The sequence below is a fragment of the Bacillus cereus group sp. Bce041 genome (genome assembly GCF_052646455.1).
Map to the genome: position 1 here is coordinate 57672 of NZ_JBQXON010000006.1, position 57671 is coordinate 115342.

Genomic DNA, 57671 nt, shown 5'->3' on the forward strand with positions numbered 1-57671 from the left:
ACTGATGGTATTTACAATCCTCCTTTTCTCGGATGAGTAAGAGTTATAATTAATCGACAGTAACAATTTCTCCTATACCACGAATTAATTTTTTTATATGCATTCGCTCCGGTTTTAATATATTTACGATATAATCAATCGCAATTTGTGGTTCAACGGTTGTACCACAAGTATAACAGTCAATAGCCGCAAAATTTTGTTCCGGGTAAGTGTGAATGGAAAGATGGCTTTCTGATAATAACACTAATACAGTAACACCATATGGCTGGAACTCTTTTTTACTTACGTTTAAAACATGGGCACCAGAGCAATCTGCAGCGTTAACTAAATGGTATTCTAAAAAGTGAATATCATCTAATAGGGAAAAATCCACTCCCCATAAATCCACTATTATATGCTTGCCAAAGGTAGAGTATTCCATAGGGCAGCACTCCTTACTATTAATATCGTCAAAACTTCATTTCCTGTTTGTAGCATTGATGTAAGATAAGATTTGATTCTGAATTTAAAAGAGCGAGGTTACGTTGTTCTAGATGTTCTTCTTTAAATTGAAATAAAGGAAAAAGAATAGCAGGCAATGTTCGAGGAGTTGGTACTACATATAATTGTTCAATTTGATCGAGTACATGTGCAGAATTAGCAGCGATATGAAATCCCCAATCAGTTCCGAAAGAAGGGACTATTGTATGATAACTCTTCACAGTTAATCCAGCGTGTTCAATTGTATTACCGATACTCCAATATACGAGAGGTGCATCAGCAGGTGAATTAGATTGACAGACAAAAGCACCATCTTTTGTTAAGAATGTAGCTATACGAGCAAATAGTTCGCTTGTATATAAAGTACTTAACAACTCTGTCGCTGGGTCTGGAAAATCAATAATGATTACATCATATAAAGATGAAGGTGAATTTAGAAATTCTTTTGCATCGCATACGTGCACGTTCACTCGATTATCAAAAAAAGCGTTTTTGTTTAAAGATACTATTTCTGGGACATTACGTGCCATATTAATCATCGCCTCGTCTAAATCAACAAGGTCTACATGTAGCACAGTTTCATATTTCAAAACTTCTCGTAAGGCAAGACCATCGCCACCACCTAATATGAGAACACGTTTAGGATCAATTACTTTTGCCATAATTGGATGTACAAGCGCTTCATGATAAATTTGCTCATCAACGGAACTAAATTGTAGTTGCTTGTCCAAGTATAAGCGAACATCATTTACTTGGACTAAATTAATATTTTGATAATTACTCTTTTCTTCAAATAACTTCGTATGTTCACCAGCTTGTATTTCCTTTAGAGAAATTTCATCCCATACATCTAAGTTGTGTGAACTTGTTTCTATTATGGGTTCCAACTGTTCTTGTTTATTTTGTTTTTCCTGTTTACCATGTTTGTTTTGCTTATTTTCTGTTTCCTGCTGTTCTAGTTTAATTTTGTCAGAGTCTAATTCAGAATGCTTACCTTTTTTATAGCTTGTTATTCTATAAATCTTTATTTTGCTTTGTTTTCTATGTTTTGGCATAGGAATCCCCTTTCGAATTGTGTTATTTTATTCTATTTTATTTTATGTAATCTAGTAGAGTTTGCTTGGACAATAGAATAGATAGAAGACTGAGCTCAAGAAAATGTTGTTTTTTACTAGATTTCTACGATAAAAAAATTTTTTAGTGTTTTTTCATATTAAACATAACTAGACAACTAAACACTAATCTATTTTCATACAGTTATGTGTTAAAAGCGTGTTGTTTTATAACACACTGTGTGTTTTTTGGACGACACACTAATTGAAAGCGTTAACGCACAAAGAAAACAGTCGGAAAAGCACTGATTTTAGTGGTTTTAAAAAGTTGGCACGCTAATTGCATTAATAAATAGCGTAAAGAAAAATAAATAAAACATAAATTTTTTATACTACACAAGGGGGATTTTCAAATGAATATTTTATTATGTTGCTCAGCAGGGATGTCTACAAGTTTACTAGTTACAAAAATGGAAGCGGCTGCAAAAGCTCGCGGTCTAGAAGGAAAGATTTGGGCTGTATCTGGGGATGCAGTAAAAACAAATATCGATCAAGCAGATGTATTATTATTAGGACCACAAGTTCGTTACATGCTTTCTTCAATGAAAACGCTTGCTGATGAGAAAAACGTTGGAATCGACGTTATCAATCCAATGCACTACGGCATGATGAATGGAGAAGCAGTTTTAGATCATGCATTAACACTTAAAAAATAATTAGGGGGGAAGCGAAATGCAAAAATTTATTGCATTTATGGAGAAATATTTAGTTCCAGTCGCAGGTAGAATTGGAGCGCAACGCCATTTAGTTGCAATCCGTGATGGATTTATCGCAGTTATGCCTCTTATTTTAGTTGGATCATTTGCAGTACTTATAAATAACTTACCAATTGATGCTTTCCAAAACTTTATGAAGGGCACATTTGGTGACGCTTGGAAAGATGTCGGTGGCGGTATGTGGACTGGTTCCTTTGCTATACTCGCCCTCATAGTCGCAGTTGGGATAAGTTACAATTTAGCGAAATCTTACGGCGTCGATGCGTTGTCAGCAGCAATCATTACATTCGGTGCATTAATTATTATTTCTCCGACAACGCCAAAAGAAGGCGGTATTGATTTAGCGTGGACAGGGGCACAAGGTCTATTCGTTTCCATTATAGTGGCTCTTCTTGTAACAGAAGTATTTAGATTCTTTGTTCAAAGGGATATTACAATTAAAATGCCAGATGGTGTTCCACCGGCAGTAATGAAATCATTCGCAGCGTTAGTTCCAGCCTTCGTTATTTTAATTGTAACAGCAGGTATTCAATTAGCTGTGAAACTTGCGGGAACAAGCATTCATAAAATGGTATTTGAAACAATTCAATTACCATTACAAGGTTTAGCGGGTACATTACCAAGTGCAATTATTATCGCGTTACTTATTCACGTATTATGGTTCTTCGGATTACATGGTCCAAATATTATTGGGGGGATTATTGACCCAATCTATTTACCAGCATTAGAGAAAAATATGAAATTATTTAATGATGGTATGTCTGCATATGACGTACCGCATATCTTCACAAAACCATTCTTTGATGTATACGTATATATCGGGGGATCGGGTGCAACGTTAGCATTCTTAGTGGCAGTAATGCTTGTAGCGAAAAGTGCGCAGCTTCGTGGTGTAGGCCGTGTATCTATCGGTCCTGGTTTCTTTAATATTAACGAACCAGTTATTTTCGGTACGCCAATTGTATTAAACCCAACGTTAATTATCCCATTCGTACTTACACCGGTTGTATTAGTTATTACTTCTTATACAGCAATCTCTTTAGGGTGGGTACCAAAAACAGTTGCGTTAGTTCCATGGACAATGCCACCAATCTTTAGTGGTTATCTTGTAGCGGGCGGAAGCATCGCTGGTGCAGCACTACAAGTGGTGAACTTTGCAATCGCGGTAGTAATTTACTATCCATTCGTATTAATGTGTGACCGCACTTATGTACAGGCTGCAAAAGCTGAAACAAAAGGAAGCGACAATTCAGTATCACTTTAAAAAATATTATTCTGGCGAGTTTCTATAGCTCGTCAGAATAATTACCTTTATATCATGTTCAAAAAGATGAAAAACATCTATATGAACACTAAACTATCATTAATAAATTCATACTTTAATAGAAATGTTCAAACTGAAGGGGTATTTAAATCGGTTGAACCTTATAGAGAGGGCGGTAATTATGATGACTACAGCAGAACAAATTCCATTCCAATTGATTTTAAATAGTGGTAACGCACGAAGCTTTGCGATGGAGGCACTTCAATTTGCCAAACAGGGGAAAATGGTAGAAGCAGATGAAGCGATGGTAAAGGCAAAAGAAGCGATTAATGAAGCGCATCATTTCCAAACAGAGCTCATACAATCAGAAGCAAGAGGAGAAAAAACAGAGGTTAGTGTTCTTTTAATTCACGCACAAGATCATTTAATGAATGCGATTACAGTGAAAGAATTAGCAGCAGAGTTTATCGATCTTTATAAAAAGCTTGAAGCGAAAGGGGAATAAAGCATGACTGGAATTAAAATTGCTACAATCGGCGGTGGATCTAGTTATACACCAGAGTTAATTGAAGGATTTATTAAGCGTTATGATGAACTGCCTGTTCGTGAAATTTGGTTAGTAGATATTGAGGCAGGAAAAGAAAAGTTAGAAATCGTTGGTAACTTAGCGAAACGTATGGTGAAAAAATCAGGTTTACCAATCGAGGTACATTTAACACTTGATCGTCGCGAGGCATTAAAAGATGCTGACTTCGTAACAACACAACTTCGCGTTGGTTTATTAGAAGCACGTGCAAAAGATGAAGCAATCCCATTAAAATATGATGTAATCGGTCAGGAAACGAATGGTCCTGGTGGTTTATTCAAAGCGTTGAGAACGATTCCTGTTATTTTAGATATTTGTAAAGATATGGAGGAGCTCTGTCCGAATGCATGGTTAATTAACTTTGCAAATCCAGCTGGTATGGTAACAGAAGCTGTTCTTCGTTATACAAATATTCAAAGAGTAGTTGGTCTATGTAACGTTCCAATCGGAATTCGTATGGGTCTTGCAAAATTACTTGAAGTAGATGCGAGTCGTGTTCACGTTGATTTCGCAGGTTTAAATCATATGGTATATGGATTAGACGTATATTTAGATGGCGTGAGTGTAATGGACCGTGTGTTAGAGCTTGTGACAGATCCAGAAAAGCAAATTACGATGGAAAATATCGCAGCGCTTAACTGGGAACCAGACTTTATTCGAGGACTTCGTGCAATTCCATGTCCATACCACCGTTACTACTACAAAACACGTGAAATGTTAGAAGAAGAGAAAGAAGCTTCTGTTGAAAAAGGTACACGTGCAGAAGTAGTAAAACAATTAGAAAATGATTTATTTGAGTTATATAAAGACCCGAACTTAGATATTAAACCACCACAATTAGAAAAACGTGGCGGAGCTTATTATAGTGATGCAGCATGTAGCTTAATTACGTCTATTTACAATAATAAAGGTGATATCCAGCCTGTTAATACACGAAACAACGGAACAATTGCAAGCTTACCACATGATTCAGCTGTTGAAGTGAACTGTATTATTACGAAAGAAGGCCCAAAACCAATTGCAGTTGGAGACCTTCCAGTACCAGTTCGCGGTTTAGTACAACAAATTAAATCATTCGAGCGCACAACAATTGAAGCTGCTGTTACAGGGGATTATCATAAGGCGCTGCTTGCTATGACAATCAATCCACTTGTACCATCAGATAAAGTTGCAAAACAAATTTTAGATGAAATGTTGGAAGCACATAAAGAGTATCTTCCGCAGTTCTTCAAAAAGGTAGAGAAGTAAAAGCGGCGCTATTTAGCCCGCTTTTTTTATTCTATTAGGAGGTATTATGATGATTAAGTTAATTGTAAATGCAGATGATTTCGGTCTTACAGAAGGTACAAATTACGGCATTATTGATGGGCATATAAATGGACTTGTAAATTCAACGACGATGATGATGAATATGCCAGGAACAGAGCATGCGGTACGCTTAGCGAAAGAGTACAACCTACTCGGAGTAGGCGTACATCTCGTATTAACGGCAGGAGAACCACTGTTAAAGGATGTACCGTCACTTGTAGGGGAAAACGGATCGTTTCATAAACAAAGTGTTGTAAGGGAAGGGAATATAAATCCAGAAGAAGTTGAGAGAGAATGGACTGCTCAAATTGAGAAGTTTTTATCTTACGGATTAACACCAACTCATTTAGATAGTCATCATCATGTGCATGGTTTACCGATTTTACATGATGTTCTTGAGAGATTAGCGGCTAAATATAATGTTCCGATTCGTCGTTGTGAGGAAGATAGAGCGGTGCATCCATTTTCTGATGTGTTTTACAGTGACTTTTATGCGGATGGTGTGACGGAAGATTACTTTGTGAAGTTAAAAGAAAGAGTACAAGGTGAACAAACGGTAGAAATTATGGTTCATCCAGCATATATTGATCCAGAGCTTGTGAAGCGTTCTTCTTACGTAATGGATCGTGTGAAGGAATTGCGTATTTTAACAGAGAGTGAGTTGCCAGAAGGGGTAGAGCTTGTAAAGTTTTAATAGAAAAAAAGACGGCTATATCATGCCGTCTTTTTTTCTATTTATAAAATGGACAGAATATATCCGCCAAAGGCTCCCAGTATAACGATAACCCAAGGTGGCGTTTTCCAAAAAGCTAGTAAGCAAAAAAGAAGCGAAGCGAAAACGAAATCTGAAGCATTTATAATTGTACTCGTCCAAATAGGATCATAAAAAGCGGCAATTAAAATACCGACAACAGCGGCATTGACTCCAAGTAGTGCGCCTTGTATGAAAGATATTTTTCTCACACTGTTCCAAAATGGTAAAACACCAATAACGAGTAAGAAAGCAGGGAGGAAAATCGCAATTGTTGCGAGTGTTGCCCCAAGCGTCCCGTTTAACACTGCTCCTATATAAGAGGCGAATGTAAATAGTGGTCCTGGTACTGCTTGTGTTAATCCGTATCCAGCTAGGAACTGTTCTTTCGTCATCATCCCGTTTTGTACGAACTCACCTTCAAGAAGGGGCAGCACGACGTGTCCTCCTCCAAATACAAGTGCGCCAGAGCGATAGAAACTATCAAATAAAGCGATGTAATAAGAGAACGGTCTTAATATTGGTAGCAGTAGTAATAGTCCAAAGAATAAGACGAGACAAAAAACTGCTATTTTTTTTGAAATAGGTACTTTTATATTTTGAGATTGGCTAATTGGTTGGTTGCGATATAAAAACCAGCCGATAAAGCCACATATTATAATGAGGATCACTTGCGTCCAGCTACTTGGCCATAATAAGGCGATTGCGGCAGTTACAATCGCAATCGTCGCACGGTTGCGATCTGGAGTTAACTTTTGCGCCATTCCCCATATGGCATGAGCGACAATAGCGACTGCTACAAGTTTGAGTCCATGAATCCAGCCAGCACTTCCAAGATCGAACTGATTAAGGAATGAGGCGAAGAAAACCAAAACAAGGACAGACGGTAAAGTGAATCCAATCCATGAAATAATAGCTCCTAAAAGCCCGCCCCTTAATAATCCAACGCCCATACCGACTTGACTGCTGGCAGGACCAGGAAGGAATTGACATAATGCTACTAAATCTCCATAGCTTCGTTCATCCATCCATTTTCTTTTTTGCACGTATTCGTGGTGGAAATAACCGAGATGAGCGACAGGACCGCCGAATGAAGTAAGTCCTAATTTAAATGAGACGAGAAAAATCTCTAATAATGTGTGAAAGGTGTGTTTGTTTTTTTTCAAAATAACCTCCTATAATGTTTTTCTATGTGCATTATACAAGAAGTGGTAAAGCAAAAGGAATGATTCTAATGTAAAGATTTTGTGAATCTTTTCTTTGTAATTAAAATTGAAAAAGTCATAAATGATTATGTCTAAACCATAAAGTAGTAGAAGTAGTGCTGGGAAATTTATATAAGGAGAATGCCTTATGACAACACATTTCTTTGCCAGGTTAACAGGTAAGAGGGAAGTGCCTCCTGTAAATACAGAAGCTTTTGGGGTAGCAGAGTTTATTTTTAGTGATGATTTAACGAAATTGCATTACAGAGTAATACTAAAAAATATAGAAAAGGTTACATCGTGTCAAATTCATTTAGGGAAGTCTACTCAAATTGGTCCTGTTGTTTTATATTTGTATGGTCCACTGGAGCAAGGGATTAGCTTGAACGAGGGAAGTATTACTGGTGTAGTGAATGTAGAGGATTTTGAGGGACCTTTACAAGGGAAATCATTTGTACATTTACTTCAAGAAATTATTCAAGCAAATGTATATGTTAATGTCCATACGAAATCACAAAAAAGGGGAGAAATAAGAGGGCGAGTTAGAAAAGTAAAGAAGTAGAGGAAAAGGCTGTCCATATGTTGGAACAGCCTTTTCTCATTATATAAGATGCTAGTTTTTAGCGATTATTGTCGGTAAATCGCTGATATAATCTGAGTTGCGCCGATATATTTCAATAATCGCGGATATAACTTGCGTTACGGTCGATATTTTTAAAAACTGCCTCAATTAATTTTTCACAGGTTGATTTTTAATAAAGAAGTCCATAACGTAAAATACTTCGTCATCTGGTATTTGTATTTCAAATGTATTTTCAATTGGTTGCAATGCTTTTTTTACTTTCATATACATCCAGTATTCATCTTGTCTCCTTTTCTCCTTATCAGGATGAGGAAGAAGGCTTTCTCCTTTTTGGAGACGGTCAACCATACAGCTCATATGCAGAATAACACCCATTAAGCTATCAGGAGTTAGCTGTAAGGAAATTAATTCTTGAATTGTATTTAATGCGTAACGAATTGTTTTGATCAGTAATGCCCCATCGTTACGTTGCATTTGTTGTTCAAGAATATCCTCCATTTTTGCATATGTTTCTTCATACGTAATTAATTCTTGAATGGGCTGAATGGCTGTGTAGTTTACGATGTCTTGGAAATGATATGTTAAGCACGGCACTTGCACATCGAAATTCGTGACGATACAAATGATGTTACGCTCTTTTTTTATGTTCTCGATCATTTTCGTCAAATCTTTTTCATGGACGATACTAATCGGAATAATTTCAATTAAGTCTTTATCGAATCGTAAATAGTTCTCTAACATTTTTTGAATAGCTAAAGCACTTCCTTCACCAGTTAAACAAGCTGTTAAAATAACAGATTTCATTGGAGAGAGAGGTTTTTTCTTTTCTTCTTGTACGTTTAAGTAAAACGGTGTTAAATTTTTTACTGTTTCATATAGCGCATCTAATGAATAACCGAGCTGGGCTTTTCGAGCTGCTTCTAGTGCGTGTGGTGTGCTCGTCATCGAGAGAACACGTACAGGGATTTTGAACTCCGTTTCTAATATGTCACCGATATAAGCAAGTGACCCCATATCAACGAGTAAGAGAAGCCCATTTACATTTTGTAGTGTTTTCATATACACTTTCACACGTTCTAAGAAATCTTTCGGTGATTCGTGTAACGGCATATCAATACCGGTTACTTCCTCAATGCCGAGAAGTTCGTTTGCAACGTTTGCCATTTCAGTTGCGATGCCATTACCGTGTGCTAATATTAATACTTTTACTTCTGTTTGTGAGGCAGGAATTGGATCAACAACGAAGAACATTGTTAAAAAGCCAGCTTCATCAATAGGCATTGTTATTTGTAATTCTTCCTCCAGTAGTTGAATGCATTGCATAGCTACGGAAAAAGCTTCTTTATATTTCGTACGAATTTGATTTAATTGTGGGTGATGTATTTGTTTTCCGCTTTGTAAACGTTGTAGAGTTGTCTGTACATGTAAACTTAAAGCGAGAAATACTTTTTCATCAAACGTCTTAGATAAATGCTTTTCAGCAAGTTCGGCTATTTTTTCACATACGGAAACGATATTACGATCCACAATTTTAAAAACATTTTCATGGCTTGTTTTTTTTGATATTTGGTTAAAATATTGTACGAAAAAGCTTTGAACATCATTTTCTATTAGTAATTCTAATTCTTCCTCTTCAATACCACGTGCTTGAAGTTCTTCGTATTTATAATCAATATAATCGTAAATAGAAGAGCGTTTTTCATCTTCTGTTTTATGATTACTCCAACCTTCCTCACCTGTAAATACAAATGTTTCATTTGGTATTTGGTATAAGTGACGGCTCTTTCTTTCAATGAACAACCCTTCTTTCATATACCAAGGTAAATCTGTACTTGAAACATAGACAGAATCACGTTTCTTTGTGACCAAATCAGAATAGGCTTTCGCACATGCAATTTGAACATCTGTTTTTAATTGACCGATGTTATTGGGACAATTGTAAAAGACGAAAGCACGCATTGCATTTGGGCTAACGTGAATGTCTTTTCGCAGACGAATTGCTTCATTTGTGAAAAATAGCTGTAGTAAAGCAAAGCGCTCTTTATGTGTACGCTCACGAAGTGGTGGCAGCGTAACAGTCATAGGTATACGTCTTGTAAATGTTTTTAATAAAAATGAATTTGGTTCTTCTGTTGTTGCAGTAATGATTAATACTTGTGCTTTACGTTCGTTCTCTGTTTCTCCAAGGCGGCGGTATACTCCGCGGTCAATAAAGGTGAAAAGCATTTCTTGTCCCTCTGGAGGCAGGCGATGTACTTCATCTAAGAAAAGAATTCCTTCATGTGCTTTTTCAATTAACCCTTTTTGATCACTTGCTCCTGTATAAGCTCCTTTTTTAATCCCAAATAATTGCCCGAGTAGTAACTGTGGATTATTTGCATAATCAGCACAGTTAAAGACGATAAATGGTGCATCTTTGGGAAGCTGTTCAACTTCAATTGCATATTCGTGCATTAAAGAAGCAAACATAGACTTTCCGACCCCTGTTTCTCCCAGTAGTAAAGTATGCATACCGTTTGGAGGATAGAGAATAGAAGCTTTCGCTTTTTCAATTGCAATTTTAAGGCTCGTATTTTCAATTGCAAATGTATCCAATGAAGTTATGTCTTTTGAATGCGTTTCCAACGAAGTGTTCGTTTCTATGTAAAAACGAACAGGTCGCGTATTTGTTTTTAATAAACGTTTATCTTTTACAAGTTTGTTTAAATCGCTACTTACATTGGCACGATCTAGTTGCAGAAATGTAGCGAGTTCTGATGCGGTTACACCTTCTGTATAATTGCCTTTTTGTATTGCGTTAAAAATGAGATCTATTCGTTTCATTTCTATTCACCTCGAAACTTCATCACTATTTAAAATTTTACACAAAAATGGGAAGGGTGGGAAGAGAAAAATAAAACAGCTTTAGCACATAGGCACTAAAGCTGTTACAATCTTGTGTCTTTCCAAAAATTCACCTTGAGATGAGAAGAAGGATTATAGGGAAGAAGTTTGTATCCTTGTGACTGTAAATAATCAATTACTTTTGGCAGTATTTGTACGGTTACACTCGAATCATGCATTAAAATGACTTCGACTTGTTCATCACTTTGATTACGTACTCTTTCGAGTATGGCAGAAGGATTGTCATAGCTTTTCCAATCGTATGTATCGATCGTCCAATCCCACATTTTATACTGGGCCGATACAAGTGCGTCACGGTAATTCTTTTTTAAGTAAGGCATACTACCATATGGAACGCGAACGAGATGTGTATTTAATTTCGTAACTTGCTGGACAATGCTTTGTGTTTGCTCCATTTCTGCAATTAGAGTGGAGGGGTCACCAGTGTAAAGGCGTTTTACATCATGTGACATACTGTGGAGCCCGATATAATGTCCTTCTTTAATTAATCGTTGCATCGTTTTTGTGTAATGCGGCACTTTTCCGCCAATAACAAAGAAAGTTGCTTTGCCGTTCTTTTCTTTTAAGATGTTTAAAATTTGTGTAGTATATTTGTTTGGCCCGTCATCAAATGTTAAGTACGCAATTTTTTGTGTAGGAGAAGTTGTTTCAGTATTTGGATGATATTCAGCAGGAATAACAGTTGTTGCTTCAGTATTAGATGATGCGTACATAGTAATCGTTAAAAATAAAATAATACATTGAAATATTCGCTTGATCATAACATTCACCCTCAGTTTGACAATCAAGATGTAAAAAAGAAAACTTGATACTTTTCTTATTATGTATATCTTTCTCCAATAGAGGAACTCTCAAACAATCTATATTTTGGAAATATAAAATGAGGAATAAAAAATAGCATCCTCTTATAAGAAAGAGGATGCTATTTGAATATTTCATAATTGAAAAGGTTATACTACAATTAGTCTTCGCGTTTTTTCACTTTTTTATAAAAGGAAATGATTGGTTTGTAGCGTTCATGTACAAGCCCGATTATTTCAGCGATGATTTCTGTGAAGAAAATCAAAGCGAAAAGAAGAATAATGGATAACCATAACGTTGCAGTAGTGAAAATAATGGCATTTACACTAAAGAAAATACCGAATGCGTATATAATTAGTACCGTTTTGCGATGAGAGAATCCCATTGCAAGTAAGCGGTGATGTAAATGCGATTTATCTGGTGCTGAAATAGGTTTTTTATTTACGATACGACGGATGATTGCAAATATCGTATCAAATATAGGTACACCTAAAATGATAATTGGAACGATAAAACTGAATAACGTTACACTTTTGTATAATCCAAGTAACGATATAACAGAAATACAGTATCCTAAAAATAGTGCTCCTGTATCTCCCATGAAAATTTTTGCTGGATGGAAGTTGTAGAATAAAAATCCAATTGTACTTGCTAATATAATTAATGCAAGTGGCAATATAATAGCTGTTCCAGTACCCCATGGGCTAGTGAAGGCCATATATGCTAGCGTTGCAAGTACGATAGATGAAATCCCAGCAGATAATCCATCTAAGCCGTCAATTAAGTTGATTGCATTCGTAATACCTACAAGCCAAAATACTGTAATTGGATAAGCAAGCCATCCAAGTTCAGTATCCCCAATGAATGGGATATATAATACTTGCACTAATAATCCACTTTTTACAATCATAATGGCAACTAACAGTTGTCCACCGAATTTTACTCTCGCAGATAACTCGTACATATCATCTAAAATTCCGATGATTACAATGATAATTGCACCTAGCGTTATCGATAACATTCTTTGTTCATATAAGCCACCGACAACAAATCCTACAGCTACACCAATAAATATTGCTAACCCGCCAAGACGTGGCATAATCTTTTGGTGCACTTTACGTGCGTTTGGCTTATCTGTCGCTCCTATTTTAAAAGCTAATTTAATAACTAAAGGAGTAACGACAAGTACAGTGATGAAAGATGCCAAAATGGCATAAATCACTTGTGAGTCCATTAATACCCCACCCTTTATAGTCTAACGTAATTTTTTTTTTTGAAAATATATTTATCTGAAAATTATGATGTTTGTTTACAGGCTCATAACATATGGTATCACAAAAAGATTAGAATTCAATCTTTTTTTCATTTTACGGTTAATGGAAGCGAATAAAATATATGACAATTGTATATAGAATGTTGAATCATATAAGAAGGTTAATCGTACTGAACCTTGGAATGTGACATTTTCTTTTTTTCTTCGATAGTGAATACTTTTATTTCAGTATTATAAGTGTTGCACGTAGAAATGAGTAAGTCTCGTGTTAAAATGTGGGAATTTATCACGCGTGAACTGGCAGCCTCATTCTTACTGATTAAGTTTTACTTTATAGTGCATTTAATTTTACAAAAACTTTAAAAAAAATAAGAGAAGTAATTCATATAATGAAAAAGGAAAAGGGTTTTCTCATTTTTAATGTGAGAGGGGGAAGCGCAGGGAGAATTCTAATTTTCATATCTTTTCTATTGTAAATTCCTGTGCGAAAAAGAAATGAAAATTACGATAGTAGGTACTGGATATGTTGGGTTGATTACAGGAGTAGGATTGGCAAAATTGGGGCATTCAGTTATATGTTTTGATATAGATAATGAAAAAATTGAACGGATAAAACAAGGGGATTTACCTATTTATGAGGCCAGATTACATGAATTAATAAATTATGCATATGAGAATAATGGTTTAACTTTTACATCAAATAAAGAAGAAGCATTTGATGATGTAGAGTTTATATTTATTGCAGTTGGAACCCCACCTTTATTAGATGGGACGGCAGATTTAACGTATATTCAGAGTGCTTGTAACGATATTGGATTATATGCGACGAACGATATTATTGTTGTTACGAAAAGTACAGTTCCAGTAGGTACAAATGATGTAATGAAGGGATGGATTGAGGAGAAGTTAAAAGGGAGGCATACAGTACATATCGTATCGAATCCAGAGTTTTTGCGTGAAGGTTCAGGTATTTATGATTTCTTTCATGGAGATCGTATTGTAATTGGAGCGGATAGTGAGGAAGTAGCAAGAAGAGTAGAGAGTTTGTATAGTGAATTATGTTTAGAAACGTATGTTACAGATATTAAAAGTGCGGAGATGATTAAATACGCGTCGAATGCCTTTTTAGCTACAAAGATTAGTTTCATTAATGAAATTTCAAATATATGTGAGAAGGTAGGCGCGAATGTATTGGATGTTGCCAAAGGGATGGGAATGGATAAGAGAATTGGTGCATCTTTTTTAAATGCGGGCATTGGCTACGGAGGGTCATGTTTTCCGAAAGATACGAAAGCGCTGGTGCAAATTGCGGGAAATGTTGCTCATGATTTTCGTTTGTTAAAAGCGGTTATTGAAGTAAATAATAAGCAACAGCTGCTATTGATTGAAAAAGCGAAAAAAGTTATGAACATGAGTAAAAAGCGGATTGCAGTTCTTGGCGCATCCTTTAAACCGAATACGGATGATATTAGAGAGGCATCATCTCTTATTATAATAGAAGCATTACTTAATATAGGTGCAGAAATTGTTCTTTACGACCCAAAAGCAATTCAATATGTGAAAAATATATTTGGAGATGCTATACAATATAGTAGATGTATAGATGAATCGATTAGAGATGCGAGTGCGGTTTTTATCGTAACAGAATGGGAAGATATTCAAACTTATCCGTTAGAAAAGTACGTACAACTTATGAGGGAGCCTATTTTATTTGATGGGAGAAATTGTTATACTGATGAAGATGTTAAGAAACAAAAGATAGATTATTACTCGGTGGGAAGAAAAAGTATTTGTAATAGAAAAGTTTCTGTTATGCGTTAAAAAGGGAAGTACTCATGCATATTTTTATATGTCATAATAGAAGCTGTAATTAGTGAAAGAAAAGAGGCAATCACATGACTGAACGTTTAAAAGTAATGACAATTTTCGGGACACGTCCAGAAGCAATTAAAATGGCACCTCTTGTATTAGAGTTGCAAAAACACCCAGAAAAAATTGAATCGATTGTGACTGTAACAGCACAACATCGCCAAATGTTAGATCAAGTATTAAGTATCTTTGGAATTACGCCAGATTTCGATTTAAATATCATGAAAGACCGCCAAACTTTAATTGATGTTACAACGCGTGGTTTAGAAGGTTTAGATAAAGTAATGAAAGAAGCGAAGCCGGATATTGTACTTGTACATGGTGATACAACAACAACATTTATTGCAAGCTTAGCTGCTTTTTATAATCAAATTCCAGTAGGTCATGTTGAGGCGGGCCTTCGTACGTGGGATAAGTATTCTCCATACCCAGAAGAGATGAATCGTCAATTAACAGGTGTAATGGCGGATCTTCATTTCTCACCAACAGCAAAATCAGCAACGAACTTACAGAAGGAAAATAAAGATGAGTCACGTATTTTCATTACAGGAAATACAGCGATTGACGCGCTACAAACGACTGTAAAAGAAACATATAGTCATCCTGTACTAGAGAAACTTGGAAATGATCGTCTTGTACTTATGACAGCTCACCGTCGTGAAAACTTAGGTGAACCGATGCGTAATATGTTCCGTGCAATTAAGCGTCTTGTAGATAAGCATGAAGATGTACAAGTTGTTTACCCTGTTCATATGAACCCTGTTGTTCGTGAAATAGCAAATGAAATTTTAGGTGAACATAACCGTATTCATTTAATTGAGCCGCTAGATGTAATTGATTTCCACAATGTTGCAGCTCGTTCATACTTAATGTTAACGGATTCTGGTGGTGTACAAGAAGAAGCTCCATCACTTGGTGTACCAGTTCTTGTTCTTCGTGATACAACAGAGCGCCCTGAAGGTATTGAAGCAGGTACGCTGAAATTAGCAGGAACAGACGAAGAGACAATCTTTGGCCTTGCTGATGAGTTGTTATCAGATAAAGAAGCTCATGATAAGATGGCGAAAGCATCTAACCCTTACGGTGATGGTCGTGCATCAGAGCGCATTGTAGAAGCAATTTTACAACACTTTAATAAGTAAATAAAAAGGGCCCAATCGGATAGATTGGGCTTTTTTTTACGGCTGATTGCGCATAATCCACTCTGCATGAGCATTTGTAGAAGGTGGCGGATCAGTTGGTGTTTTATTTTGGTTTGTTTCTTTTTTTGTTTGTTCGTTAGAGTTAGAACTTGAATTTGAATCAGGATTTGAGTTGTTTTTTGTAGCTGGATTTTTTGCTTTTTCTCCTAATTCTTTTTCAATTTCTTTACGCACCGTTTCTACACTGATTGGATCTGGAAGGAAGTAATAAATACCGCCTATTTTTTTGTCTTCGCCCTCAAGCTTTAACGTTTGCATTGTAGAAGGATCAAATCCAGAAATTTTATTGTAAAGAGCGAGTCCGTCTGAAATAGGAATGTCGGTTTTTATATATTTTCCAACGACAGCTGTTAAATCTTTAATTTTAAATACAGTAGAGGTGGAGTTTAGTTTATGAGCAACAGCGGCTAGTAATTGTCTTTGTCTAGCAGCTCGACCATAATCGCCATTTGGATCTTGCTTTCGCATACGGACGTAAGCAAGTGCTTCTTCACCGTTTAAATTTTGCTGTCCTTGCTTAAATTGAATTTTTTTGTAGTAATCCACGTCAGAGCGCTCCCAGAAATCGAAGGGTACGTCAACGGTAACGCCGCCAACAGCATCAACGATACCTTTAAAGCCTTGGAAATCAATTTTAAGATAATGGTCTACAGGAACTTTTAGAAAGCCTTCGACAGTTTTGATTGCCATTTCTTCTCCGCCGTAAGCATGGGCAGCGTTAATTTTGTCTTCCTTATTTTTGCCAACAATTTTAACTCGAGAATCACGAGGAATACTCATAAGTGAAATCTTTTGCGTTTTTGGATTGACTGTTGCAAACATTAATGAGTCTGTACGACCATTTTGACCGTCTGTCGCATAATCTTCTATACCCATAATGAGAATTGTAAAAGGTTCTTTTGTAATTTCTACATCCTTGTCTCTTAAATCTGATTTTTCACGAGTAAAACCACTATATATCCCCATAAGAGAAGAGTAAGAATTTAACACATAAACTCCTATACTGCCAAATAAAAATGCGAAAATAAGGAAGAAGAAAAGTTTCCTTCTTCGCTTCTTTTTTATTCTGCTATTTTGGAGATGATAATAACGTTCTTCCATATATAATCTCCTTAGTTCGTTAGTTCATTTGTAGGGAAGTAATTCACTACATTAATCTTTGAAGGTGATAAATAGGGTTATGCTTAGATAACATCTTGTTCTAAGTACAACATATCTCCTTCTATAATTGTACATTTCCCGTTTGTTAATTCAATCATCCAATCTGTAAATGCTTGTTTGCCGTCTTCTTCTACATACGTATCAAATGTGACATTTTCTAGATAATGTATATCTTTAATGGCATATTTTGAATTACGTAATTCATTTTCCACTTTGCCAAGTAATGTGTAATCAATCTCGGTTTGCATCACACGCATTAGTTTTCGCTGGACAACACCGACATGATTAATGCCTTCGCTTGTACACTTTCCATATGCACGAATTAATCCACCTGCGCCAAGTTTAATGCCACCAAAATAGCGTGTTACGACAACAACGGTATCTTTTAGTCCGCGTTTTTTAAGTACCTCTAGCATTGGTACGCCAGCTGTACCGCTAGGCTCGCCGTCATCGTTTGCTTTTTGAATATGATCTTGTTCGCCAATTAAATAAGCGGAACAATTATGTGTTGCATTCCAATGTTGTTTTTTTATTTTTTGTATAAATTCTTGAGCCTCTTCCTCAGTCGTTGCTCGGCTAATATAACAAATAAATCTTGATTTTTGAATGACAATTTCGTGTTCGCCGTAGCCTTTGATTGTTAAATATTGTAATAGCACTTGTGTACGCCCCTATCTATCAAAATGACTAGTACTTTCCATTTTAAAAGCGAGCCTTTTTATATTCAAACATTTTTTCTAAATACACTGAAGTTTTTGGTGAGTATTTTATCTTTTTGTTGTAATTTGTCGAGATGGTGGTATAATTTCAACCGGCATTTTCATGTATGGATGCACCATTTGTAGTTTTCGTGTAAAATTAGGAAATAAAACTTTTTATAAGGCAGGTACGAAAATGAAAATAGCTATTGTTACTGATAGTACGGCATATATACCGAAGCAAATTCGTGATGAACTCAATATATATATGATTCCATTAAACGTTGTGTTTGGAACAGAATCTTATCAAGAAGAAGCTGAAATTTCAGCAGATGATTTTTATGTGAAAGTACGTGAACAAGAGGAACTTCCAAAAACTTCTCAGCCAGCAATCGGAAAGTTTGTTGAGCTATATGAAGAACTAGCTAAAGATTATGATGCAGTTATTAGTATTCACCTATCAAGTGGAATTAGTGGTACATATCAAACATCAACGACAGCTGGACAGATGGTAGAGGGTATTGATGTATACACGTATGACTCTGAAATTAGTTGTGAAGTACAAGGATTTTATGTGCGTGAAGGTGCAAAGTTAGTAAGTGAAGGAAAGAACCCAAAAGAGATTATCGCTCGTTTTGATGAAATGAAGAAAACGATGGACGCCTATTTTGTAGTTGATGATTTACATCATTTACAGCGTGGTGGTCGATTGAATAGCGCGCAAGCTTTCATCGGCAGTCTGTTACAAGTGAAGCCAGTTTTATATTTTAGAGATAAAATCATTATTCCGTTTGAAAAGATTCGTACACGCAAAAAAGCATTAAAACGTATCATTGAAATTTTTGATGAGCAAGCAAGTAAAGGTGTACCTATGGAAGCAGTTATCATTCATGCGCAACGTGAAGAAGAAGCGAATGAATGGAAGAAAGAATTAGAAGCAAAATATCCTCACGTCACAATTCGTACAGGTTATTTTGGAGCTGTAATTGGTACGCACTTAGGTGAAGGTGCATTAGGTCTTGGATGGTATACGAAGTAATAAAGATATAAAAAGCTCTCTTTTTAAGAGGGTTTTTTTACGGGTATGTTACGTTTAGTTGACAAGTTAATATTTGGAAATGGTAAAATAAAATAATGAGGAAAGTTTTATAACTTACTTTTTACAAGAAACTATATTATAATAGAAGAGAGGTGAAACATATGGAGCATAATTCTTGTTTATGTCCAAAGTTTGAGTCAGCTTTTACTCTGCTTAGTAAGAAGTGGACTGGCTTAATTATTAAATCTTTGCTTGAAGAGTCGAAACGTTTTAGAGAAATCGCAGATATTATCCCAAATATGAGCGATCGTATGTTGTCAGAGCGTTTGAAGGAATTGGAAAGCGAGGGCATTGTAGTTCGTAATGTCTATCCAGAAGTACCAGTTCGAATCGAGTATGGCTTAACTGACAAGGGAAAAGCGTTAGAAAGTGTTATGGATGAGGTCCAAAATTGGGCTGAGAAATGGATGAAGTAGCATTTCATTTGTATTCGTATATTTAATAAAACGTAAGGGATTCCTTACGTTTTTTCTTTATTTATAGAAGTGAGAAAAGTATGTAAATTTCTACACATACATACAAAAATATACGCATTTTGCGCTAGAGCTACATATAATATTACATTTGTTTTACAAAAACGTAACATTAGCAAAAAAAATCCCGAATTATGGTATAAATTTTATAGGTTATATACGGAAAAAGAAAAAAGAAAGCGGTGTAAAAAATAAAATGAAAAAGCTAAAAATGACATCTTGCGCATTAGTTGCAGGGTTAATGTTTTCTGGGCTAACACCAAATGTATTTGCAGAAGATAAAATTTCTGACGTGAAATCACAAATTAATACACAAAATGACACTTTACATAAACAACAACAAGAACGTGATGAATTACAAAAACAAATGAATGACTTAAACAAAACAATTCAAGGTTTAGATAAATCTGTTCAAGAGAATGCTGCAAAGCTTGATGAAACAACGAAAAAAGTTTCTGATACTGAGCAATTAATTGAAAAGAAAAATAAAGATATTGCAGAATTACAAACAAAGATTGCAAAACGTGAAGAGCTATTAAGAAAGCGTTTAGTTGCACTTCAAGAACAACCAAATACGAACGTTGTAACAGAAGTTCTTGTAAACTCTAAAAACGTTGCAGATTTAGTTGATCGTTTAACTTCTGTTTCTAAAATTCTTGAGTCTGATGAAGATATCATGAAAACACAACAAGAAGACCAAGCTAGTGTGAAAAAAGATGTTGCAACGGTAAAAGAGAAACAAAAAGAATTAAAAGAAGCACAAGCTCAAATTGAAACTGCTAAGAAAGAACTTGACGCTGAAAAAGAGAAAAAAGCAGCAGCGGTAAACGATTTAAGCGGTAAAATGGATACAGTTGTAACTTCAATGACAAGTACGGAAGGTCAATTGAAAGAGCTTGAGAAACAAGCACTGCAATTACAACGCATTGCAGAAGAAGAAGCACAAGCAAAAGCTGCACAAGAAGCTGCTGCTCAAAAACAAGCAGAGCAAGCTGCTAAAGCTGCACAAGCTCAGCCAGCACCTGCAGAACAAGCTGCACCAGCAAACAATGGTGGACAATCTCAAAAAGAAGAGCCTAAAAAAGAAGAACCTAAAAAAGAGGAACCAAAAAAAGAAGAGCCTAAGAAAGAAGCACCTAAACAAGAAGAGAAAAAGCCAGCTCCAAATGTGGGTGGCGTAATTGGTAAAGCACAAAGCTACTTAGGTTTACCATATGTTTGGGGAAGTGCATCTCCATCAAACGGTGGTTTTGACTGTAGTGGATTCATTTCTTACATTTTTGGTGTAGGTCGTCAAGACGTTAGGGGTTACTGGAACTCAGTTTCTAAAGTAGATAGCCCACAACCAGGAGACTTAGTATTCTTCCAAGGTACTTATAAAGCAGGTCCATCTCACATTGGTATTTATGTTGGTAATGGCCAAATGATCCATGCTAGTGATAAAGGAATTGCGTACGGTGATATTAACAGTTCGTATAACAAAAAACATTTCTTAGGATACGGTCGATTCTAGGATTTATAAAAGAATAAAACAAGTGTATAAAGTCGATAGCTTACTATTTTATAAGTAGGTTATCGGCTTTTTTGAGTTTTTACGAGATGATGAGAAAGGTTTATAGTAGTGCTGGAGGTGATTGTTGATGGTAGCGGGGAAACAGTTGCTACTAGAAGAAATTTCTTCAGGTTTACAGAGGGAATTAAATGATTTGAAAAAGAAGGGAGAGGTCATATGTGTACAAGGTGTAAAAAAGAAGAATTCTAAATATATGTGCCAACGATGTGGAAATGTAGATCGGCGGCTATTTGCGTCGTTTTTATGTAAAAGGTGCAGTAAAGTGTGCACATATTGCCGGAAGTGTATAACGATGGGGAGGGTAAGTGAATGTGCTGTACTTGTTCGAGGGATTGCTGAAAGAAAGAGAGAAAAGAATTTAAACTTGTTACAGTGGAACGGGACGTTGTCTGCTGGACAAGATTTGGCGGCGCAAGGAGTTATAGAGGCTATTAAGCAAAAAGAATCATTTTTTATTTGGGCTGTATGCGGGGCTGGGAAAACAGAGATGTTGTTTTACGGTATTAACGAAGCGCTTCAAAAAGGAGAAAGAGTTTGTATCGCAACGCCAAGAACGGATGTTGTTTTGGAATTAGCACCGAGATTACAAGAAGTATTTCCATATATAAAGGTAGTGGCTTTATATGGAGGGAGTGTAGATAAAGAAAAAGATGCAGTACTAGTCGTTGCGACCACGCATCAATTATTACGTTATTATAGGGCGTTTCATGTCATAGTTGTAGATGAGATAGATGCTTTTCCATATTGTGCAGATCAAATGTTACAGTACGCGGTAAAACAAGCGATGAAAGAAAAAGCGGCGCGTATTTATTTAACTGCGACTCCAGATGAAACGTGGAAGCGAAAATTTAGAAAAGGTGAACAAAAAGGTGTTATTGTTTCTGGACGATATCACCGTCATCCGTTGCCAGTTCCTCTATTTTGCTGGTGCGGAAATTGGAAGAAAAGCCTCAACCGTGAAAGAATTCCTCGAGTTTTACTACAATGGTTAAAGATGTACTTAAACAAAAAGTATCCTGTTTTTTTATTCGTTCCCCATGTACGATATATAGAAGAAATAAGCTCGTTATTGAAATCATTGCATAATAAAGTTGAAGGGGTACATGCAGAAGATCCGATGAGAAAAGAGAAAGTCGCAGCGTTCAGAAAGGGAGAAATCCCATTATTAGTTACAACGACAATTTTAGAGCGAGGCGTAACGGTGAAAAATTTGCAAGTTGCAGTTTTAGGGGCGGAAGAAGAAATATTTTCAGAAAGTGCGCTCGTACAAATTGCGGGCCGAGCAGGGCGGAGCTTTGAAGCACCATATGGAGAGGTCATTTATTTTCACTATGGCAAGACAGAGGCGATGGTGCGCGCGAAAAAACATATTCAAGGTATGAATAAAAATGCGAAAGAACAAGGATTGATCGATTAATGCATTGTTTACTTTGTGATGAGTGTTTTGTAGAAAAGGTTAGTTGGTACACTTTTTTTGTAAAGTGTCATAGAAAATATATATGTGATAGATGTGAGCAGAAACTTTCCTATATTATAGGAGAAATTTGCATGGAGTGCGGGCGACCTTTAGAATTTGTTCCTGCCTCATTTCAAGAAGACGGTATTTGTATAGATTGTATAAGGTGGATGAAAGAGGAGAAGTATCGTTCTTTTAAAAACCGTTCGTTATATATGTATGATGATGAGATGAAAGAAATAGTAGCGCAGTTTAAGTTTCGGGGGGATGCAGAGTTAGTGCACATTTTTTATCGTCCTTTTCGAAGTTTATTTCAAAAGTGTTTTGCCAATGTTTCAACTGTTATCGCTGTTCCGCTTAGTAAGGAAAGGGAAATTGAACGTGGTTTTAATCAAGCTGAGTTATTAGCAACTTGTTTGCCTGTCAAAATTTCTTATCCATCATTAAGAAGAAGGGAAACAGAAAAGCAAAGTAAGAAGACACGTAAAGAAAGGGTGTCAGGAAGCAATCCTTTTTATTTTCAGGGAGAAGAGATGTTTTCTGGGCAACATATTTTACTCGTTGATGACGTGTATACGACAGGGATTACAGTTAGGCAAATCGGAAGTTTGTTATATGAAAGAGGGGCAAGGGAAGTATCTAGTTTGACACTTTGTAGAAGTTAATATGACAGTGTCGAAAGGGATAATAAAAAGGCGATAAGTCTTCTTTGACTTCATATATTGTCATTCGTTATAGTCAAAATATGGGGCGAATGCCCTGATTTTTAGAGTGAAGGGAATGGAATGAACATGCAAGGAAGAGTGAAATGGTTCAATGCAGAAAAGGGATTTGGGTTTATTGAGCGTGAAGATGGTGACGATGTATTTGTCCATTTTTCTGCTATTCAACAAGATGGGTATAAGTCATTGGAAGAAGGGCAACAAGTAGAGTTTGACATTGTAGATGGAGCACGTGGACCACAAGCAGCTAATGTTGTGAAACTGTAGGGTATATTATTTTGGGAAGAGAAAGCTGCGTTTGTGGCAACGTTATATATATGTAGTAGAACCTCTTGTTTTTCGCAAGGGGTTTTTGTTATAGGGTAAGTTGTCAAAAAGTTGTTTCTTTTCTGTAACGAATTGTCCACAGAAATATTCGTTATTCACGATGTTAATAGGATAAAATAAAGATAGAAACGATGCATCTTTTCATTTCAACAAAAAACGATAAAAAAATCGCAATTCCACTAATTTTTTTAAAAAAGTTAGAAGGAGTTTTTAAGCCAATGTCGAAATTATAGTACATAGGCTTGAAAGGAGGAATTCATCTATGAAATTCAACATTCGTGGTGAAAATATTGAAGTAACTCCAGCATTAAAGGAATATGTAGAGAAAAAACTAAGTAAGTTAGAGCGTTATTTTGATACATTCCCAGAGATTAAAGTTAATTTAAAAGTATACTCTGACAAGCAACGTGTCGAGGTAACAATTCCATTTACTGATTTATTACTTCGTGCAGAAGAAACTAATAGCGATATGTACGCTGCTATCGATTTAGTAGTTGATAAAATTGAGCGACAAATTCGTAAACATAAAACAAAAGTAAATCGTAAGTTACGTGAGAAAGGTTCTATAAAAACGAACTTTATCCTTCCAGAAGCAGTAGCTGTTTTGGATGAGGTAGAAGAAGATGAATTAGAACTTGTACGTACAAAACGATTCGATTTAAAACCGATGGACGTTGAAGAGGCAATCCTACAAATGGATATGCTAGGACATAATTTCTTCGTCTTCACAAATGCTGATACAAACGAAACTAATGTTGTATATGGCCGTAAAGATGGGAAATATGGTTTAATCGAAACTAAATAATAATTCGAAAGCGCAGCCGAATGAGGCTGCGCTTTTTTTGCTGAAAATAGATTTTTAAAAAACTTTTCTTAATTTAGAACGAGACAATCGGCCGATTGTTGTCATAGTTATAAGACAAGTGTTACAATTATCATTAGGTATATACATTTTAGTTTTTTTAATTAGGAGAAAAATTGGCATAACATACATTTGATTTTTATAACGACTGATTGTAATAGAGAAAAAGAAGAACAATCGGAAGTTTTATTTTAATAAAAAGAGGAGCGTATTTCCTATGATCGGTATTTTAAAAAAGGTGTTTGATGTAAATCAACGCCAAATTAAACGTATGCAAAAGACAGTTGAGCAAATTGATGCATTAGAGTCATCTATTAAGCCACTAACTGATGAACAATTAAAAGGAAAGACGCTTGAATTTAAAGAACGTCTAACAAAAGGTGAAACAGTAGATGATTTACTACCTGAAGCTTTTGCAGTTGTTCGCGAAGCGGCAACTCGTGTTCTTGGAATGCGTCCATATGGCGTACAGTTAATGGGTGGTATTGCCTTACATGAAGGGAATATTTCTGAGATGAAAACGGGTGAAGGTAAAACGTTAACATCTACATTACCTGTATATTTAAATGCTTTAACAGGAAAAGGTGTTCACGTTGTTACAGTCAATGAATATTTAGCACAACGTGATGCGAGCGAAATGGGACAACTTCATGAGTTCCTTGGCTTAACGGTAGGAATTAACTTAAATAGTATGTCACGCGAAGAGAAACAAGAGGCTTATGCTGCTGATATTACGTATAGCACAAATAATGAGCTTGGATTCGATTACTTACGTGATAACATGGTTTTATATAAAGAGCAGTGCGTTCAACGTCCACTTCACTTTGCTATTATCGATGAAGTCGATTCTATTTTAGTCGATGAAGCACGTACGCCGCTTATTATTTCAGGACAAGCTCAAAAATCAACAGAGCTATACATGTTTGCAAATGCATTTGTTCGTACGTTAGAAAATGAAAAAGATTATTCATTTGATGTGAAAACGAAAAATGTAATGCTAACAGAAGATGGTATTACGAAAGCAGAGAAAGCTTTCCATATTGAAAACTTATTCGATTTAAAACATGTAGCACTTCTTCACCATATTAATCAGGGGCTTCGTGCACACGTTGTTATGCATCGTGATACAGATTATGTTGTACAAGAAGGCGAAATCGTAATTGTAGACCAATTCACTGGTCGTCTTATGAAAGGTCGTCGTTATAGCGAAGGATTACACCAAGCGATCGAAGCAAAAGAAGGTGTAGAAATTCAAAATGAAAGCATGACGCTTGCAACAATTACATTCCAGAACTACTTCCGTATGTATGAAAAATTATCTGGTATGACTGGTACAGCGAAAACAGAGGAAGAGGAATTCCGTAACATTTACAATATGAACGTTATTGTAATTCCGACAAACAAACCGATTATTCGTGATGATCGTGCCGATTTAATCTTTAAATCAATGGAAGGTAAGTTCAATGCTGTTGTTGAGGATATTGTAAATCGTCATAAAAAAGGACAACCTGTTCTTGTAGGTACAGTTGCAATTGAAACTTCAGAGCTTATTTCAAAAATGTTAACGCGTAAAGGTGTACGTCATAACATCTTAAATGCGAAAAACCATGCTCGTGAAGCAGATATCATTGCAGAGGCTGGTATTAAAGGTGCTGTAACAATCGCGACGAACATGGCAGGTCGTGGTACAGATATTAAGCTTGGAGACGATGTGAAAAACGTTGGTTTAGCAGTTATCGGTACAGAGCGTCACGAAAGTCGTCGTATTGATAATCAGTTACGTGGTCGTGCTGGTCGTCAAGGGGACCCTGGTGTTACGCAGTTCTACTTATCGATGGAAGATGAATTAATGCGCCGATTTGGTTCAGATAATATGAAAGCAATGATGGACCGCCTTGGTATGGATGATTCTCAGCCGATTGAAAGTAAAATGGTTTCTCGTGCGGTAGAATCTGCACAAAAACGTGTTGAAGGAAATAACTATGATGCACGTAAGCAGTTACTGCAATATGATGATGTACTTCGTCAGCAACGTGAAGTTATTTACAAACAGCGTCAAGAGGTAATGGAGTCTGACAACTTACGCGGCATTATTGAAGGTATGATGAAATCTACAGTAGAACGTGCTGTTGCTCTTCATACACAAGAGGAAATTGAAGAAGATTGGAACATTAAAGGTCTTGTTGACTACTTAAATACAAACCTTCTTCAAGACGGAGATGTAAAAGAAGAAGAATTACGTCGCCTTGCTCCTGAGGAAATGAGCGAGCCAATTATTGCGAAATTAATTGAGCGATACAATGAAAAAGAAAAGCTTATGCCAGAAGAGCAAATGCGTGAGTTTGAGAAGGTTGTTGTATTCCGCGTTGTAGATACGAAATGGACAGAGCATATTGATGCGATGGATCACCTTCGTGAAGGTATTCATTTACGTGCTTACGGTCAAATCGATCCACTTCGTGAGTACCAAATGGAAGGATTCGCGATGTTCGAGTCAATGGTTGCTTCTATTGAAGAGGAAATTTCTCGTTACATTATGAAAGCTGAAATTGAACAAAACTTAGAACGTCAAGAAGTTGTTCAAGGTGAAGCTGTTCATCCTTCTAGCGATGGAGAAGAAGCAAAGAAAAAGCCAGTTGTAAAAGGTGACCAAGTGGGCCGCAACGATTTATGTAAATGTGGTAGCGGTAAAAAATATAAAAACTGCTGTGGTATCGTTCAGTAATATAGGACGGTAGCTTAGGCTGTTTTGCAAACTTTTATATCAAAAATGTATAATTAAGAAGGATTAAACTCTCTCCGTAATAAGTGGAGAGAGTTTCCCTTGTTTTCATACGAAAGTAACAGCAATTACATAGAGGTGAAGGAAATGGAATTAGTAGAAATTAGACAGGAATTAGAGAAAATGGCTAAGCGATTAGCGGCTTTTAGGGGGTCTCTTTGACCTCCCTACTAAGGAGAAACAAATTGCAGAATTAGAAGAGAAAATGATGGGCGCAGGATTTTGGGATGACCAACAAGGCGCACAAGCTGTAATTAATGAAGCGAATGCGTTAAAAGATATGGTTGGAAAGTTCCGTCAGTTAGATGAGACGTTCGAAAATTTAGAAATCACGCATGAGCTTTTAAAAGAAGAGTATGATGAAGATTTACATGAGGAATTAGAATCAGAAGTAAAAGGCTTAATTCAAGAAATGAATGAGTATGAGCTTCAGTTACTATTAAGTGATCCTTATGATAAAAATAATGCGATTTTAGAATTACATCCAGGTGCAGGTGGAACTGAGTCACAAGACTGGGGTTCTATGCTATTACGTATGTACACACGCTGGGCTGAAAAACGCGGATTCAAAGTAGAAACGGTTGACTATTTACCAGGTGATGAAGCTGGTATTAAGAGTGTAACTTTATTAATTAAAGGTCATAACGCTTACGGTTACTTAAAAGCAGAAAAAGGTGTACATCGTCTTGTACGTATTTCACCATTCGATTCTTCAGGGCGTCGTCATACATCATTCGTATCTTGTGAAGTTGTACCAGAGTTCAATGATGAAGTTGAAATCGAAGTACGTACAGAAGATTTAAAAATTGATACGTACCGAGCAAGTGGAGCTGGTGGACAGCACGTAAATACGACAGATTCAGCAGTTCGTATTACACATACACCGACAAATACGGTTGTAACATGTCAGTCGGAGCGTTCTCAAATTAAAAACCGTGAGCATGCGATGAAAATGTTAAAAGCGAAATTATATCAAAAGAAACTAGAAGAGCAACAAGCAGAATTAGATGAAATTCGCGGAGAGCAAAAAGAAATCGGATGGGGTAGCCAAATCCGTTCTTACGTATTCCACCCGTATTCTCTTGTAAAAGACCATCGTACAAATACGGAGGTTGGTAACGTACAAGCTGTTATGGATGGAGAGATTGATCCATTTATTGATGCTTACTTACGTTCTCGCATCTAATAAGCGAAAAAAAGCCAACGAAATTGTTGGCGCATGCTGAGGACAATAGAGGATATAAAGAATTTGATTTTATTTTTATAGATGAAGTAAAGAGGAAGAGAAGTTGGAAACGACAACTTCTCTTTTTGATGAGATTATATGTAGATTACAATGCTGCATATTGTTTTGTAAAAAGTAGAGAATAGTAAAATAGAGCGGTAATATGGTAAAGATTTATATAGAACTTTTCTAATTTTCCTTTTAAAAAGGATGCTTTATAGAAGTTTTTTAAGTTGTTCACAGAATTGAAACAACTTATGAAAGCTTTATTTTATCAAGGTTCTCACTGTATTTTTGAGGAATATGAAATACACCTTAGTTTTTCTATATAAAGATAATGCTTATAATGAAAATGAGTGTGTTAGGAATAAAAAGAATATCAACAATGGGGAGCGATAGAAGTGAAAAAGAAATTGTTGGCTATTGCGCTAGGGACATCGGTTGTTTTTGCTTTAGGAGCATGCGGAAATAAAGAAGAGAGTAAGTCTTCGAAACAGTCTGCAAGCACAGACAGCGCAGAACAAATTTTCCAAAGAAGTTGTGCGGGATGTCACGCAACAGATTTATCAGGGGCAACTGGACCTGATTTAAGAAAAGTAGGCGGTAAGTACGACGCTGCAGATATCGAAGAGATTATTAAAAAAGGCCGCGGTTCAATGTCACCAGGACTTATTCAAGGTGAAGATGCGAAAAAAGTGTCTGAATGGTTAGCTGAACATAAATAAAAAAGGTGAAATGGACGAGTTGATAATATAGTCAACTCGTTTTCCTTTTTTTCTGGTATGTAACATAACTGTAACAAAAATGTATCCAAATTGGAAACCGTTTGATGTTACAATGGGGTTTGTAGAATTTTGCTGAAATATATTACATAGAGTGGTATTGCTTATGAGGAAGCATAAGTAAACTACCTTCAACAAGGATGACTAAATGAAAATGAAGGATGTCTTTTGTTTTCAGATGTACAGAAAAGTATTTCGAAAAAAATCATTAAGTATTGGGTGATAAATAATGATAAAAATGACGAATGTTTATAAGGAGTACCCGAATGGTATGAAAGCCATTGCTGGTCTTACAGTTAATATTAAACAAGGTGAATTCGTATACGTAGTTGGACCGAGTGGAGCCGGAAAATCTACATTTATTAAAATGATGTATCGTGAAGAGAAACCATCTACAGGATCTATTAATGTAAATGGACTTACTATCGAAACATTGGCAGAAAGAGACGTTCCGTATTTTCGTCGTCAATTAGGCGTAATTTTCCAAGATTTTAAATTGCTACCTAAATTAACGGTATATGAGAATGTTTCGTTTGCTTTAGAAGTAATTGAAGAAGAACCGGATGCAATTCGTGAGCGTGTAACAGAGGTTCTAGGTCTTGTAGGCCTTGAAGATCGTGCAGACGCACTTCCAAGTGAGCTTTCGGGCGGGGAGCAACAACGTGTAGCTATTGCAAGAGCAATTGTAAATAGACCAAAGGTTGTAATTGCCGATGAGCCAACAGGTAACTTAGATATTGAAACAGCTCTTGATATTATGAATATTTTTACTCGCATTAATGAGCGCGGCACAACGATTGTTATGGCGACGCATAATGCAGATATCGTAAATACAATCCGTCATCGTGTAATCGCGATTGAAGGCGGAAAAATTGTTCGAGATGAGATTGAGGGAGGATACGGATATGAAGGCTAAGACCCTTAGTCGACATTTGCGAGAAGGTGTAAAGAATCTATCACGTAACGGATGGATGACATTTGCTTCTGTTAGTGCAGTAACAGTTACATTATTACTTGTAGGTGTCTTTTTAACAGCGATTATGAATATGAACCATTTTGCGACGAAAGTAGAGCAAGATGTAGAGATTCGTGTACACATTGATCCAGCTGCAAAAGAAGCGGATCAAAAGAAATTAGAAGAAGATATGAGTAAGATTGCAAAAGTAGATTCTATTAAATATTCTTCTAAAGAAGAAGAGTTAAAACGTTTAATTAAAAGCTTAGGTGATAGTGGAAAAACGTTTGAGTTATTTGAACAAGATAACCCACTTAAAAACGTATTCGTTGTAAAAGCGAAAGAACCAACCGATACAGCGACAATCGCGAAGAAGGTTGAAAAAATGCAGTTTGTTAGTAATGTTCAGTACGGAAAAGGGCAAGTTGAACGATTATTTGATACTGTAAAAACTGGTCGTAACATTGGGATTGCGTTAATTGCTGGTCTTTTATTCACAGCGATGTTCTTAATCTCTAATACAATTAAAATTACAATTTATGCTCGTAGTACAGAAATTGAAATTATGAAACTTGTTGGTGCAACAAACTGGTTTATTCGTTGGCCATTCTTGCTAGAGGGATTATTCTTAGGAGTATTAGGATCAATTATTCCAATTGGCCTAATTCTAATTACGTATAATTCGTTGCAAGGTGTGTTTAATGAAAAACTTGGCGGAACAATTTTCGAGCTTCTACCATACAGTCCATTCGTATTCCAATTAGCTGGTTTACTAGTGTTAATCGGTGCTTTAATCGGTATGTGGGGAAGTGTAATGTCAATTCGTCGCTTCTTAAAAGTATAAAAAGTTGCAAACATAATTCGTACAAGCTTATCATATAGTAGAAATAGGTAAAGGCATCACACACTGTGTGATGCCTTTTGCTACACCACCTGTGTGTTTTGGAAAGGGGAATTCCGCATTGAAACGTAGAGTTGCAATTATTGGAATGGTTGTTGCATTTTTAATTGGTGCTGGCGGAATGTTTGCAGGCATGTCTGTATTTGGGGTTAACCCATCAGAAGTAACGCAAACAATTTCGAGTGGGAATGCTAGCACTGCGCAAGGGAATTTGGCAAAAATTAATGAGGCGTATGCACTAATTGATTCACGTTATGTGGAAGACGTGAAAGATGAAAAGTTAGTTGAAGGTGCAATACAAGGTATGTTGTCTACGCTGAAGGACCCTTATTCCACGTATATGGATAAAGAAACAGCCAAACAGTTTAGTGAATCGCTTGATCCCGAATTAGAGGGGATTGGGGCTGAGGTGAACAAGACGGACGGTAAGCTTATTATCGTATCGCCAATTAAAGGTTCACCAGCAGAAAAGATAGGAATTAAACCGAATGACCAAATTTTATCTGTAGATGGAAACAGTGTGAAAGACTTATCACGTGAAGAAGCAGTATTAAAAATTCGTGGTAAAAAGGGAACGACTGTCGCAATTGAAATTAAACGTGCGGGAGTAACTGATCCGATTGTATTTAAAATTAAGCGTGAAAAGATTCCGATCTTTACAGTATTTAGTTCTGTGAAGCAAGAGAGCGGAAAAGATATCGGTTATATGCAAATCACTTCTTTTGCTGAAAATACAGCGAAAGAATTTAAGGATCAGTTAAAAGAGTTAGAGAAGAAAAATATAAAAGGCTTAGTTATTGACGTGCGTGGTAATCCTGGTGGCTACTTAAATAGTGTAGAAGATATACTAGGGGAAATTATGACGAATAAAAAGCCGATGCTACAAGTAGAGCAGCGAAATGGTGAGAAGAAGAAATTCTCTACGGAACTGAAAGAGAGAAAACCATATCCAATTTCAGTATTAATTGATAATGGAAGTGCTTCTGCTTCAGAGATTTTAGCGGGTGCGCTAAAAGAAGGAGAAGGATACGATTTAATTGGTGAAAAGACATTTGGTAAAGGTACTGTCCAGCAAGCTGTTCCATTTAAAGACGGCAGCAACATTAAATTAACGATGTTTAAATGGTTAACACCGGATGGGAACTGGATTCATAAAAAAGGAATCGCGCCAACAGTAGAAGTGAAGCAACCAAATTATTATCATGCGACACCAATTCAAATTGAAAAAACACTTTCATACAATTCAAATGATGTACAAGTAAAACATGCTCAGGAAATGCTTAAGAGCTTAGGTTATGTACCAGGTCGTGAAGATGGATACTTTAGTAAAGAGACAGAATCGGCTCTGAAAGCATTCCAAAATGCAAATGAAATGGAAGCGACAGGACAGCTTGATAAAAAGACAGCTGAAGCGATTCAAACTAAAATTATCGAAAAAATCCGTTCTGGAGAAAATGATCTACAATTACAGTCAGCATTAAAATTAATGGCAAAATAAGAAGAAATACAGGCAGTTTGCTGCCTGTATTTTTTTGTGTTAAACAAACGTTTGTTTAGTTATGATAATATAAAAAGAAAGAATGATATAAATGGTGGTGAATGAGTTCATGGAGGCATGGATTTTTGAAATAATGCGGGCAGTTGGACGTTTTTTCTTACACCCTGCTGTCTATATATTTGTAATAAGTAGTATCTTCGTTGGATACTTACGTATGTTAAGAGAACGAAAAGATTTTTCTTTTAAAGTTTATGATATTTGGTTTGAACTGCGAACCTCTCTATTTGCAGGGATTGGATACGGATTAGTAGTATCTATTATTACGATTGGGCTTGGACTTGTTGTTTCTAAAGCAAGCTTATGGGCCATTTTAATTTGGACGTTACTATTTGGATTAACGGCTATGTATCGATATTTATCGGCGGCTTATACATTTAGCATTGCGATTGTATGTGTTCTATTATCTTCTAAGCTACCAGTTTCCTTTTTACAGCTTCGAGAAGGTGAAGAGAGTACCATTGTATCCCTTGTTATTTTACTAGGCGTTATGCTTATTGTAGAAGGCTTATTGATTTCTAAAAACGCAGTAGGATATTCGACGCCGAGGATTAGGCAGGGGAAGCGTGGATTAAAGATTGGTTTACACGAATCAAAGCGTTTATGGATCGTTCCTATTTTTATTCTTGTACCGGGTGATGCGGTAACGCAGTTTATTTCATGGTGGCCTGTCGTTTCAATAGGTTCAAATACATATTCTCTATTCCTCGTTCCATTTTTAATTGGATTTATGAGAAATATTAAAAGTTATGAGCCGACGGAAGCTTTATTATTTACAGGAAGACGTGTTTATGGGTTAGCAGGACTTGTGCTCGTTTTAGGAATCGCAAGTTACTGGTGGCACGTACTTGCAATTATCGCGATGGGAGTCGCTATGCTTGGGCGTTTCACAATTTCGATGCAAGAAAAAATTGCCGATGAAACAAGACCAGCGTATTTTGCTGCACGCAATGATGGGCTCGTTGTACTAGATACAATTCCAAATACAATTGGAGCAGAGCTGAAATTACTGCCTGGAGAAATTATTACGAAAGTAAATGGAGTCATTCCAAAAAGCGCCGAGGAATTTTATGATGCGCTTCAAACGAAGACGACAGGAGCATTTTGTAAATTAGAAGTATTAGATACAAATGGTGAGCTTCGTCTTGCACAAACTGCATTATATGCTGGTGGACATCACGAATTAGGTATTGTATTCGTTGAACAGGAGCATGAGTGGGATTCGGAAGCGATGTAATAGAAGGAATGGTATCACCTTGTGGTGGTACCTTTTTTGTTTTTGGGGGATGGGAGAGTAGTTAGTAAATGAAATTTATATCGGCGATTTTCCGAATATATCAGCGATTATTCGAATATATCGACTTTCCGGCCAAAAACGACAACTATCGCAAAGCTTATTTTCAGTTTCATAGACGGATAACTTGAATAATTATTTGATAATGGTTATCATTTAGGGAGTCTTTTTAATTTTGGAAAATGGAGGTAAGATATGCTGCGTAAATTTTTCTCGTACTATAAACCGTATAAAGGTTTATTTATACTCGACTTTTCTTGTGCGGTTGTCGCAGGATTATTAGAACTCGGCTTCCCGCTTATCGTAAATCAATTTATTGATAAGTTATTGCCAGGGCAAAACTGGACGCTTATTTTATGGGCTTGTTTCGGTTTACTCGCAGTTTATATGTTAAATGCAGGCTTACAATATGTCGTTACATATTGGGGACATATGCTTGGTGTTAACATTGAAACAGATATGAGGCAGAAATTATTTGATCATATTCAAAAGCTATCATTCAGATTTTTTGATAATAATAAAACAGGTCATTTAATTTCACGCCTTACAAACGATTTAATGGAAATTGGGGAAATTGCTCACCATGGACCAGAAGATTTATTTATCGCCGTAATGACTTTAGTTGGGGCATTCTCATTTATGATGATGATCAACTGGAAGTTAGCGTTATTAACGTTCTTCGTCATTCCATTCCTATTATGGTTAGCACTTTACTTCAATAAAAAAATGACAGGTACATTTAGACGTTTATTCTCAGACGTTGCTGATTTTAATGCATGCATTGAGAACAACGTTGGTGGTATTCGCGTTGTACAAGCATTCGGAAATGAAAAGTTTGAGAAAGAGCAATTTGCTGTTAACAACGCTCGTTTCCGTACAACGAAATTAATGGCGTATAAAATTATGGCGTTAAATTCGTCGATTAGTTATATGCTCATGCGGCTCGTAACGCTCTTCGTCTTAATATGCGGTACATGGTTTGTTCTGCAAGGAGAATTAACGTACGGTGGATTTATCGGATTCGTTCTATTGACGAATATTTTCTTCCGCCCAATTGAAAAAATTAATGCGGTAATCGAAAGCTATCCGAAAGGAATCGCTGGTTTTAAAAGATATGTAGAGCTTCTTGAAACAGAGCCTGACATTGTAGACTCTAAAGATGCAATGGAAGTGAAGCATGTACACGGTGATATTCAATATAACAACATTACGTTTGGATATGAAAACAAAGAACCGATTTTAAATGACATTAGTTTGAAAATACATGCAGGTGAAACAGTTGCGTTCGTTGGACCATCAGGAGCTGGGAAAACGACGTTATGTAGCCTATTACCACGTTTTTATGAGCAATCATCTGGATCGATTCAAATTGATGGAATTGATACGAAAGATATGACATTATCTTCACTTCGTAAGCAAATTGGAATTGTGCAGCAAGATGTGTTCTTATTCTCAGGAACAATTCGTGAAAATATCGCTTACGGAAATTTAAAAGCATCAGAAGCTGAAATTTGGCAGGCAGTAAAACGTGCGCAGTTAGAAGATTTAATTTACTCACAGCCGGACGGTTTAGATACTGTTATCGGTGAGCGCGGCGTGAAACTTTCAGGTGGGCAAAAGCAGCGTCTAGCGATTGCTCGTATGTTCTTGAAAAACCCGCCAATTTTAATATTGGATGAAGCAACTTCTGCGTTAGATACAGAGACGGAACTTGCGATTCAAAAATCGCTTGCGGAGCTATCTGTTGGTCGTACAACATTAGTTATCGCTCACAGACTAGCAACGATTAAAAATGCAGATCGCATCGTCGTTGTAAATAAAGATGGTATTGCAGAACAAGGTTCACATAATGAATTAATTGAGCAAGGCGGAGGATACAGTAGGTTATACGAAGCTCAGTTTAGTTCGTAAATATAATTTGTACTGAATTAGTGCACCATAAGTAGGTAAAAATCTCATATGGGAGGCTGTACAGTATGATTGTAACAACAACTTCTACAATTCAAGGGAAAGAGATTATTGATTATGTCGATATCGTGAATGGAGAAGCGATTATGGGTGCAAATATCGTTCGTGATCTTTTCGCTTCTGTCCGTGATGTTGTCGGTGGTCGCTCAGGCGCTTACGAAAGCAAATTGAAAGAAGCACGTGACATCGCAATGGAAGAGATGAAAACTCTTGCAAGACAAAAAAATGCGAATGCCATCGTTGGTATCGACGTGGATTACGAAGTAGTTCGCGAAGGGATGCTAATGGTTGCTGTGAGCGGGACTGCTGTCCGTATCTAAAGTGAGAAGCCGTGCTGATGCACGGCTTTTTGTATTCTATGTCGAAGATTCAATATTTCTTGGGAAATGCGGAAGGTCCCGTCGATATATAGGGAAGACATTAGAGTGCTTCTTTACATTTCCGGATTTTAACTAATAATGTTTCGTATTCTTGTTCGAGAGATGAGATATCATTGTGATGATTTGGTATGGAAATTCGGCCGATGACTTCTGTTAATTTTGTTTGTAATCGTAACAACTCTTGCTCAGTAACGTTTACAGAATCTCCGGTGGTTCTTTTTGTGTATTGCTCGTAATTACCGTGGAATACTCTAGGTTCACTCTCATCTACTTGTAGAATATGGTCTGCAACAGAGCGAATAAAGGCACGGTCATGGCTAATGAAAAGTATTGTGCCAGGATATTCTTGTAACATGGTTTCTAATTCTTCTTGCGTTGCTAAGTCTAAATAGTTTGTCGGTTCATCTAGCAGAAGCATATTATAGTTTCCTAAAAATACTTTTGCGAGTGCAACCTTCATTCGTTCACCCCCGCTTAGAATGTGCACGGGTTTATGAACATCCTCACGGCGGAATAGAAGTCGTGCAAGTATTGTGCGAACGAATGCTTCTGTATAGTTTGTTTCTTCTAGAACATTTTCTAAAATGGTTTTATCTGTTTTTAAAATAGATAATGTTTGTTCGAAGTATCCAATTTTACAACTTTTCGATAGCTGCATGCCACGCTCGTTTGTGAGAAGCATGTTGAACAAAGTGGTTTTGCCGCTTCCATTTGCCCCTAAAACGGCAAGCTTTGCACCAGGGGCAATAGTTCCATTCATATTTTTAAATAGTATACGGTCGCCTATTTTCTTTGTTGCTTTATTGAATTGTACTGCCACCTTACTATGAATGGGTGTATGGTATTGCACGTCAAATTGAGCTTGAGAAAGATCCTTTGGCTTTTCCTTCTTTTCTAGTTTTTCGAGACGTGTCTCTAATGCTTTCGCTGCTTTACTAACCTGTTCTTGGCCATGAGCCCCACTTAACCTATAAAGTCTAGATTCAGATGAACTGAACCGTGTTGGGATTTTTTTCATGTTAGAAGCACGTTGCTTTCTTTGTAGAATGGACTGTTCTAAACGATTTTTTTCTTGTATATATTGCTCATATTCTGCTTGTTTTTGTATTCGTTCACGTTCTTTTTGTTTTCGATAGTTTGAATAATTACCTTTGTACTCTTGAATAATACCGTCTTCAATTTCAATAATTTTGGTACATATATTATCTAGAAATTCACGGTCATGCGATATTAAAACAAGTGCCCCTTTATAAGATGAAAGTGCCTTTTCTAATTGCTCTGTACCGACCATATCTAAGTGGCTTGTTGGTTCATCAGCGAATAAAATGCCTGCATTTTGTTCGAGAGCATGCGCAATCTTTAGTCGCATTCGTTCACCGCCGCTCATTGCGTCGGTAACGTTTGAAATACTCCATTTTCCTTTTGCGAGAGAAGAAGCGGTTTCCGGTAGTTCTTCGCTGAGCTGAGGAATGATGGCGATAGAACTATGATGAGTTACTATGCCTCTGTCAGCTTCTATTTCTTTACTTAATATTTGTAATAACGTAGATTTACCAGCTCCGTTGACTCCGACAATTCCTATGCGATCCTGTGCTTGAATTTCCAGTGATGGTAATGTAAATAGTGTGCGATCACCAAAGCTCTTTTCAATATTACGTGCGAATAAAATAGTCATAAAAAAACCTCCCTAGTTTCACTAGAGAGGATAAACGTCGCCCTTGTATGTAAAAAATCGTACATAAATAAACGATTTTTTACATGATCGTTTCGAAAGAAAGTATCGGCAAATGGACAGACTAATCCCCTGCTAGTTTTCATCATTTTTGTTCACTATTTGTGATGGATGAAATAAATAAGAGAATTAGAACTTCATTGGTCAAAGTACCTTCCTTTCATAATATTACTTTTATTGTATGCGTATACAAAAGGGTTTGTCAAACTTATTTCTGTTCGCTATTTTTGAATTTATTATTATACAATTGTGCTTTTGCCAGCGCCTCAGCATCGTTTTTAATTTCATCCAGTCCATTCGCATCTCCAATAACATAACCTTCAAATGAAGAACCAACAAAATCAAAGATATATTGGAATTGAGCAATAAGCGGTAATGCTTTTAGCTTTGGATTATCCCCGCCAACGATGACAACATACATTTTTTTGCCTTTCATTTTTTCTTTGAAATGAAGAGATGTATCGCGCAAGCTTTGTGACCAGCGATCAACAAAGTTTTTCATATGTCCACTCATTCCGTACCAATATAATGGTGTAGCAAAGATAATCGTGTCGTGCTCTAACATGCGTTTGGTTAACTGCTCATAGTCATCATTTACGGATTGGAATCCTTCTGCATCATGACGTTGGTCTGTAATAGGATAGACGGTATGATCACGCAAATAAATTTGTTCTGTTTCAATGTCCTCTATCATCATATGTGTTAAAGCTTCTGTATTTCCGTTTTGTCTTGAACTGCCATGTATAACAAACATGTAATCATTCCTTTTCTTTTGCTTGTTTTAGGAGTGAAACGTGTTTTTGCAAATTCGCTTGGATGTTGGAAAGTAATGTGATTTGCTTTGTTACTTCATTGAGTTTATCTTCGTAAAGCGTAAGGATACTGCTACACGGATTGTCGTACAGGTGCGGTTCAATTTCAAGGCAGCGCAGCATCCTTGCCGTCTCTTCTAAATTTAAGCCAATTTGTAAGTACATTTGAATAAGCTCCACTTTTTCGATGGCACTTTCATCAAAATCACGGTAACCATTTGCAAGGCGCTTAGTAGGGAGTAAGCCCTTTTCTTCGTAATGTCTTAGTGATCTTTCACTAACGCCAGTTTCTTTTGATAATTCTCCAATTCGCAATGCGTTTCACTCCTTCTACATGTATTGTAAACCTTCACACTAATGTGAGGGTCAACTCTGTTTTTTCGCAAAAGAATCTACATGATTTAAGAACACTTGAATGGCTTTAGATGGAATGAAATATTTACCGCGTACGATGGAAAACGGACGGATTAGTTGTTCATTTGGAACTTCGACGTGGAATAGTTCTTTTGCTAATAGCTCTTTCCGTACAGTCCAATCAGAAAGGATAGCGATGCCAAGCCCGGCACTAACAGCTTCCTTTACGCTTTGGATACTACTGAATGTAAAGAATCGTTTCATTTTTAAATGGTGTTGATGAATAAAGCGGTCACTATAAGCGCGTGTACCAGAACCACTTTCTCTTAATACCCATACTTGATCTTGGAGTGTACTTTCATTTATTTCATTTGTGCGGAGTAATGGATGATTTGGCGGGACGACGAGCTTCATTTCATCTTGCATAAATGTTTCAACATCTACGTCGGCGTATACGACTTGTCCTTCCACTAGGCCGATATCAATTTGATTAGAGCGAAGGCTTTGCAAAACGTCTTCTGTATTTGAGATGAAAGTATGAACTTCGACGTGTGGATTTTCATTCGCATAGTTAGCCAGTATTTTTGGAAGTAAGTATTCGCCAATTGTAAAACTAGCACCAATGCGAAGTGTTCCTGTTACAACGTTATGTAGTTCATTAATTTCTTGTTTAGCATCTTCGTAAAGAGAGAGCATTTGCTTTGCATGTATATATAATATGTTTCCAGCTTCAGTAACTTGGACGTGCTTCGGGGAGCGTTGAATAAGTGTAGTGCCAAATTCGTTTTCTAAGTTGCGTATATGCATACTTACTCCAGGCTGTGAAAGGTTTAATAATTCTGCTGCACGGGAGAAGTGTTTCTGTTCAACGACAGTAACAAAAATTTTTAAAATGTCTACGTTCATATAATGGGCTCCTTTCTTTTTCTATCATCTTATCATAAGTATTTCTGATGATAGAGATTTGGTATTGGTATTAAACTTATTATAGAAACTCTCTTATAATGTAAGTAGAAAGAACATGCATGTTCCAATACGATTATTGGAGTGGTTCAAAATGGAACAAACACTTGTTATACAAAAGAAGAAGCGTTTTGGATTTTCGCAAGGAATTGGGATTACATTATTAATCGCAATTGCCGCGAAATATTTAGCAGAGCTTCCATTTTTAAATATTATGGGACAATTAGTAATTGCTATTCTAATTGGGATGGTTTGGCGCGCTGCAATTGGAGTTCCTCACGATGCGATAGCAGGAACGAACTTTGCGAGTAAGAAGTTGCTGCGCTTTGGGATCATCTTACTTGGAATGCGATTAAATCTTGTTGATATTGCGAAGGCGGGACCGAAAGTATTGGTCATCGCGGCGGTTGTTATTACATTTACTATTTTTGTTGTATACGGACTAACGAAAGTATTTAAAGTAGAAAAGAAACTTGGGATTTTAACAGCATGCGGTACGGCAATTTGCGGCGCAGCCGCGGTCGTGGCAATTGCACCGCAAGTCAAAGCGAAGGACGATGAAACAGCAGTTGGGGCAGCAATCATCGCGATTTTAGGTACCATATTTACGCTTATTTATACGTTATTATATCCAGTACTTGGTTTATCTCCGTACGGTTATGGTGTATTCTCAGGTGCGACGCTTCATGAAATCGCTCATGTCATCGCAGCTGCGGCGCCAGGAGGAAGTACTGCTGTAGACATCGCAGTTATTGTGAAGTTAACGCGCGTAGCAATGCTTGTGCCAGTAGCGATTTTAATTGGTCTATGGTTTGGTAAGAGTGAAGGTAGCAAAGAAAAGAAATCGTGGCGCGAACTTCCAATACCATGGTTCATTTTCGGGTTCTTAGCGATGAGTGCAGTGCATTCGCTCGGGATTATTCCAGAAGTTGTTGCGGGATACATTGTTGTTCTTGCTTACATGCTTATCGCAATGGCGATGGCAGGGCTCGGTTTAAATGTAGAGTTTAAAACGTTCCGTAAATTAGGAAGTAAAGCATTCGTGGCAGGGCTGATTGGCTCGGTTTGCTTATCGGTTCTTGGATACGTTCTTGTATATGCGTTAGGATTTATGTAGTAGAGGAGAAAGCTGTTCCCGAAGGTGTTTGGGGACAGCTTTTTCTTATGATTATAGTAGCGCTACGGATGTCGATATATTTGGAAAATCGCCGATATAAATTGAATTACTCTTGTACTTTGTTAGAGTAGATGTTCAATGAAACATTTTTCTAAAATTTGTAAAGATATCTTTACTTATAACTGGAAAATATTTATAATTTAAGTAAAGATATCTTTACTTTTGAAGGTGGATCCTATGGGTGTGAAAAATAAAATAAAAGAGTTAAGAAAGCAAAATCATATAACACAAGTTGAAATGGCAAAGGCGATGCAGGTGACGCGGCAGACGATAGTGGCGATTGAAAATCATCATTACAATCCAAGTCTAGAGTTATCTTTAAAAATTGCCAAATATTTTGGAGTGAAGGTGGAGGAAATCTTTACGCTGGAGTAAGGAGAAAGAAAATAAATGATAAGCTTGAGAGATTTCAATTAGAGTAAACGTTTAAATATATAAGGATTGGTTTTGATTTATTAATTAGTATCGCATCAACGAGTGTGTTAGCAACAAGGAATAATAGATAGAAAAAGGGGAACTGGGATGGGATTACCGGTGTTATGTGTCGCTACAGCTATATTTTCGCTTCTTTGGGGAATGCAAAACTTTTCTCGTAATCCAGTGCCGAGTATTTGTATTATGATTGGTACTGTAGGTTTATCGTATTATTTATTATTATTAGCCCATTATCATAAAACGGCAACGAGTGTTGTTGTTGGAGCACTTATTTTATTTTGTGGGCGCGCCATACAAAAGGGGTTATTTCCATAAAAGCTGTTTATACATTTTGTATAAACAGCTTTTTGTATTTTTTTTACAAAAAGCTTGAAAGTTACGTAACGTCATCTTTTATAATGAAAGGGAAGAGGTGATGGTAGTGATTTCAATACAAGAATTGACGAGAGAAACAGGGGTTACAGTACGTACACTACGTTATTATGATCAAATAGATTTATTAAAGCCGAGCGGAAAAACAGAGGGTGGACATCGGTTATATAGTGAAAATGACGTTATTCGTTTGCAACAAATTTTATTTTTAAAAGAAATGGGATTTTCATTAAAAGAAACTGCGAATATGTTAGTAAAAGGTGAGCTGGATTTAAAAAATTCGCTTGAAAAACAACTTCGGTTTGTACAGGAAGAACAAAAGAAATTTAATCGAATGGAGAGTGTTTTACAAGCAGTTGTTTATTCGGTAGATGTGGAGGGAGAACTCGATTGGAAAGTTATGTTTGAACTGATTCAGCTTTCGAAGCAGTCTTCTCGTATACGTGAAATATTTCAAAATGAAGTATTTTCAAAGGAAGAACAAAAATTGCTTCATAATTTACCAAACATGAGTAAGGAAGATCCGAATGTTTTAGAATGGGTAGATTTATTAAAGCAATTACGCACTTTTATGAAAGACGGTAAAGAAGCTGCTAGTGATGAGGTACAAGGGGCAATGAAGAGATTAATGCAGAAGTGTTTAGAAATGGCCAATGGTGATGAAGCGTTTTTAGATAAGTTATGGGAAGTTAGAAAATCGAAGGAAGATTCACAGAAAATGAGCATGTATCCAATTGAAGAAGAACTTTTAGTGTATATGGATGAGGCTTTTCGTATTTATGATGAAAGGGAGAAGGATAAATGAGCATACTCGCAGAATATCGTTGGTATTTTTTAATTGGGGCAGAAATTGTATTTTGGTTATCAGCTATCGGTTTCTTTTTACTTCGCTACGGATTCCGTTTGAAAAAGGCGAGTTTTATTATGGGAATTGTACTCCTCGTAAATGAAGTGTTTATTTTAACTTTAGGAGTAGTGGACTATTATCAAACAGGAAAGTTCTCTAACTTTCAAATTATTACTGTAATTATTTTATTGTATGCAGTTTTCTACGGGAAAAAGGATTTGAAGAAGCTTGATATATTTGTGCAAAAATCAGTTGCGAAATGGCGGAATGAGCCGGCGCCTATTATAGAAGAACAGGTAGAATTAACAGGTATGGCTTATGCGAAGCAGGAAATAAAAAATTGGGTATTGCACCTTAGTTTGTTTGTTGTTGTGCATATTTTCTTTTTCTTTCTGTACGGTTTCGTACCATTTGAACAATGGGGGAATTGGTTAGAATCAGGAATCGTTTTAAATAAAGCAGCAAGTCGCGTTAGCCAAGTTTGGGCGATTATACTTTTAGTGGATACAGCTATTTCATTTTCATATGTTCTTTTTCCGAAGAAGGAGAAAGGTAACAAGAAGCTACTTTCTTAGGGGAAAGTAGCTTTTGCGGTATACAAATAATTTTTATAGGAGAGGATGACAATAGGAAAAAGAACTAGTTTTATATGGATATTTCTCTTTAGTTTAGTAGCATGCTCACAATCTAACACTGCAATTGATAAGAAGACTGATGTCGTTGTAAAGGGAACAGGAATTTCCAATCTAAATAAATTTGAACAGTTCGTTTTAAATATTGATCAAGGGAAAGTTGATAAAATAAGAATTGTACAATATACCCATGAAGGTGACCCGATTTTTCAAATGTTAGAGCGTAGTAAGCACGATATACTTTATGTGTCAGATAATAGAAAAGACCAATTTGCCGGTGATAATAAAGGGTTATATAAAGATAGTTGTAAAAGTATTGTGAAAGACGAGCGCGAATCAGGAACCATTTATAGGCTAATAGATTGTACGAATGAAGATGGGCGCAATGGATATGACGTATTATATGTACCTAAAAAATAGAGCTAGTAGAGGAAGGAAGTATATACTCCTTCCTTTTTCTATGTATATATTGTCGAAAACTTTACCGAATATCTGTTCGTTTTTTTAGGTTTTTTATGGGCATTCGTGGTAAAATAATAATACAGATTTTTTATGAGGAGGTCGGATTTTTTTGGAACGTCAATTTGAAATTGTCTCAGCGTATTCCCCGCAAGGTGATCAGCCGGTAGCTATAGAGAAGCTTGTAGAGGGAATTAATAGTGGAAAGAAAAAGCAAGTGTTGCTTGGAGCAACAGGAACGGGTAAGACATTTACGATTTCAAATGTCATTAAAGAAGTGCAAAAGCCAACACTTGTTATGGCTCATAATAAAACGTTAGCAGGGCAGTTATATAGTGAGTTGAAAGACTTTTTCCCGAATAATGCAGTTGAATATTTTGTTAGTTACTACGATTATTATCAGCCAGAAGCGTATGTACCACAAACAGATACGTTTATTGAAAAAGATGCGCAGATTAATGATGAAATTGATAAATTGCGTCACTCGGCAACGTCTGCATTATTTGAACGGGACGATGTAATTATCGTTGCGAGTGTTTCGTGTATATATGGTTTAGGTTCTCCAGAAGAATACCGCGAGCTAGTTGTTTCGCTTCGAGTTGGTATGGAAAAAGACCGTAATCAATTGCTTCGTGAACTTGTTGATGTACAGTATGGACGTAATGATATTGATTTCAAGCGTGGTACATTCCGTGTGCGAGGAGATGTAGTTGAAATCTTCCCGGCATCACTTGATGAGCATTGTATTCGAATCGAATTTTTCGGTGATGAAATCGATCGTATTCGTGAAGTAAATGCGTTAACAGGTGAAGTATTAGCAGAACGTGATCATGTAGCAATCTTCCCAGCATCTCACTTCGTTACACGTGAAGAAAAGATGAAGGTCGCTATTGAAAATATCGAAAAAGAATTAGAAGAGCGTTTAAAGGAATTAAATGATAACGGCAAGTTGTTAGAAGCGCAGCGTATAGAACAGCGTACACGTTATGATTTAGAAATGATGCGCGAGATGGGATTTTGTTCAGGTATTGAAAACTACTCCCGTCATTTAACACTTCGTCCAGCGGGGGCAACGCCGTATACGCTATTAGACTATTTCCCGAAAGATTTCTTAATCGTTATGGATGAATCGCACGTATCAGTACCGCAAGTAAGAGCGATGTATAACGGGGACCAAGCGCGTAAGCAAGTGCTTGTGGATCATGGATTCCGTCTGCCGTCAGCTTTAGATAATAGACCGCTCACATTCGATGAGTTTGAAGAGAAAACGAATCAAGTTATTTATGTTTCAGCAACGCCAGGACCGTATGAGTTAGAGCAGTCGCCAGAAGTAATAGAACAAATTATTCGTCCAACAGGGCTTTTAGATCCACCAATTGATATACGACCAATTGAAGGGCAAATTGACGATTTATTAGGAGAGATTCAAGATCGTATTGCAAAAAATGAACGTGTATTAATTACGACTTTAACGAAGAAAATGTCAGAGGATTTAACGGATTACTTAAAAGATGTAGGAATTAAAGTTAACTATCTTCACTCTGAAATTAAAACGTTAGAACGTATTGAAATTATCCGCGATCTTCGCCTCGGTAAATTTGATGTACTTGTCGGCATTAACTTATTGCGAGAAGGATTAGATATTCCGGAAGTATCACTTGTAGCTATTTTAGATGCTGATAAGGAAGGGTTCTTGCGTTCAGAACGTTCATTAATTCAAACAATCGGTCGTGCCGCGCGTAATGAAAACGGCCGCGTTATTATGTATGCAGATCGTATAACGAAATCTATGGGAATTGCGATTGAAGAAACGAAGCGTCGTCGTAGTATACAAGAAGCTTACAATGAAGAGCATGGTATTACGCCGAAAACGATTCAAAAAGGTGTGCGTGATGTAATTCGTGCAACGACAGCTGCTGAAGAAACGGAAACGTATGAAGCAACGCCAGCTAAGAAGATGACGAAAAAAGAGCGTGAAAAGACAATTGCGAAGATGGAAGCAGAAATGAAAGAAGCAGCAAAAGCGTTAGACTTCGAGCGTGCAGCTGAACTAAGAGATTTACTATTAGAATTAAAAGCGGAAGGGTGAAAAAAGTGAGTAAGAGCAAGGATTTTATCGTTGTAAAAGGTGCTAGAGCACATAACTTAAAAAATATTGATGTAACCATTCCGAGAAATCAGCTTGTCGTTGTAACGGGATTGTCTGGTTCGGGGAAATCATCATTAGCATTTGATACGATTTATGCAGAAGGGCAGCGCAGATACGTAGAATCGTTATCTGCGTATGCGCGCCAGTTTTTAGGACAAATGGATAAGCCGGATGTGGACACGATTGAAGGATTATCACCAGCAATTTCAATCGATCAAAAAACGACGAGTCGTAACCCACGTTCAACTGTCGGAACGGTAACGGAGATTTATGATTACTTACGTTTATTATTTGCACGAATTGGTACGCCAATTTGTCCGAATCATGGCATTGAAATTACGTCACAAACAGTAGAGCAGATGGTAGACCGTGTTCTTGAATATCCTGAACGTACGAAATTACAAGTGTTAGCGCCTATCGTTTCTGGGCGTAAAGGTGCGCATGTAAAAGTACTTGAAGATATTAAGAAGCAAGGATATGTTCGTGTTCGCGTTGACGGTGAAATGCTTGATGTATCTGAAGATATTACGTTAGATAAAAATAAGAAGCATTCCATTGAAGTTGTAATTGACCGTATTGTTGTAAAAGAAGGAATCGCAAGCCGCCTTGCTGATTCACTTGAAAGTGCATTAAAGCTTGGCGGAGGCCGAGTGTTAATTGATGTAATGGGAGAAGAGGAACTTCTGTTTAGTGAACATCATGCTTGTCCGCATTGTGGTTTTTCAATCGGAGAATTAGAGCCGCGTATGTTCTCATTCAACAGTCCGTTCGGAGCATGTCCTTCTTGTGATGGACTTGGTTCAAAGCTAGAGGTAGATTTAGAGCTTGTTATCCCGAACTGGGATTTATCATTAAATGAACATGCGATTGCACCTTGGGAACCAACAAGTTCACAATATTACCCACAACTTTTACAATCTGTATGTAATCATTACGGCGTTGATATGGATGTGCCTGTAAAAAATATACCGAAAGATTTATTTGATAAAGTGTTGTACGGAAGCGGGGAAGAGAAAGTTTATTTCCGCTATGTAAATGAATTTGGTCAAGTAAAGGAAAATGAGATTTTATTTGAAGGTGTTATTCCAAACATTGAACGTCGTTATCGTGAAACGAGTTCTGATTACATTCGTGAGCAAATGGAAAAGTATATGGCAGAACAAGCTTGTCCAAAGTGTAAAGGTGGACGCTTAAAGCCTGAGAGTTTAGCTGTATTTGTTGGCAATAAAACGATTGCTGACGTAACGAAGTATTCAGTTCAAGAAGTACAAGAATTCTTCTCAAATGTAGAGCTAACGGAGAAGCAACAAAAAATAGCTCATTTAATTTTAAGAGAAATTCAGGAGCGCGTTGGGTTCTTAGTGAACGTTGGTTTAGATTATTTAACGTTAAGCCGTGCCGCAGGAACTTTATCAGGTGGTGAGGCGCAGCGTATTCGTTTAGCGACGCAAATTGGTTCTCGTCTAACTGGCGTACTTTATATTCTAGATGAGCCTTCAATTGGTTTACACCAGCGTGATAACGATCGTCTTATTCGTACATTGCAAGAAATGCGCGATTTAGGCAATACGTTAATCGTTGTTGAACATGATGAAGATACGATGATGGCTGCTGACTATTTACTTGATATAGGGCCTGGTGCAGGTATTCATGGTGGACAGGTCGTTTCAGCGGGGACGCCGGCTGAAGTTATGCAAGATGAGAATTCATTAACAGGGAAGTATTTAAGTGGTAAAGAGTTTATTCCAGTTCCACTTGAAAGACGTAAAGGTGATGGACGTAAAGTAGAGATTGTCGGCGCAAAAGAGAATAACTTAAAGAATGCGAAAATGTCATTCCCACTCGGTACGTTTGTAGCGGTAACAGGGGTATCTGGTTCTGGTAAAAGTACGATGATTAATGAAGTACTATATAAATCGCTAGCTCAAAAGTTATATAAAGCGAAAGCGAAGCCAGGTACTCATAAAGAGATTAAAGGTCTTGAACATTTAGATAAGGTAATTGATATTGATCAATCACCAATTGGTCGTACACCACGTTCTAATCCAGCGACGTACACAGGTGTATTCGATGATATTCGTGATGTGTTTGCACAAACGAATGAAGCGAAAGTGCGCGGATATCAAAAAGGACGTTTCAGCTTTAACGTAAAAGGTGGCCGTTGTGAAGCGTGCCGTGGTGATGGAATTATTAAAATCGAAATGCATTTCCTACCAGATGTGTATGTTCCGTGTGAAGTTTGTCACGGTAAACGATATAATCGTGAAACGTTAGAAGTGAAATATAAAGATAAGAATATTTCTGAAGTGTTAGGGATGACAATTGAAGATGGAGTAGAATTCTTCGCCAATATTCCTAAAATTAAGCGTAAACTTCAAACGCTTGTAGATGTTGGGCTTGGTTATATGAAATTAGGTCAACCAGCAACAACATTATCTGGTGGGGAAGCACAGCGTGTGAAATTAGCTTCTGAATTACACCGTCGTTCTACAGGTCGTACGTTATACATTTTAGATGAGCCAACGACTGGTTTGCATGCGCATGATATTGCACGTCTTCTAGAAGTGCTGCAACGTCTTGTTGAGAGCGGTGAGACGGTACTTGTAATTGAACATAATTTAGATGTAATTAAAACAGCTGATTATATCGTTGACCTTGGACCAGAGGGCGGAGATAAAGGTGGACAAATCGTTGCTTCCGGAACGCCAGAGCAAGTAGTGAAAGAAGAACGCTCATACACAGGTAAGTATTTAAAAGAGATTTTAAATCGTGATAAAGCAAGAATGAAAGAGAAAATAAAAGAAGTAGAGTTATCGCAATAAGTTTATTGATGAAAACCGAGTGGAAATGACGCTCGGTTTTTATTGTATAGGGGGAGAAGATGGAGTTTTTAGAGGTTTTAAGAAAGAAAAATATGAAGGTAAGAGAATTTCAAAGTTGGGGTGTATATTTTCGAAAGCGCTGGGAGGATCACTTTGCAAATCATTTAAGTGATAAAGAAAAAGAAGATATTTTTCTTTATGGAGATAGGTATGCATGTGGTTATCTATGGCACATATTTAGTTATGAGAAAAAGAAGTGTTTAGAGGGTAAAGAAGCGGAAAACGCGTTTCATAATGAAGTGAAAAAGGATTGCTACATTTTCTATCAACACTGTGATGAGGTACTGTTAATAAAGGATGCGAGTTTGTTACATATGGATGATATATTGTGTGAGACAGACGATGCGTATAAAGGTGATATCTATATCGTAGATAAAGATTTCACTTGGACCTTTGTAAAAACTCATGAACATAGGTGGTGTGGTCCTTATTTTGCGAGGAAGTGTTAGTAGGTATACAAGCATGAAAGATAGAATAAGTTGATATAAGTGTTCGTATCATACTTGCGTTTATTATCTATTAGCGTATGATGAAATATATATGTTTAAAAGGATGTGTGACGAAATGAGATGGATTGTATCACTTCTTGTAAATAGCGTTGTGTTAATCGCTGTATCGGGACTTTTAAAAGGGATTGCACCAGATGCATTTTACGTAGCAAATATACAAACTGCAATTATTGCGAGTATTATATTGGCGGTTTTAAATGTGTTCGTAAAGCCGTTTTTAATTTTAATTACGCTACCAATTACTGTTGTAACTTTCGGCTTCTTCTTAATTGTTATTAATGCGATTACGTTAAAAATGGCAGATTCATTATTAGGAGATGCTTTTAATATATCAGGATTTGGTGTAGCGATTGTTGCGGCAATTTGTATTTCAATTTTTAATATGATAATTGAAAAGGCAATTGTTGAACCTCTATCTGAAAAAAAGAGAAAGTGACAAAAAGAAAAACATTTCATTATTCGTATGAAATGTTTTTTTCTATTTATTAGAAACCGTATTTCTTGTTTCCAGAAAAAAATGGTACAATATCCGATAGAATGGAATTTTACATCAAACGAGACTGAACCCGCAGCGGAGTGGAGGTTTATACATATGCCGAAAGTAAGGACAAAAGATTTAATTGAACAATTTCAATTGGAGTTAATCAGTGGTGAAGAAGGCATTCATCGTCCGATTGATACAAGTGATTTATCACGACCTGGAATTGAAATGGCAGGATTTTTTACATATTATCCAGCAGATCGTGTGCAGCTTCTTGGAAAGACGGAGCTTACGTTCTTTGACACGTTAACGTCAGAGCAAAAACAAGAGAGAATGAAAGCGCTTTGTACTGAGGAGACGCCATGTATTATTGTAACTCGTAATCAAGATGTACCAGATGAGTTATTACAAGCATCACGTGAATCAGGTATGCCTTTATTACGTTCTTCTCAAACGACAACTAGATTATCAAGTCGTTTAACAAACTATTTAGAAGGTAAGTTAGCACCAACAACTGCTGTTCATGGTGTGTTAGTAGATATTTACGGTGTTGGTGTTTTAATTACAGGTCAGAGTGGTGTTGGTAAAAGTGAGACAGCTCTTGAGCTTGTAAAGCGTGGTCACCGTCTTGTTGCGGATGATAGTGTAGAAATTCGTCAAGAAGATGAAGACATGTTAGTCGGAAGCTCACCAGATTTAATCGAACATTTATTAGAAATTCGTGGTCTAGGTATTATTAACGTTATGACGTTATTCGGTGCAGGGGCAGTACGAAATTATAAGCGTATTACACTTGTTATTAATCTTGAAATTTGGGATCAAAAGAAAAATTACGATCGCTTAGGTCTTGATGAAGAGAAGATGAAAATTATTGATACAGAGCTTACGAAGATTACACTTCCAGTTCGTCCTGGTCGAAACTTGGCTGTTATTATTGAAGTAGCAGCGATGAACTTCCGTTTAAAACGTATGGGAGTCAATGCAGCACAGCAGTTCTCTGAACGATTAATGAGTGCAATTGAGTTAGGAAATCAGGAGTAAACTTTGGAGAGGGAGGTCATATACATATGCTGTTAGCTTCTGTACCACAGCTTGACCGTGTAGCTATCCAACTTGGGCCGTTTCCTGTGTATTGGTACGGGATTATTATCGGTACAGGTGTGCTATTAGGTCTTTGGCTGGCAACTCGCGAGGGAGAAAGGCTAGGTATTCCAAAAGATACATTTGTTGACCTTGTATTAATTGCAGTACCGATCGCTATTCTTTTTGCGAGAATGTACTATGTTATTTTTGAATGGGAATATTACGCACAAAATCCGAGTCAAATTATTAATATTCGTCAAGGTGGTTTGGCGATTCATGGTGGTTTAATCGGGGCTGTTATTACAGGTGTTCTTTTTGCGAAACGACGCGGACTTTCTTTCTGGAAGTTGGCTGATATTGCTGCACCAAGTATTTTACTAGGACAAGCAATTGGCCGATGGGGAAACTTTATGAACCAAGAGGCGCATGGTGATGAAGTAACGAGACAGTTTTTAGAAGGTCTTCATTTACCGGATTTTATTATTAATCAAATGTATATTGAGGGTGTGTACTATCATCCGACGTTTTTATATGAATCATTATGGAATTTTGCAGGCGTAATTTTACTACTTGCATTAAGAAAAGTGAATTTACGTCGCGGGGAGTTATTCTTCACATATTTAATTTGGTATTCAGTAGGACGCTTCTTCGTAGAAGGCTTACGTACAGATAGTTTAATGCTAGGACCACTTCGTATCGCACAAGTAATGTCAATTGGACTTGTTGTTATTTCTATTATTTTCATTATTGTGAGACGAAAAATGGGGCAAGCTGATAAAAGATATTTAGAAAATTAGAGACAAGTAGCATCTTATTATAAGATGCTGCTTCTTTCATATTCAGGAAGGCGAAAGGACTAAGGCGATGAGAATAAATACAGTTTTATTTGATTTAGATGGAACTTTAATTAATACAAACGAACTTATTATTTCTTCTTTTTTACATACTTTAAATACATATTATCCAAATCAATATAAGCGTGAAGATGTATTGCCATTTATCGGTCCATCTTTGCATGATACTTTCAGTAAGATTGATGAAAGTAAGGTTGAAGAGATGATTACAAGTTATCGCGAATTTAACCATGATCATCATGATGAATTAGTAGAAGAATATGAAACTGTATATGAAACAGTTCGAGAGTTGAAGAAGCAAGGTTATAAAGTTGGTATTGTTACAACGAAAGCGAGACAAACCGTTGAGATGGGATTACAGTTGTCAAAGCTTGATGAATTTTTTGATGTTGTCGTGACAATTGATGATGTAGAGCATGTGAAACCACATCCAGAGCCACTTCAAAAAGCGCTTGAATTATTAGATGCAAAACCAGAAGAAGCATTGATGGTTGGGGATAATCATCATGATATTGTCGGTGGTCAAAATGCGGGGACGAAAACAGCTGCGGTTTCATGGACGTTGAAAGGTAGAGCGTATTTAGAGGCTTACAAGCCGGACTTTATGCTAGATAAAATGAGTGATTTGCTACCGATTTTGTCTAATATGAACCGTTCATAAAGGTCCAAGTAAGTTAGTAGAGGAGCGAGCTAAGTGCGACGGACAACGCGCTATCCTGTTTCAGGAGAAAATTCATTATGGAATGTGTATAAAACAGTGTCTTTTTGGAAGGTAATGAAAAACTTTATTATTATCCAAATTGCACGTTACACGCCATTTTTATCTGTGAAGAATTGGTTGTACCGCACTTTTTTACGGATGAAAGTAGGAAAGAAAACATCATTTGCGCTTATGGTAATGCCGGATATTATGTTCCCAGAAAAGATAACTGTGGGAGAGAATTCGATTATTGGCTATAACACAACGCTTTTAGCACATGAATATTTAATTCGTGAATATCGACTTGGGGAAATCGTCATTGGAAATGAAGTGATGATTGGAGCGAATGTAACAATATTACCAGGTGTGAAAATTGGAGACGGTGCGACTGTCTCAGCTGGCACACTTGTTCATAGAGATGTACCGAGCGGTGCTTTCGTAGGTGGAAATCCAATGCGTATTATTTATACGAAAGAGCAAATGACCGCCAGAGAAGGTTCATGGTGAAAATGTAACATTTCTCCTCTTTTTTTATGAATAAAAAGGAAATAATTGAGTATAATATACTGTTTTGTTTTTTACGGAATCGTTTATACTTATAGATAGAAGAATGTGTGAACGAAGAAAACAAAAAACTGGAGGATATATGGGGAAAAATCAAAGGATATATAAGGAGAACGGACAAGTTATCTCTTTTAATCAATTAGCGGACTTCTTTTATAAAAAAGGGATGAGAGCTTACAAAGGACAAAAATTGCAAGATGCAATTAAATATTTTCGAAGAGCGGCACAAAGTGAGAAGGAGCCGTTTATTTTATGTCAATTAGCAACAGTATTATCTGAGGCTGGTGAATATCAAGAGTCGAATCAAACCTTCTTAAAGTTAGTTAGATCTAATCCTGAACTTGAACAGTGCTATTATTTTATTGCAAATAATTATGCATATATGGGGTTATTTCAACAGGCGAAGAAATATGCGGATCGCTATTTAGAAGTTGCAAAAGAGAAGGAATTCGTAGAAGATACATTAGAACTTCTAGAGATTATGGAAGAAGAAGCAATGGGTGCGGAAGAGATTGAAGATGAAGATGATTTAATTGTTATGCAGGAAGAAGCGAATCGTTATATTCGTAATGGACAATTAGAAGAAGCAATTGCTACATTAGAAATTGTTACGAAAGATTATCCGGAATTTTGGTCAGGTCATAATAATTTAGCCATTGCACATTTTCAATCGGGTAATGTAGACAAAGCGCTGAAGTTAACAGAAATGATTTTAGAGAAAAATCCTGGTAATATACATGCGCTTTGTAATACACTTATTTTTCTATATTCAATTGGAGAGCATAAACAAGTAGAAGCATTAGCGGGACAGCTAGTTTCAGTATATCCAATTTCATTTGAACATCGTTTGAAACTGGGAACTACACTTGCAACAATTGGTTATTTCGAGCATGCATATAAATGGTTCAAACTATTAAAGCGTCAAGGATATGAGGGAGACGTTAGTTTTTATTATTGGTTTGCATATTCTGCTTATATGGTGAAAGATCAGCAACTAGCTGAAAAAATGTGGCAATATGTCGTGGAATTGCATCCTGATAAAAAGGGAAAAGAACCGTGGAATGCGCTGAATTTAGCAGATGAAGGACAAAACATGTTATTTGAAGAATTACGAAAATCATTTCAGCAAAGTGCGACGCTAGAAGAACAAATGCTAGCTTTATATTTAATGAATGAATTGTCAACGCCGGAGAAGGTGGGATTCTTCTTTGATATAACGCAAGCGAAGAACGGTGTTCCCATCGTATCACAACTTGCAAAGTACTTCTTTTTACTTAATAGTCATAAGAGTATTCCAGCTGATTTACAGCAATTTGAGCAGTGCGCGAGAATCGCGGATGCATTATACAATTATACGAAAAAAGATGATGAATTAATTGAAGAGTGTTTACACTTTTGGTTTTGTACGTTCATACGTTTATATACATCTGGAGACATATTTACAAATGTGTACGGCTGGTCAGCTGCGATTGAATACATTGTACGCGGCGAACAAGGAAATAAAATGACACAGTCGGAGCTTGGAGATGTATATAATGTATCTGTAGCGACTGTCCGAAAGTATGTGCAAGCTGTTAAGCGTACGCACACATAAGATAAGCAAATCATTGGGAAAAAAATGATGCTAACAGTATAATGAGGGTAACTTAATTGTGTAGGAATGGATAGGAGTGAATAGTGTGTCAGAAGAAAAAATTTATGATGTCGTTATTATTGGTGCAGGACCAGCTGGTATGACAGCTGCAGTATATACATCTCGTGCAAATTTAAGCACATTAATGCTTGAGCGTGGTATTCCAGGTGGCCAAATGGCAAACACGGAAGATGTAGAAAACTACCCAGGTTATGAGTCTATTTTAGGACCAGATTTATCAAATAAAATGTTCGAGCATGCGAAGAAATTTGGTGCTGAATATGCATACGGTGATGTGAAAGAAGTCATCGATGGTAAGGAATACAAAACAATTATTGCTGGTAAAAAAGAATATAAAGCACGTGCAATTATCGTTGCAAGCGGTGCAGAGTATAAAAAAATTGGTGTACCGGGTGAAACAGAACTTGGCGGCCGCGGTGTATCATATTGTGCAGTATGTGACGGAGCATTCTTTAAAGGAAAAGAACTTATCGTAATTGGCGGCGGAGATTCTGCTGTTGAAGAGGGTGTGTTCTTAACGCGCTTCGCATCAAAAGTAACGATCGTTCACCGTCGTGACACGCTTCGTGCACAGAAAATTTTACAAGACCGTGCTTTCCAAAACGAAAAAGTAGATTTCATTTGGAACCACACGATAAAAGAAATCAACGAAGCAAGTGGTAAAGTAGGAAGTGTAACACTTGTGGACGTAAATAGTGGAGAAGAGAAAGAAGTCAAAACTGACGGCGTATTCGTATACATCGGTATGTTACCTTTATCAAAACCATTTGTTGAACTAGGTATTACAAATGAAAATGGTTACCTTGAAACGAACGAGCGTATGGAAACGAAAATTCCTGGTATTTTCGCAGCTGGTGATGTTCGTGAAAAAATGCTTCGTCAAATTGTAACTGCAACAGGTGACGGTAGTATTGCAGCGCAAAGTGCACAACATTACGTAGAAGAATTATTAGAGGAATTAAAAACTGTATCAGAAAAATAAGGGATAATATACCTTGTGAGAAGAAAGCTACCGACAGGAGCTTTCTTCTTTTTTTGTGTGAAAATGTCAAAGTTTTGTCAAAAAATATAAGGATTATAAGGTTTCTTATTGATATACTGGACTTTACGGAAAAAATCACTATAAGAAATGAGGAATTTATTCAGTATGGAATGGCGTAATATATATCGTGGATTTTGTATGGGCGTTAGTGATTTAATTCCTGGTGTGAGCGGCGGTACAATCGCTGTTGTGTTAGGGATTTATGAACAATTGCTTGCGGCAATTAGTGGATTCTTTAGTCGTGAATGGAAAAAACATTTAGGATTTTTAATTCCACTTGCAGCTGGTGTGGCAGCGGCATTTTTAACGTTAAGTCACGTTATTAAATATTTACTTGCAAATCATTATGAACCGACTCAATTTTTCTTCCTCGGTTTAATTATTAGTATATTACCGATGTTAATGAGGGAAGCTGATGCAAAGTCGTCGTTTAAAGGTAAGCACATCGTTTTATTAATAGTTGCAGCAATTCTTGTTGCGATTACAGCTTTCTTTAAACCAGATAAGGCAGCAGATCCAATTACGACGTTAACAATTTTAAATGCAATTGGTTTATTTTTCGCAGGATGGATGGCTAGTATGGCCATGCTGCTTCCTGGAATTAGTGGATCGTTTATTTTATTAATTATTGGTGTGTATCCAACAGCAATTAACGCTTTAACTACACTTAACTTACCTTTAATCGTGGTTATCGGTGCTGGTGTTATGGTTGGATTTGTTGTAAGTAGTAAAGGCATTAGTTTTTTATTAGATCGTTATAAAAGTATGACATTTGCGGCAATTATTGGACTTGTAATCGGTTCGATTGTAATTGTATTCCCTGGGATTCCGACTGGCGGATTTTCAATTATAAGTTCAATTATTACCTTTATTTTAGGATTTGCGATTGTTACTTATTTCGGTAAGAAATAAGTACTTTAATCCCCTTGGCGATAAAAATCGTTAAGGGGATTTTTCATGCTATTCATTCAAAGTATAAGCATTTACATTGCTTGTTATAGAAAGCTTTTTTAAAATTGCTGAGTAGCATATGCTTAGCGAAAGAGGACTGGCTCCTTCGTTGTAGCAAACTGTTTTTGATAGTATAATGAAAGAAGTATGCAGTGAGGAATTTTACTGCAAGTAGCTGAGGTGAAGAAACATGCAAAGAGTGACAAACTGTGTGTTAATTAGAGATAATGAAGTACTCTTACTCCAAAAACCTCGCCGAAATTGGTGGGTTGCACCAGGCGGGAAAATGGAGCGTGGTGAGACTGTAAGAGATTCCGTTGTTCGCGAGTATCGTGAAGAAACAGGTATTTATTTGAAAAACCCAGCGTTAAAGGGGGTCTTCACCTTTGTCATCCAAGAAGGTGATAAAGTTGTTTCTGAATGGATGATGTTCTCCTTTTTAGCGACAGATTTTGCAGGAGAAAACAAACTAGAGAGCGAAGAAGGCATCATTGGTTGGCATACATTTGATAAAATTGATGATTTAGCAATGGCGCCAGGAGATTATCACATTATTGATTATTTAATTAAAGGAAATGGCATAATCTACGGTACATTTGTATATACCCCAGATTTTGAGTTGCTTTCATATCGATTAGATCCGAGTTAAACCGTCAAGGAGAGGATACAATGACAGAGAATAATGATATAAAAATGGTAATTATTACAGGGATGTCTGGAGCTGGAAAAACAGTAGCTTTACAAAGTTTTGA

General features: G+C 36.7%; 55 protein-coding genes (1 of these 55 only partly in view). 43 read left to right on the plus strand and 12 right to left on the minus strand.

The window, feature by feature from the left end:
- Positions 1-49 precede the first annotated feature (49 nt).
- Positions 50-421: an adenosylmethionine decarboxylase gene (speD, locus tag ACUN13_RS19570; RefSeq protein ID WP_444877401.1), complete on the minus strand. Its 372-nt coding sequence runs from the start codon at positions 419-421 to the stop codon at positions 50-52.
- A 28-nt stretch (positions 422-449) separates the two neighbouring features.
- On the minus strand, positions 450-1535 hold the full coding sequence (locus ACUN13_RS19575) for a polyamine aminopropyltransferase (protein WP_257115777.1): 1086 nt from the start codon (positions 1533-1535) through the stop codon (positions 450-452).
- A 410-nt stretch (positions 1536-1945) separates the two neighbouring features.
- Between ACUN13_RS19575 and ACUN13_RS19580 the strand changes: the two genes are divergently transcribed.
- The 5 genes from ACUN13_RS19580 to chbG all read left to right on the plus strand — a co-directional run bounded on the left by ACUN13_RS19580 (position 1946) and on the right by chbG (position 6160).
- Complete coding sequence (locus ACUN13_RS19580; RefSeq protein WP_001023567.1) at positions 1946-2248, plus strand: PTS sugar transporter subunit IIB; 303 nt, start codon at positions 1946-1948, stop codon at positions 2246-2248.
- A 16-nt stretch (positions 2249-2264) separates the two neighbouring features.
- Positions 2265-3572, plus strand: a complete 1308-nt coding sequence (gene celB, locus ACUN13_RS19585; RefSeq protein WP_001168845.1) for a PTS cellobiose transporter subunit IIC — start codon at positions 2265-2267, stop codon at positions 3570-3572.
- A 181-nt stretch (positions 3573-3753) separates the two neighbouring features.
- On the plus strand, positions 3754-4077 hold the full coding sequence (locus ACUN13_RS19590; RefSeq protein ID WP_000989059.1) for a PTS lactose/cellobiose transporter subunit IIA: 324 nt from the start codon (positions 3754-3756) through the stop codon (positions 4075-4077).
- A 3-nt stretch (positions 4078-4080) separates the two neighbouring features.
- Positions 4081-5406, plus strand: a complete 1326-nt coding sequence (gene celF, locus ACUN13_RS19595; protein ID WP_000145750.1) for a 6-phospho-beta-glucosidase — start codon at positions 4081-4083, stop codon at positions 5404-5406.
- Between the two features lie 49 nt (positions 5407-5455).
- Positions 5456-6160: a chitin disaccharide deacetylase gene (gene chbG / locus ACUN13_RS19600; RefSeq protein WP_000593497.1), complete on the plus strand. Its 705-nt coding sequence runs from the start codon at positions 5456-5458 to the stop codon at positions 6158-6160.
- Positions 6161-6201: 41 nt separating this feature from the next.
- Here chbG and ACUN13_RS19605 read toward each other — a convergent pair whose 3' ends face one another.
- Complete coding sequence (locus tag ACUN13_RS19605) at positions 6202-7383, minus strand: chromate transporter (protein ID WP_445423929.1); 1182 nt, start codon at positions 7381-7383, stop codon at positions 6202-6204.
- 187 nt (positions 7384-7570) lie between these two features.
- On the opposite strand from ACUN13_RS19605, the gene exsM reads away from it, so the two are divergent.
- The gene (gene exsM, locus ACUN13_RS19610; protein ID WP_000207046.1) at positions 7571-7984 is read left to right on the plus strand and encodes an exosporium regulatory protein ExsM; all 414 of its coding nucleotides are present in this window, start codon (positions 7571-7573) and stop codon (positions 7982-7984) included.
- Positions 7985-8152: 168 nt separating this feature from the next.
- Here the strand turns inward: exsM and ACUN13_RS19615 are convergent, their stop codons facing one another.
- The 3 genes from ACUN13_RS19615 to ACUN13_RS19625 all read right to left on the minus strand — a co-directional run bounded on the left by ACUN13_RS19615 (position 8153) and on the right by ACUN13_RS19625 (position 12944).
- Complete coding sequence (locus ACUN13_RS19615) at positions 8153-10828, minus strand: PRD domain-containing protein (protein WP_257115776.1); 2676 nt, start codon at positions 10826-10828, stop codon at positions 8153-8155.
- A 104-nt stretch (positions 10829-10932) separates the two neighbouring features.
- A complete protein-coding gene (locus ACUN13_RS19620) occupies positions 10933-11670 on the minus strand; it encodes a polysaccharide deacetylase family protein (protein ID WP_017674311.1) in 738 nt (245 codons plus the stop codon).
- A gap of 200 nt (positions 11671-11870) precedes the next feature.
- Positions 11871-12944 (minus strand): glycosyltransferase family 4 protein, encoded by a 1074-nt coding sequence (locus ACUN13_RS19625; protein WP_000378318.1) that lies wholly within the window; start codon positions 12942-12944, stop codon positions 11871-11873.
- Between the two features lie 534 nt (positions 12945-13478).
- On the opposite strand from ACUN13_RS19625, the gene ACUN13_RS19630 reads away from it, so the two are divergent.
- Both ACUN13_RS19630 and wecB read left to right on the plus strand, forming a co-directional pair.
- Positions 13479-14804, plus strand: coding sequence for a UDP-glucose dehydrogenase family protein (locus ACUN13_RS19630; protein WP_257115775.1), 1326 nt, complete (start codon positions 13479-13481; stop codon positions 14802-14804).
- A 74-nt stretch (positions 14805-14878) separates the two neighbouring features.
- The gene (wecB, locus tag ACUN13_RS19635) at positions 14879-15994 is read left to right on the plus strand and encodes a non-hydrolyzing UDP-N-acetylglucosamine 2-epimerase (protein ID WP_000140145.1); all 1116 of its coding nucleotides are present in this window, start codon (positions 14879-14881) and stop codon (positions 15992-15994) included.
- Positions 15995-16030: 36 nt separating this feature from the next.
- Here the strand turns inward: wecB and ACUN13_RS19640 are convergent, their stop codons facing one another.
- On the minus strand, positions 16031-17155 hold the full coding sequence (locus ACUN13_RS19640) for an LCP family protein (protein WP_098582800.1): 1125 nt from the start codon (positions 17153-17155) through the stop codon (positions 16031-16033).
- An 83-nt stretch (positions 17156-17238) separates the two neighbouring features.
- On the minus strand, positions 17239-17874 hold the full coding sequence (locus ACUN13_RS19645) for a YigZ family protein (protein WP_063538078.1): 636 nt from the start codon (positions 17872-17874) through the stop codon (positions 17239-17241).
- A gap of 235 nt (positions 17875-18109) precedes the next feature.
- Here ACUN13_RS19645 and ACUN13_RS19650 point away from each other — a divergent pair, with 235 nt between their 5' ends.
- The 16 genes from ACUN13_RS19650 to ACUN13_RS19725 all read left to right on the plus strand — a co-directional run bounded on the left by ACUN13_RS19650 (position 18110) and on the right by ACUN13_RS19725 (position 36207).
- Entirely contained in the window at positions 18110-18952 is an 843-nt protein-coding gene (locus ACUN13_RS19650) for a DegV family protein (protein ID WP_025921785.1), read from the plus strand.
- Between the two features lie 161 nt (positions 18953-19113).
- On the plus strand, positions 19114-19428 hold the full coding sequence (locus ACUN13_RS19655) for a winged helix-turn-helix transcriptional regulator (protein WP_000400857.1): 315 nt from the start codon (positions 19114-19116) through the stop codon (positions 19426-19428).
- 148 nt (positions 19429-19576) lie between these two features.
- Positions 19577-20998 (plus strand): C40 family peptidase, encoded by a 1422-nt coding sequence (locus ACUN13_RS19660; protein WP_107992274.1) that lies wholly within the window; start codon positions 19577-19579, stop codon positions 20996-20998.
- A gap of 127 nt (positions 20999-21125) precedes the next feature.
- Positions 21126-22475 (plus strand): ATP-dependent helicase ComFA, encoded by a 1350-nt coding sequence (gene comFA, locus ACUN13_RS19665; RefSeq protein ID WP_257115774.1) that lies wholly within the window; start codon positions 21126-21128, stop codon positions 22473-22475.
- The gene (locus ACUN13_RS19670) at positions 22475-23179 is read left to right on the plus strand and encodes a ComF family protein (RefSeq protein ID WP_013142274.1); all 705 of its coding nucleotides are present in this window, start codon (positions 22475-22477) and stop codon (positions 23177-23179) included. Before comFA ends, ACUN13_RS19670 begins: the two co-directional genes overlap by 1 nt.
- 126 nt (positions 23180-23305) lie before the next feature.
- Entirely contained in the window at positions 23306-23503 is a 198-nt protein-coding gene (cspC, locus tag ACUN13_RS19675; protein WP_001990088.1) for a cold shock protein CspC, read from the plus strand.
- Positions 23504-23825: 322 nt separating this feature from the next.
- On the plus strand, positions 23826-24368 hold the full coding sequence (gene hpf, locus ACUN13_RS19680; protein WP_000671185.1) for a ribosome hibernation-promoting factor, HPF/YfiA family: 543 nt from the start codon (positions 23826-23828) through the stop codon (positions 24366-24368).
- Positions 24369-24642: 274 nt separating this feature from the next.
- Positions 24643-27150 carry a preprotein translocase subunit SecA gene (gene secA / locus ACUN13_RS19685; protein ID WP_000579385.1) on the plus strand — a complete coding sequence of 836 codons (2508 nt, stop codon included), beginning with the start codon at positions 24643-24645 and terminating at the stop codon, positions 27148-27150.
- Between the two features lie 144 nt (positions 27151-27294).
- Positions 27295-28393, plus strand: a protein-coding gene (gene prfB / locus ACUN13_RS19690; RefSeq protein WP_096001716.1) for a peptide chain release factor 2 whose coding sequence is annotated in 2 segments (ribosomal slippage) — positions 27295-27366 and positions 27368-28393 — 1098 coding nt in all. Because the reading frame shifts where the segments join, the coding sequence is not laid out codon by codon here.
- 440 nt (positions 28394-28833) lie between these two features.
- Positions 28834-29157 (plus strand): cytochrome c551, encoded by a 324-nt coding sequence (gene cccB / locus ACUN13_RS19695; protein ID WP_000727971.1) that lies wholly within the window; start codon positions 28834-28836, stop codon positions 29155-29157.
- 286 nt (positions 29158-29443) lie between these two features.
- The gene (gene ftsE / locus ACUN13_RS19700) at positions 29444-30130 is read left to right on the plus strand and encodes a cell division ATP-binding protein FtsE (protein ID WP_000594321.1); all 687 of its coding nucleotides are present in this window, start codon (positions 29444-29446) and stop codon (positions 30128-30130) included.
- Positions 30120-31013 carry a permease-like cell division protein FtsX gene (ftsX, locus tag ACUN13_RS19705; protein WP_000645027.1) on the plus strand — a complete coding sequence of 298 codons (894 nt, stop codon included), beginning with the start codon at positions 30120-30122 and terminating at the stop codon, positions 31011-31013. The genes ftsE and ftsX overlap by 11 nt, the downstream gene beginning before the upstream one ends.
- 118 nt (positions 31014-31131) lie before the next feature.
- The gene (locus ACUN13_RS19710; RefSeq protein ID WP_000830313.1) at positions 31132-32568 is read left to right on the plus strand and encodes a S41 family peptidase; all 1437 of its coding nucleotides are present in this window, start codon (positions 31132-31134) and stop codon (positions 32566-32568) included.
- Between the two features lie 109 nt (positions 32569-32677).
- Positions 32678-33862, plus strand: coding sequence for a PDZ domain-containing protein (locus ACUN13_RS19715; RefSeq protein ID WP_000388606.1), 1185 nt, complete (start codon positions 32678-32680; stop codon positions 33860-33862).
- Between the two features lie 252 nt (positions 33863-34114).
- A complete protein-coding gene (locus tag ACUN13_RS19720; RefSeq protein ID WP_000944620.1) occupies positions 34115-35830 on the plus strand; it encodes an ABC transporter ATP-binding protein in 1716 nt (571 codons plus the stop codon).
- A gap of 65 nt (positions 35831-35895) precedes the next feature.
- Complete coding sequence (locus ACUN13_RS19725) at positions 35896-36207, plus strand: YbjQ family protein (protein ID WP_000637521.1); 312 nt, start codon at positions 35896-35898, stop codon at positions 36205-36207.
- Between the two features lie 100 nt (positions 36208-36307).
- Here ACUN13_RS19725 and abc-f read toward each other — a convergent pair whose 3' ends face one another.
- The 4 genes from abc-f to ACUN13_RS19745 all read right to left on the minus strand — a co-directional run bounded on the left by abc-f (position 36308) and on the right by ACUN13_RS19745 (position 40071).
- Positions 36308-37942, minus strand: a complete 1635-nt coding sequence (gene abc-f / locus ACUN13_RS19730; protein ID WP_290102023.1) for a ribosomal protection-like ABC-F family protein — start codon at positions 37940-37942, stop codon at positions 36308-36310.
- A gap of 265 nt (positions 37943-38207) precedes the next feature.
- The gene (locus ACUN13_RS19735; RefSeq protein WP_000497611.1) at positions 38208-38753 is read right to left on the minus strand and encodes a flavodoxin family protein; all 546 of its coding nucleotides are present in this window, start codon (positions 38751-38753) and stop codon (positions 38208-38210) included.
- Between the two features lie 4 nt (positions 38754-38757).
- Positions 38758-39126, minus strand: a complete 369-nt coding sequence (locus ACUN13_RS19740) for a MerR family transcriptional regulator (protein WP_001219225.1) — start codon at positions 39124-39126, stop codon at positions 38758-38760.
- Between the two features lie 51 nt (positions 39127-39177).
- Positions 39178-40071, minus strand: coding sequence for a LysR family transcriptional regulator (locus tag ACUN13_RS19745; protein WP_001099987.1), 894 nt, complete (start codon positions 40069-40071; stop codon positions 39178-39180).
- Between the two features lie 151 nt (positions 40072-40222).
- Here ACUN13_RS19745 and ACUN13_RS19750 point away from each other — a divergent pair, with 151 nt between their 5' ends.
- The 19 genes from ACUN13_RS19750 to rapZ form a co-directional block, all read left to right on the plus strand.
- On the plus strand, positions 40223-41245 hold the full coding sequence (locus tag ACUN13_RS19750; RefSeq protein WP_000438432.1) for a YeiH family protein: 1023 nt from the start codon (positions 40223-40225) through the stop codon (positions 41243-41245).
- A 237-nt stretch (positions 41246-41482) separates the two neighbouring features.
- Positions 41483-41680: a helix-turn-helix transcriptional regulator gene (locus tag ACUN13_RS19755; RefSeq protein ID WP_000538364.1), complete on the plus strand. Its 198-nt coding sequence runs from the start codon at positions 41483-41485 to the stop codon at positions 41678-41680.
- 147 nt (positions 41681-41827) lie between these two features.
- The gene (locus ACUN13_RS19760) at positions 41828-42055 is read left to right on the plus strand and encodes a hypothetical protein (protein ID WP_000524139.1); all 228 of its coding nucleotides are present in this window, start codon (positions 41828-41830) and stop codon (positions 42053-42055) included.
- Positions 42056-42155: 100 nt separating this feature from the next.
- Positions 42156-42917 carry a MerR family transcriptional regulator gene (locus ACUN13_RS19765; protein WP_000260345.1) on the plus strand — a complete coding sequence of 254 codons (762 nt, stop codon included), beginning with the start codon at positions 42156-42158 and terminating at the stop codon, positions 42915-42917.
- Complete coding sequence (locus tag ACUN13_RS19770; protein WP_000025220.1) at positions 42914-43534, plus strand: hypothetical protein; 621 nt, start codon at positions 42914-42916, stop codon at positions 43532-43534. Before ACUN13_RS19765 ends, ACUN13_RS19770 begins: the two co-directional genes overlap by 4 nt.
- 45 nt (positions 43535-43579) lie before the next feature.
- A complete protein-coding gene (locus ACUN13_RS19775) occupies positions 43580-44011 on the plus strand; it encodes a DUF4362 domain-containing protein (protein WP_242259332.1) in 432 nt (143 codons plus the stop codon).
- Between the two features lie 151 nt (positions 44012-44162).
- The gene (uvrB, locus tag ACUN13_RS19780; RefSeq protein WP_000441059.1) at positions 44163-46139 is read left to right on the plus strand and encodes an excinuclease ABC subunit B; all 1977 of its coding nucleotides are present in this window, start codon (positions 44163-44165) and stop codon (positions 46137-46139) included.
- A 5-nt stretch (positions 46140-46144) separates the two neighbouring features.
- The gene (uvrA, locus tag ACUN13_RS19785) at positions 46145-49021 is read left to right on the plus strand and encodes an excinuclease ABC subunit UvrA (RefSeq protein WP_061457871.1); all 2877 of its coding nucleotides are present in this window, start codon (positions 46145-46147) and stop codon (positions 49019-49021) included.
- Positions 49022-49080: 59 nt separating this feature from the next.
- Entirely contained in the window at positions 49081-49530 is a 450-nt protein-coding gene (locus ACUN13_RS19790; protein ID WP_257115770.1) for a DUF4275 family protein, read from the plus strand.
- Between the two features lie 115 nt (positions 49531-49645).
- Positions 49646-50026 (plus strand): phage holin family protein, encoded by a 381-nt coding sequence (locus tag ACUN13_RS19795; RefSeq protein WP_257115769.1) that lies wholly within the window; start codon positions 49646-49648, stop codon positions 50024-50026.
- A 156-nt stretch (positions 50027-50182) separates the two neighbouring features.
- Complete coding sequence (gene hprK / locus ACUN13_RS19800) at positions 50183-51112, plus strand: HPr(Ser) kinase/phosphatase (RefSeq protein WP_001127250.1); 930 nt, start codon at positions 50183-50185, stop codon at positions 51110-51112.
- Between the two features lie 26 nt (positions 51113-51138).
- Positions 51139-51951 (plus strand): prolipoprotein diacylglyceryl transferase, encoded by an 813-nt coding sequence (lgt, locus tag ACUN13_RS19805; protein WP_000922849.1) that lies wholly within the window; start codon positions 51139-51141, stop codon positions 51949-51951.
- A 67-nt stretch (positions 51952-52018) separates the two neighbouring features.
- Positions 52019-52669, plus strand: a complete 651-nt coding sequence (ppaX, locus tag ACUN13_RS19810; RefSeq protein WP_001222403.1) for a pyrophosphatase PpaX — start codon at positions 52019-52021, stop codon at positions 52667-52669.
- A 33-nt stretch (positions 52670-52702) separates the two neighbouring features.
- A complete protein-coding gene (locus ACUN13_RS19815) occupies positions 52703-53215 on the plus strand; it encodes an acyltransferase (RefSeq protein WP_001255070.1) in 513 nt (170 codons plus the stop codon).
- A gap of 139 nt (positions 53216-53354) precedes the next feature.
- A complete protein-coding gene (locus ACUN13_RS19820) occupies positions 53355-54866 on the plus strand; it encodes a tetratricopeptide repeat protein (RefSeq protein ID WP_000517739.1) in 1512 nt (503 codons plus the stop codon).
- Between the two features lie 85 nt (positions 54867-54951).
- Entirely contained in the window at positions 54952-55908 is a 957-nt protein-coding gene (gene trxB, locus ACUN13_RS19825) for a thioredoxin-disulfide reductase (RefSeq protein WP_001288078.1), read from the plus strand.
- Positions 55909-56073: 165 nt separating this feature from the next.
- A complete protein-coding gene (locus ACUN13_RS19830; RefSeq protein ID WP_000455196.1) occupies positions 56074-56880 on the plus strand; it encodes a DUF368 domain-containing protein in 807 nt (268 codons plus the stop codon).
- 229 nt (positions 56881-57109) lie between these two features.
- Positions 57110-57568, plus strand: a complete 459-nt coding sequence (locus ACUN13_RS19835; protein WP_001190080.1) for an NUDIX hydrolase — start codon at positions 57110-57112, stop codon at positions 57566-57568.
- A 20-nt stretch (positions 57569-57588) separates the two neighbouring features.
- On the plus strand, positions 57589-57671 hold the beginning of the coding sequence (gene rapZ, locus ACUN13_RS19840; RefSeq protein WP_000138459.1) for an RNase adapter RapZ. 799 nt of this gene lie beyond the right edge of the window; the window shows 83 of its 882 coding nt (coding positions 1-83); it begins with the start codon at positions 57589-57591; its stop codon lies beyond the right edge, outside the window.

Excerpts from the sequence above, each read along its gene's own strand:
- speD (WP_444877401.1), bottom strand. The coding sequence starts at position 421 with ATGGAATACTCTACCTTTGGCAAGCATATAATAGTGGATTTATGGGGA.
- ACUN13_RS19575 (WP_257115777.1), bottom strand. The coding sequence starts at position 1,535 with ATGCCAAAACATAGAAAACAAAGCAAAATAAAGATTTATAGAATAACA.
- ACUN13_RS19580 (WP_001023567.1), top strand. The coding sequence starts at position 1,946 with ATGAATATTTTATTATGTTGCTCAGCAGGGATGTCTACAAGTTTACTA.
- celB (WP_001168845.1), top strand. The coding sequence starts at position 2,265 with ATGCAAAAATTTATTGCATTTATGGAGAAATATTTAGTTCCAGTCGCA.
- ACUN13_RS19590 (WP_000989059.1), top strand. The coding sequence starts at position 3,754 with ATGATGACTACAGCAGAACAAATTCCATTCCAATTGATTTTAAATAGT.
- celF (WP_000145750.1), top strand. The coding sequence starts at position 4,081 with ATGACTGGAATTAAAATTGCTACAATCGGCGGTGGATCTAGTTATACA.
- chbG (WP_000593497.1), top strand. The coding sequence starts at position 5,456 with ATGATTAAGTTAATTGTAAATGCAGATGATTTCGGTCTTACAGAAGGT.
- exsM (WP_000207046.1), top strand. The coding sequence starts at position 7,571 with ATGACAACACATTTCTTTGCCAGGTTAACAGGTAAGAGGGAAGTGCCT.
- ACUN13_RS19615 (WP_257115776.1), bottom strand. The coding sequence starts at position 10,828 with ATGAAACGAATAGATCTCATTTTTAACGCAATACAAAAAGGCAATTAT.
- ACUN13_RS19620 (WP_017674311.1), bottom strand. The coding sequence starts at position 11,670 with ATGATCAAGCGAATATTTCAATGTATTATTTTATTTTTAACGATTACT.
- ACUN13_RS19625 (WP_000378318.1), bottom strand. The coding sequence starts at position 12,944 with ATGGACTCACAAGTGATTTATGCCATTTTGGCATCTTTCATCACTGTA.
- ACUN13_RS19630 (WP_257115775.1), top strand. The coding sequence starts at position 13,479 with ATGAAAATTACGATAGTAGGTACTGGATATGTTGGGTTGATTACAGGA.
- wecB (WP_000140145.1), top strand. The coding sequence starts at position 14,879 with ATGACTGAACGTTTAAAAGTAATGACAATTTTCGGGACACGTCCAGAA.
- ACUN13_RS19640 (WP_098582800.1), bottom strand. The coding sequence starts at position 17,155 with ATGGAAGAACGTTATTATCATCTCCAAAATAGCAGAATAAAAAAGAAG.
- ACUN13_RS19650 (WP_025921785.1), top strand. The coding sequence starts at position 18,110 with ATGAAAATAGCTATTGTTACTGATAGTACGGCATATATACCGAAGCAA.
- ACUN13_RS19655 (WP_000400857.1), top strand. The coding sequence starts at position 19,114 with ATGGAGCATAATTCTTGTTTATGTCCAAAGTTTGAGTCAGCTTTTACT.
- comFA (WP_257115774.1), top strand. The coding sequence starts at position 21,126 with ATGGTAGCGGGGAAACAGTTGCTACTAGAAGAAATTTCTTCAGGTTTA.
- ACUN13_RS19670 (WP_013142274.1), top strand. The coding sequence starts at position 22,475 with ATGCATTGTTTACTTTGTGATGAGTGTTTTGTAGAAAAGGTTAGTTGG.
- cspC (WP_001990088.1), top strand. The coding sequence starts at position 23,306 with ATGCAAGGAAGAGTGAAATGGTTCAATGCAGAAAAGGGATTTGGGTTT.
- hpf (WP_000671185.1), top strand. The coding sequence starts at position 23,826 with ATGAAATTCAACATTCGTGGTGAAAATATTGAAGTAACTCCAGCATTA.
- secA (WP_000579385.1), top strand. The coding sequence starts at position 24,643 with ATGATCGGTATTTTAAAAAAGGTGTTTGATGTAAATCAACGCCAAATT.
- ftsE (WP_000594321.1), top strand. The coding sequence starts at position 29,444 with ATGATAAAAATGACGAATGTTTATAAGGAGTACCCGAATGGTATGAAA.
- ftsX (WP_000645027.1), top strand. The coding sequence starts at position 30,120 with ATGAAGGCTAAGACCCTTAGTCGACATTTGCGAGAAGGTGTAAAGAAT.
- ACUN13_RS19715 (WP_000388606.1), top strand. The coding sequence starts at position 32,678 with ATGGAGGCATGGATTTTTGAAATAATGCGGGCAGTTGGACGTTTTTTC.
- ACUN13_RS19720 (WP_000944620.1), top strand. The coding sequence starts at position 34,115 with ATGCTGCGTAAATTTTTCTCGTACTATAAACCGTATAAAGGTTTATTT.
- ACUN13_RS19725 (WP_000637521.1), top strand. The coding sequence starts at position 35,896 with ATGATTGTAACAACAACTTCTACAATTCAAGGGAAAGAGATTATTGAT.
- abc-f (WP_290102023.1), bottom strand. The coding sequence starts at position 37,942 with ATGACTATTTTATTCGCACGTAATATTGAAAAGAGCTTTGGTGATCGC.
- ACUN13_RS19735 (WP_000497611.1), bottom strand. The coding sequence starts at position 38,753 with ATGTTTGTTATACATGGCAGTTCAAGACAAAACGGAAATACAGAAGCT.
- ACUN13_RS19745 (WP_001099987.1), bottom strand. The coding sequence starts at position 40,071 with ATGAACGTAGACATTTTAAAAATTTTTGTTACTGTCGTTGAACAGAAA.
- ACUN13_RS19750 (WP_000438432.1), top strand. The coding sequence starts at position 40,223 with ATGGAACAAACACTTGTTATACAAAAGAAGAAGCGTTTTGGATTTTCG.
- ACUN13_RS19755 (WP_000538364.1), top strand. The coding sequence starts at position 41,483 with ATGGGTGTGAAAAATAAAATAAAAGAGTTAAGAAAGCAAAATCATATA.
- ACUN13_RS19760 (WP_000524139.1), top strand. The coding sequence starts at position 41,828 with ATGGGATTACCGGTGTTATGTGTCGCTACAGCTATATTTTCGCTTCTT.
- ACUN13_RS19765 (WP_000260345.1), top strand. The coding sequence starts at position 42,156 with ATGGTAGTGATTTCAATACAAGAATTGACGAGAGAAACAGGGGTTACA.
- ACUN13_RS19770 (WP_000025220.1), top strand. The coding sequence starts at position 42,914 with ATGAGCATACTCGCAGAATATCGTTGGTATTTTTTAATTGGGGCAGAA.
- ACUN13_RS19775 (WP_242259332.1), top strand. The coding sequence starts at position 43,580 with ATGACAATAGGAAAAAGAACTAGTTTTATATGGATATTTCTCTTTAGT.
- ACUN13_RS19790 (WP_257115770.1), top strand. The coding sequence starts at position 49,081 with ATGGAGTTTTTAGAGGTTTTAAGAAAGAAAAATATGAAGGTAAGAGAA.
- ACUN13_RS19795 (WP_257115769.1), top strand. The coding sequence starts at position 49,646 with ATGAGATGGATTGTATCACTTCTTGTAAATAGCGTTGTGTTAATCGCT.
- hprK (WP_001127250.1), top strand. The coding sequence starts at position 50,183 with ATGCCGAAAGTAAGGACAAAAGATTTAATTGAACAATTTCAATTGGAG.
- lgt (WP_000922849.1), top strand. The coding sequence starts at position 51,139 with ATGCTGTTAGCTTCTGTACCACAGCTTGACCGTGTAGCTATCCAACTT.
- ppaX (WP_001222403.1), top strand. The coding sequence starts at position 52,019 with ATGAGAATAAATACAGTTTTATTTGATTTAGATGGAACTTTAATTAAT.
- ACUN13_RS19820 (WP_000517739.1), top strand. The coding sequence starts at position 53,355 with ATGGGGAAAAATCAAAGGATATATAAGGAGAACGGACAAGTTATCTCT.
- ACUN13_RS19830 (WP_000455196.1), top strand. The coding sequence starts at position 56,074 with ATGGAATGGCGTAATATATATCGTGGATTTTGTATGGGCGTTAGTGAT.
- ACUN13_RS19835 (WP_001190080.1), top strand. The coding sequence starts at position 57,110 with ATGCAAAGAGTGACAAACTGTGTGTTAATTAGAGATAATGAAGTACTC.